This window comes from Kitasatospora sp. NPDC041988 (assembly GCF_055588525.1).
In genome coordinates this window covers 38,602-92,222 of record NZ_JBVJCO010000039.1, presented here as the reverse complement: position 1 = coordinate 92,222, position 53,621 = coordinate 38,602, and the positions used below count along the sequence as shown (strand labels likewise).

55 protein-coding genes (1 of these 55 running past the window's edge) are annotated in these 53,621 nt (G+C 73.8%); 28 read left to right on the top strand and 27 right to left on the bottom strand.

All coding sequences use genetic code 11. The features are described from left to right. On the bottom strand, window positions 1-941 hold the 5' portion of the coding sequence (locus ACZ6NC_RS31325) for a FecCD family ABC transporter permease (RefSeq protein WP_465737220.1). The gene continues 94 nt to the left of window position 1, outside the view; 941 of the gene's 1,035 nt are visible here — the first part of the coding sequence; the start codon lies at window positions 939-941; the stop codon falls past the left edge of the window. 134 nt (window positions 942-1,075) lie between these two features. Between ACZ6NC_RS31325 and ACZ6NC_RS31320 the strand changes: the two genes are divergently transcribed. The 4 genes from ACZ6NC_RS31320 (at window position 1,076) to ACZ6NC_RS31305 (ending at window position 4,200) form a co-directional block, all read left to right on the top strand. Further along, window positions 1,076-1,930: an iron-sulfur protein gene (locus ACZ6NC_RS31320; RefSeq protein WP_465737219.1), complete on the top strand. Its 855-nt coding sequence runs from the start codon at window positions 1,076-1,078 to the stop codon at window positions 1,928-1,930. Between the two features lie 35 nt (window positions 1,931-1,965). Continuing rightward, the gene (locus tag ACZ6NC_RS31315) at window positions 1,966-2,367 is read left to right on the top strand and encodes a VOC family protein (RefSeq protein ID WP_465737218.1); all 402 of its coding nucleotides are present in this window, start codon (window positions 1,966-1,968) and stop codon (window positions 2,365-2,367) included. Between the two features lie 108 nt (window positions 2,368-2,475). Further along, the gene (locus ACZ6NC_RS31310) at window positions 2,476-3,279 is read left to right on the top strand and encodes a dienelactone hydrolase family protein (protein WP_465737217.1); all 804 of its coding nucleotides are present in this window, start codon (window positions 2,476-2,478) and stop codon (window positions 3,277-3,279) included. 120 nt (window positions 3,280-3,399) lie between these two features. Then, window positions 3,400-4,200, top strand: coding sequence for a hypothetical protein (locus ACZ6NC_RS31305; RefSeq protein ID WP_465737216.1), 801 nt, complete (start codon window positions 3,400-3,402; stop codon window positions 4,198-4,200). A 189-nt stretch (window positions 4,201-4,389) separates the two neighbouring features. Here the strand turns inward: ACZ6NC_RS31305 and ACZ6NC_RS31300 are convergent, their stop codons facing one another. Further along, window positions 4,390-4,986 (bottom strand): maleylpyruvate isomerase family mycothiol-dependent enzyme, encoded by a 597-nt coding sequence (locus ACZ6NC_RS31300; protein ID WP_465737215.1) that lies wholly within the window; start codon window positions 4,984-4,986, stop codon window positions 4,390-4,392. A gap of 71 nt (window positions 4,987-5,057) precedes the next feature. On the opposite strand from ACZ6NC_RS31300, the gene ACZ6NC_RS31295 reads away from it, so the two are divergent. Continuing rightward, window positions 5,058-5,966: a LysR family transcriptional regulator gene (locus ACZ6NC_RS31295; protein WP_465737214.1), complete on the top strand. Its 909-nt coding sequence runs from the start codon at window positions 5,058-5,060 to the stop codon at window positions 5,964-5,966. A gap of 63 nt (window positions 5,967-6,029) precedes the next feature. Here ACZ6NC_RS31295 and ACZ6NC_RS31290 read toward each other — a convergent pair whose 3' ends face one another. The 3 genes from ACZ6NC_RS31290 to ACZ6NC_RS31280 form a co-directional block, all read right to left on the bottom strand. After that, window positions 6,030-6,287, bottom strand: coding sequence for a hypothetical protein (locus ACZ6NC_RS31290; protein ID WP_465737213.1), 258 nt, complete (start codon window positions 6,285-6,287; stop codon window positions 6,030-6,032). Between the two features lie 53 nt (window positions 6,288-6,340). Then, complete coding sequence (locus ACZ6NC_RS31285) at window positions 6,341-6,823, bottom strand: GNAT family N-acetyltransferase (RefSeq protein ID WP_465737212.1); 483 nt, start codon at window positions 6,821-6,823, stop codon at window positions 6,341-6,343. 102 nt (window positions 6,824-6,925) lie between these two features. Continuing rightward, window positions 6,926-7,357 carry a GNAT family N-acetyltransferase gene (locus tag ACZ6NC_RS31280; protein WP_465737211.1) on the bottom strand — a complete coding sequence of 144 codons (432 nt, stop codon included), beginning with the start codon at window positions 7,355-7,357 and terminating at the stop codon, window positions 6,926-6,928. 116 nt (window positions 7,358-7,473) lie between these two features. Here ACZ6NC_RS31280 and ACZ6NC_RS31275 point away from each other — a divergent pair, with 116 nt between their 5' ends. After that, entirely contained in the window at window positions 7,474-8,043 is a 570-nt protein-coding gene (locus tag ACZ6NC_RS31275; RefSeq protein ID WP_465737210.1) for a GNAT family N-acetyltransferase, read from the top strand. Between the two features lie 54 nt (window positions 8,044-8,097). Here ACZ6NC_RS31275 and ACZ6NC_RS31270 read toward each other — a convergent pair whose 3' ends face one another. From ACZ6NC_RS31270 to ACZ6NC_RS31260, 3 genes are read right to left on the bottom strand one after another with little or no spacing between them, the layout of a single operon-like run. Continuing rightward, window positions 8,098-8,565, bottom strand: a complete 468-nt coding sequence (locus tag ACZ6NC_RS31270; RefSeq protein WP_465737209.1) for an NUDIX hydrolase — start codon at window positions 8,563-8,565, stop codon at window positions 8,098-8,100. Continuing rightward, a complete protein-coding gene (locus ACZ6NC_RS31265; protein ID WP_465544719.1) occupies window positions 8,552-8,737 on the bottom strand; it encodes a DUF397 domain-containing protein in 186 nt (61 codons plus the stop codon). Before ACZ6NC_RS31265 ends, ACZ6NC_RS31270 begins: the two co-directional genes overlap by 14 nt. A 14-nt stretch (window positions 8,738-8,751) precedes the next feature. After that, complete coding sequence (locus tag ACZ6NC_RS31260) at window positions 8,752-9,591, bottom strand: helix-turn-helix domain-containing protein (protein WP_465737208.1); 840 nt, start codon at window positions 9,589-9,591, stop codon at window positions 8,752-8,754. A 115-nt stretch (window positions 9,592-9,706) separates the two neighbouring features. Between ACZ6NC_RS31260 and ACZ6NC_RS31255 the strand changes: the two genes are divergently transcribed. Genes ACZ6NC_RS31255 through ACZ6NC_RS31240 form a run of 4 tightly spaced genes read left to right on the top strand, consistent with a single transcriptional unit; the run spans window position 9,707 to window position 10,754 of the window. Continuing rightward, the gene (locus ACZ6NC_RS31255; protein ID WP_465543364.1) at window positions 9,707-9,910 is read left to right on the top strand and encodes a hypothetical protein; all 204 of its coding nucleotides are present in this window, start codon (window positions 9,707-9,709) and stop codon (window positions 9,908-9,910) included. Further along, complete coding sequence (locus ACZ6NC_RS31250) at window positions 9,910-10,158, top strand: hypothetical protein (RefSeq protein ID WP_465737207.1); 249 nt, start codon at window positions 9,910-9,912, stop codon at window positions 10,156-10,158. The genes ACZ6NC_RS31255 and ACZ6NC_RS31250 overlap by 1 nt, the downstream gene beginning before the upstream one ends. Next, window positions 10,148-10,282 (top strand): hypothetical protein, encoded by a 135-nt coding sequence (locus ACZ6NC_RS31245; RefSeq protein WP_465543360.1) that lies wholly within the window; start codon window positions 10,148-10,150, stop codon window positions 10,280-10,282. Before ACZ6NC_RS31250 ends, ACZ6NC_RS31245 begins: the two co-directional genes overlap by 11 nt. Continuing rightward, window positions 10,266-10,754: an NUDIX domain-containing protein gene (locus tag ACZ6NC_RS31240; protein WP_465737206.1), complete on the top strand. Its 489-nt coding sequence runs from the start codon at window positions 10,266-10,268 to the stop codon at window positions 10,752-10,754. Before ACZ6NC_RS31245 ends, ACZ6NC_RS31240 begins: the two co-directional genes overlap by 17 nt. Before the next feature lie 258 nt (window positions 10,755-11,012). Here ACZ6NC_RS31240 and ACZ6NC_RS31235 read toward each other — a convergent pair whose 3' ends face one another. From ACZ6NC_RS31235 to ACZ6NC_RS31205, 7 genes are all read right to left on the bottom strand, one after another. Next, window positions 11,013-11,564 (bottom strand): GNAT family N-acetyltransferase, encoded by a 552-nt coding sequence (locus tag ACZ6NC_RS31235; protein WP_465737205.1) that lies wholly within the window; start codon window positions 11,562-11,564, stop codon window positions 11,013-11,015. Window positions 11,565-11,696: 132 nt separating this feature from the next. Then, complete coding sequence (locus tag ACZ6NC_RS31230; RefSeq protein WP_465737204.1) at window positions 11,697-12,098, bottom strand: hypothetical protein; 402 nt, start codon at window positions 12,096-12,098, stop codon at window positions 11,697-11,699. Next, entirely contained in the window at window positions 12,095-13,651 is a 1,557-nt protein-coding gene (locus ACZ6NC_RS31225; protein ID WP_465737203.1) for a hypothetical protein, read from the bottom strand. Before ACZ6NC_RS31225 ends, ACZ6NC_RS31230 begins: the two co-directional genes overlap by 4 nt. Next, window positions 13,648-14,001 (bottom strand): type VII secretion target, encoded by a 354-nt coding sequence (locus ACZ6NC_RS31220; protein ID WP_465737202.1) that lies wholly within the window; start codon window positions 13,999-14,001, stop codon window positions 13,648-13,650. The genes ACZ6NC_RS31225 and ACZ6NC_RS31220 overlap by 4 nt, the downstream gene beginning before the upstream one ends. 177 nt (window positions 14,002-14,178) lie before the next feature. Continuing rightward, complete coding sequence (locus ACZ6NC_RS31215) at window positions 14,179-15,624, bottom strand: MFS transporter (protein WP_465737201.1); 1,446 nt, start codon at window positions 15,622-15,624, stop codon at window positions 14,179-14,181. Window positions 15,625-15,831: 207 nt separating this feature from the next. Continuing rightward, entirely contained in the window at window positions 15,832-16,887 is a 1,056-nt protein-coding gene (locus ACZ6NC_RS31210) for an ABC transporter substrate-binding protein (protein WP_465737200.1), read from the bottom strand. Window positions 16,888-16,955: 68 nt separating this feature from the next. Continuing rightward, the gene (locus tag ACZ6NC_RS31205) at window positions 16,956-17,804 is read right to left on the bottom strand and encodes a MerR family transcriptional regulator (protein ID WP_465737199.1); all 849 of its coding nucleotides are present in this window, start codon (window positions 17,802-17,804) and stop codon (window positions 16,956-16,958) included. Between the two features lie 179 nt (window positions 17,805-17,983). Here ACZ6NC_RS31205 and ACZ6NC_RS31200 point away from each other — a divergent pair, with 179 nt between their 5' ends. The 3 genes from ACZ6NC_RS31200 to ACZ6NC_RS31190 are packed head-to-tail and all read left to right on the top strand — an operon-like array spanning window position 17,984 to window position 21,392. Beyond that, entirely contained in the window at window positions 17,984-19,558 is a 1,575-nt protein-coding gene (locus tag ACZ6NC_RS31200; protein ID WP_465737198.1) for a flavin-containing monooxygenase, read from the top strand. Further along, window positions 19,555-20,502, top strand: coding sequence for an alpha/beta fold hydrolase (locus ACZ6NC_RS31195; RefSeq protein WP_465737197.1), 948 nt, complete (start codon window positions 19,555-19,557; stop codon window positions 20,500-20,502). The genes ACZ6NC_RS31200 and ACZ6NC_RS31195 overlap by 4 nt, the downstream gene beginning before the upstream one ends. Then, window positions 20,499-21,392, top strand: coding sequence for an SDR family oxidoreductase (locus ACZ6NC_RS31190; protein WP_465737196.1), 894 nt, complete (start codon window positions 20,499-20,501; stop codon window positions 21,390-21,392). The genes ACZ6NC_RS31195 and ACZ6NC_RS31190 overlap by 4 nt, the downstream gene beginning before the upstream one ends. 125 nt (window positions 21,393-21,517) lie before the next feature. Here the strand turns inward: ACZ6NC_RS31190 and ACZ6NC_RS31185 are convergent, their stop codons facing one another. The 4 genes from ACZ6NC_RS31185 to ACZ6NC_RS31170 all read right to left on the bottom strand — a co-directional run bounded on the left by ACZ6NC_RS31185 (window position 21,518) and on the right by ACZ6NC_RS31170 (window position 24,579). Further along, window positions 21,518-22,549, bottom strand: a complete 1,032-nt coding sequence (locus tag ACZ6NC_RS31185) for a serine hydrolase domain-containing protein (protein WP_465737195.1) — start codon at window positions 22,547-22,549, stop codon at window positions 21,518-21,520. Beyond that, the gene (locus ACZ6NC_RS31180) at window positions 22,550-23,485 is read right to left on the bottom strand and encodes a DUF6895 family protein (RefSeq protein WP_465737194.1); all 936 of its coding nucleotides are present in this window, start codon (window positions 23,483-23,485) and stop codon (window positions 22,550-22,552) included. Further along, a complete protein-coding gene (locus ACZ6NC_RS31175; RefSeq protein ID WP_465737193.1) occupies window positions 23,482-24,246 on the bottom strand; it encodes a hypothetical protein in 765 nt (254 codons plus the stop codon). The genes ACZ6NC_RS31180 and ACZ6NC_RS31175 overlap by 4 nt, the downstream gene beginning before the upstream one ends. A 132-nt stretch (window positions 24,247-24,378) precedes the next feature. Then, complete coding sequence (locus tag ACZ6NC_RS31170; protein ID WP_465737192.1) at window positions 24,379-24,579, bottom strand: hypothetical protein; 201 nt, start codon at window positions 24,577-24,579, stop codon at window positions 24,379-24,381. A 233-nt stretch (window positions 24,580-24,812) separates the two neighbouring features. Here ACZ6NC_RS31170 and ACZ6NC_RS31165 point away from each other — a divergent pair, with 233 nt between their 5' ends. After that, the gene (locus ACZ6NC_RS31165) at window positions 24,813-25,586 is read left to right on the top strand and encodes an SDR family NAD(P)-dependent oxidoreductase (RefSeq protein WP_465737191.1); all 774 of its coding nucleotides are present in this window, start codon (window positions 24,813-24,815) and stop codon (window positions 25,584-25,586) included. 302 nt (window positions 25,587-25,888) lie between these two features. After that, window positions 25,889-27,709 (top strand): ABC transporter ATP-binding protein, encoded by a 1,821-nt coding sequence (locus ACZ6NC_RS31160; RefSeq protein WP_465737190.1) that lies wholly within the window; start codon window positions 25,889-25,891, stop codon window positions 27,707-27,709. A gap of 90 nt (window positions 27,710-27,799) precedes the next feature. Here ACZ6NC_RS31160 and ACZ6NC_RS31155 read toward each other — a convergent pair whose 3' ends face one another. After that, complete coding sequence (locus ACZ6NC_RS31155; protein ID WP_465737189.1) at window positions 27,800-28,468, bottom strand: lysophospholipid acyltransferase family protein; 669 nt, start codon at window positions 28,466-28,468, stop codon at window positions 27,800-27,802. A 215-nt stretch (window positions 28,469-28,683) separates the two neighbouring features. Between ACZ6NC_RS31155 and ACZ6NC_RS31150 the strand changes: the two genes are divergently transcribed. Then, a complete protein-coding gene (locus ACZ6NC_RS31150) occupies window positions 28,684-28,896 on the top strand; it encodes an EF-hand domain-containing protein (RefSeq protein WP_396319900.1) in 213 nt (70 codons plus the stop codon). Between the two features lie 153 nt (window positions 28,897-29,049). Here the strand turns inward: ACZ6NC_RS31150 and ACZ6NC_RS31145 are convergent, their stop codons facing one another. Then, window positions 29,050-31,260: a bifunctional glycosyltransferase/CDP-glycerol:glycerophosphate glycerophosphotransferase gene (locus ACZ6NC_RS31145; protein ID WP_465737188.1), complete on the bottom strand. Its 2,211-nt coding sequence runs from the start codon at window positions 31,258-31,260 to the stop codon at window positions 29,050-29,052. Window positions 31,261-31,964: 704 nt separating this feature from the next. On the opposite strand from ACZ6NC_RS31145, the gene ACZ6NC_RS31140 reads away from it, so the two are divergent. Together ACZ6NC_RS31140 and ACZ6NC_RS31135 are read left to right on the top strand one after the other, a co-directional pair. Beyond that, window positions 31,965-32,231 carry a hypothetical protein gene (locus ACZ6NC_RS31140; protein WP_465737187.1) on the top strand — a complete coding sequence of 89 codons (267 nt, stop codon included), beginning with the start codon at window positions 31,965-31,967 and terminating at the stop codon, window positions 32,229-32,231. A 248-nt stretch (window positions 32,232-32,479) separates the two neighbouring features. Continuing rightward, on the top strand, window positions 32,480-32,917 hold the full coding sequence (locus tag ACZ6NC_RS31135) for a YjbQ family protein (RefSeq protein ID WP_465737186.1): 438 nt from the start codon (window positions 32,480-32,482) through the stop codon (window positions 32,915-32,917). Between the two features lie 126 nt (window positions 32,918-33,043). On the opposite strand, the gene ACZ6NC_RS31130 is transcribed toward ACZ6NC_RS31135, so the two are convergent. Beyond that, a complete protein-coding gene (locus ACZ6NC_RS31130; RefSeq protein WP_465737185.1) occupies window positions 33,044-33,658 on the bottom strand; it encodes a DUF1990 family protein in 615 nt (204 codons plus the stop codon). 111 nt (window positions 33,659-33,769) lie between these two features. Between ACZ6NC_RS31130 and ACZ6NC_RS31125 the strand changes: the two genes are divergently transcribed. Beyond that, window positions 33,770-34,129 carry a hypothetical protein gene (locus ACZ6NC_RS31125; protein WP_465737226.1) on the top strand — a complete coding sequence of 120 codons (360 nt, stop codon included), beginning with the start codon at window positions 33,770-33,772 and terminating at the stop codon, window positions 34,127-34,129. Between the two features lie 72 nt (window positions 34,130-34,201). Here ACZ6NC_RS31125 and ACZ6NC_RS31120 read toward each other — a convergent pair whose 3' ends face one another. Beyond that, on the bottom strand, window positions 34,202-37,258 hold the full coding sequence (locus ACZ6NC_RS31120; protein WP_465737184.1) for an AAA family ATPase: 3,057 nt from the start codon (window positions 37,256-37,258) through the stop codon (window positions 34,202-34,204). Then, the gene (locus ACZ6NC_RS31115) at window positions 37,255-38,424 is read right to left on the bottom strand and encodes an exonuclease SbcCD subunit D (protein ID WP_465737183.1); all 1,170 of its coding nucleotides are present in this window, start codon (window positions 38,422-38,424) and stop codon (window positions 37,255-37,257) included. The genes ACZ6NC_RS31120 and ACZ6NC_RS31115 overlap by 4 nt, the downstream gene beginning before the upstream one ends. 526 nt (window positions 38,425-38,950) lie before the next feature. Here ACZ6NC_RS31115 and ACZ6NC_RS31110 point away from each other — a divergent pair. The 3 genes from ACZ6NC_RS31110 (at window position 38,951) to ACZ6NC_RS31100 (ending at window position 41,974) form a co-directional block, all read left to right on the top strand. Then, a complete protein-coding gene (locus tag ACZ6NC_RS31110; protein WP_465737182.1) occupies window positions 38,951-39,817 on the top strand; it encodes a hypothetical protein in 867 nt (288 codons plus the stop codon). 207 nt (window positions 39,818-40,024) lie between these two features. Continuing rightward, a complete protein-coding gene (locus tag ACZ6NC_RS31105; RefSeq protein WP_465737181.1) occupies window positions 40,025-40,825 on the top strand; it encodes a hypothetical protein in 801 nt (266 codons plus the stop codon). Between the two features lie 348 nt (window positions 40,826-41,173). After that, the gene (locus ACZ6NC_RS31100) at window positions 41,174-41,974 is read left to right on the top strand and encodes an SGNH/GDSL hydrolase family protein (RefSeq protein ID WP_465737180.1); all 801 of its coding nucleotides are present in this window, start codon (window positions 41,174-41,176) and stop codon (window positions 41,972-41,974) included. A 109-nt stretch (window positions 41,975-42,083) separates the two neighbouring features. Here ACZ6NC_RS31100 and ACZ6NC_RS31095 read toward each other — a convergent pair whose 3' ends face one another. The 3 genes from ACZ6NC_RS31095 to ACZ6NC_RS31085 form a co-directional block, all read right to left on the bottom strand. After that, window positions 42,084-42,962 (bottom strand): nitroreductase/quinone reductase family protein, encoded by an 879-nt coding sequence (locus ACZ6NC_RS31095; RefSeq protein ID WP_465737179.1) that lies wholly within the window; start codon window positions 42,960-42,962, stop codon window positions 42,084-42,086. 466 nt (window positions 42,963-43,428) lie between these two features. Next, on the bottom strand, window positions 43,429-44,568 hold the full coding sequence (locus ACZ6NC_RS31090; protein ID WP_465737178.1) for a polysaccharide deacetylase family protein: 1,140 nt from the start codon (window positions 44,566-44,568) through the stop codon (window positions 43,429-43,431). 248 nt (window positions 44,569-44,816) lie between these two features. Then, window positions 44,817-46,649 (bottom strand): AMP-dependent synthetase/ligase, encoded by a 1,833-nt coding sequence (locus ACZ6NC_RS31085; RefSeq protein ID WP_465737177.1) that lies wholly within the window; start codon window positions 46,647-46,649, stop codon window positions 44,817-44,819. Between the two features lie 543 nt (window positions 46,650-47,192). Here ACZ6NC_RS31085 and ACZ6NC_RS31080 point away from each other — a divergent pair. The 6 genes from ACZ6NC_RS31080 (at window position 47,193) to ACZ6NC_RS31055 (ending at window position 53,476) form a co-directional block, all read left to right on the top strand. Continuing rightward, window positions 47,193-50,066: a sensor histidine kinase gene (locus ACZ6NC_RS31080; RefSeq protein ID WP_465737176.1), complete on the top strand. Its 2,874-nt coding sequence runs from the start codon at window positions 47,193-47,195 to the stop codon at window positions 50,064-50,066. Further along, a complete protein-coding gene (locus tag ACZ6NC_RS31075; protein ID WP_465737175.1) occupies window positions 50,063-50,482 on the top strand; it encodes a roadblock/LC7 domain-containing protein in 420 nt (139 codons plus the stop codon). Before ACZ6NC_RS31080 ends, ACZ6NC_RS31075 begins: the two co-directional genes overlap by 4 nt. A gap of 8 nt (window positions 50,483-50,490) precedes the next feature. After that, a complete protein-coding gene (locus ACZ6NC_RS31070) occupies window positions 50,491-50,958 on the top strand; it encodes a DUF742 domain-containing protein (protein WP_148641785.1) in 468 nt (155 codons plus the stop codon). Window positions 50,959-51,034: 76 nt separating this feature from the next. After that, window positions 51,035-51,628 carry a GTP-binding protein gene (locus tag ACZ6NC_RS31065; RefSeq protein ID WP_465737225.1) on the top strand — a complete coding sequence of 198 codons (594 nt, stop codon included), beginning with the start codon at window positions 51,035-51,037 and terminating at the stop codon, window positions 51,626-51,628. An 830-nt stretch (window positions 51,629-52,458) separates the two neighbouring features. Then, complete coding sequence (locus ACZ6NC_RS31060) at window positions 52,459-52,587, top strand: hypothetical protein (RefSeq protein WP_465737174.1); 129 nt, start codon at window positions 52,459-52,461, stop codon at window positions 52,585-52,587. A gap of 82 nt (window positions 52,588-52,669) precedes the next feature. Further along, window positions 52,670-53,476, top strand: a complete 807-nt coding sequence (locus tag ACZ6NC_RS31055) for a winged helix-turn-helix domain-containing protein (protein ID WP_465737173.1) — start codon at window positions 52,670-52,672, stop codon at window positions 53,474-53,476. The last annotated feature ends 145 nt before the right edge of the window (window positions 53,477-53,621 follow it).

The following is a 53,621-nucleotide window of genomic DNA, read 5'->3' as shown; positions in this document are numbered from 1 at the left end:
ACGCGCCCCAGCACGTCGGCGGCGAGCAGCAGCACCGGACCGGTGATCAGGCAGCCGGGTAGCAGCCAGCGGTGGTCGTTGCCGAGGAGCGGCCGGACGAGGTGGGGCGCGGCCAGCCCGATGAAGGCGACCGGCCCGGCGACGGCGACCGCGCCGCCCGCCAGGAGCACGACGGCCAGCCCGCCGAGCACCCGGATCCGGGCCACCGGCACGCCGAGCGACTGCGCGGCCTCGTCGCCGAGCGCCAGCGCGTTGAGCGCGGGGGCGACGGCGAAGGCGCCGATCAGACCGAGGGCGAGGAACGGCAGGACGGGCGTCAGGGTGTCCAGGTGGCGCCCGGCGATCGAGCCGGCCAGCCAGAACCGGGCCTCGTCCAGGGTGCGGTGACTGGCCAGCATCAGCGCCGACGTCCACGAGGTGAGCACCACGGTGAGCACCGTGCCGCCGAGGGCCAGCCGGACGGGGTCGAGATCCCCGCCGCGCCGGGACATCGCGTACGCGGCCACGGCGGCGACGGCCGCGCCGGTGAGGGCGAACCAGATGTATTCGACCGGCCGGGTGAGCCCGAAGGTGTAGATCGCGGCGACGACGGCGAAGCTCGCGCCGGCGTTGATCCCGAGGGTGATCGGCGAGGCGAGCGGGTTGCGGGTGACGCCCTGGGCGACCGCTCCGGCGACGCCGAGGGCCGCGCCGAGCACCAGGCCGATGATCGTCCGGGGGACCCGAAGGCCCGTCACCACGTCGGCATCGCCGCCGGAGCCGGAGCCGGCGAGGGCGTCGAGAACGGTGGAGAGGGGGATGGCGCGGGAGCCGAGTGCGAGGCTCAGCGCGGCGCACAGCACGAGTGCGGCAACTCCGGCGGCCAGCAGCAGGGGCCGCCGGAACGCCGAGGTCCGGGGCGGGGCCGGGGTTGTGGCGGCCGGCGGGGCGGTGGTGAGCACGAGGAGATATTAGGTTAGGCAAACCTAAGTTCGTCAACTCGGTCTCGGGAACGGCCCGGGTCGGGGTGCTGCGTCCGGAGTGGACTCCGATGCCTATAAGGTGAGCCTCACCTTAATCGATCTCGGGAGTGCCGATGATCTCGGGTACCGCACCCATGCCCGCCACCGACCGGAGTCCCTCTCCCCTCGGTGCCGACTACCGGCGGCTGCTGGACCTCTGCCCCGTCCTGCGGGTCAGACTGCTCGAGGACGGCGAACCGGCCCCGACCCGCGCCCAGGGCTGGTACTCCGCGGCCGAACTGGCCGCCGACCCCACGGCCCTGGAAGCCGCGCTGGCCGGCGAGGCCGCCCGGATCGCCCCGGCCGCCGCCGAGCACGGCACCACCCCGCGCCCGCACGTCGCCGCCTCCCGGCTGCTGCACCACTACCTCTGGTCGGTCTGCGTCCTGATCGCCGGGCCCTGGCACCTCGCCCGCCGCGTCCCCGCGATCGACGGATCGGACCTCTGGCTGCACGCCCCCACCGGCGACCTCGCCCTGCGCCCGCGAGCCCATGTCACGCTCCCGGGCGACGACGAACTCCGCGCCGAACTGCGCGCCGCCGTCGTCACCCACGTCGAACCGCTGCTCACCGCCTTCGCCGCCCCCACCCGGCGCGGCACCCGGGCGCTCTGGGGCATGGTCACGGACGACCTGGCCTCCGCGATCTGGTACCTCGGCCGGATGCTCGACGCGCAGCCCGGCGTCACCTCCCACTCCGCCGGCACCGTTGGAGAAACCGAGGCGGTCGCCGCCGCCGGGGCCGTCCTCCCCGGCGGCACCCAGCCCCTCCTCGGGGCCGCCGCCTTCCGTACCCTCTGCGGGCCGGACGGCCGAAGCCACCCCACCCGGACCCGCCTCGGCTGCTGCCTCTACTACGCGATCCGCCCCGACTCCGCGTGCATCACCTGCCCCAGGACGCCCGACGAGGAGCGCCTGCGGAGGCTCTGACACCTCCTCAGTCTCCGCCCGGTACGCTCGGTCGAATGATCGACTCCACCACCCACGTCCGGGTCGCCCGCCCCTCCCGGGACCTCGCCGCCGCCGAGCGCTTCTACGTCGACGGCCTCGGCCTCTCCGTGCTCTGGCGCACCGCCGAGCACGTCCCCGGCGAGCACGACCTGCTCATGGTCGGCCTCCCCGGCGGCGGTTGGCACTTCGAGCTCACCCATGACCCCGAGCACCCCGTCGAGCCGGCCCCGACCGTCGACGACCTCTTCGTCCTGTACCTGGGCGCACCCGTGGACGAGGCCCAGGTCGCCCGGCTGGAAGCCGCCGGCGGCACCCGCGTCCCCGCCCACAACCCGTACTGGGACGAGTTCGGCGTCACCGTCACCGACCCGGACGGCTACCGCCTGGTGCTCTGCACTCGCACCTGGACCGCCTGAGCGCCCGGCCGGCCGGGCCACCCCAAACGCCTGGACGCCCGGCCGCCGGGCCACTTGGCAGGAATTGCGTGGACGAGCCTGTCCGGGCGTCGATAATCTCCGGGCCGAATGCGCTCAGCCGCCCAGTACCGAGGAGAACCGACCGTGACAACCGCCGTGCGTGGCGCCGCCGTGGACATCCCGACGGCGGACGGCATCGCCGACGCCTACCTGGCCCACCCGGACGACGGCCGCGCCCACCCGGCCGTGCTGCTCTACATGAACGCGTTCGGGCTCCGCCCGTTCCTGGAGTCGATGGCCGACCGCCTCGCGGCCGAGGGCTACACCGTGCTGGTGCCCAACGTGCTCTACCGGCACGGCCGCGCGCCGGTCGTCGCGCTGCCCGAACCGCCGGAGCTGATCAACCCGGCCGCCGACCCGACCCTGTTCGAGCGCCTCGGCCCGATCATGGACTCGCTCACCGCGGAGCTGGCCGTCCGCGACGCCGGCGCGTACCTGGACTGGCTCGCCGAATCGCCGCTGACGACCGACGGGCCGGTCGGCATCACCGGCTACTGCCTCGGCGCCCAGCTCGCGCTGCGCACCGCGGGCGCCTACCCCGACCGGGTCGCGGTGGCGGCAGGCTTCCACGGCGGCATGCTGGCCTCCGACGAGGAGGACAGCCCGCACCTGGTCGCCGGCAAGGTCACGGCGGAGCTGTACTTCGGGCACGCCGACCAGGACCCGTCGCTCCCGGCCGACCAGATCGATCGCCTGGCCAAGGCTCTGACCGAGGCCGGCGTCCGCCACACCTGCGAGGTCTACGAGGGTGCGCCGCACGGCTTCACCCAGGCCGACACCGCCCCCTACCACCCGGAGGCGGCCGCCCGGCACTGGGACGCGCTGCTCGCCCTGCTGAAGCGCACGTTCTGACGCCGGGGGCGGCCGCCGGGGGTGGCCGCCGGGGCGGCCGACAAGCAGGAAGCCGTCCGGTCCGTCGTCCTGCTCTTCGTCGTGGCGGCCGTGTCGGTGGCCCGTGCCAGACTCCTGCCCATGTCTATCGCCGACCTCAGCCTCGACCAGTGGCGTTCCTACGACCTCCCCGCCGCCCGGACCGCCGCCCGGGCGGCGGCGGAGGCCGTGGGCGGCAGGGTGGCCGCCGTGGACACCGTCGACCACCTCGGCGCGCCGCTGCACCGCGTCCGGATCGACCGGGACGGCCGGGAGTTCGCGCTGATACCCGGTGGGCGGCTGGAGCTCGGCTTCGACCTGGACGCCTGGCGGCCCACGCCCGAGCAGGCCGCCGACTACGCACAGAGCCTGTCGGAGGGCTTCGGCTACGGCCCCGACCTGCGCGCCCACCTCGCCCAACTGCTCAGTCCGCGCCGGACGGTGACCCTCGCGACCGTGCTGATGGCGGTGGCGGACGAGGAGCTCACCGAGCCGCCCGCCGGCCTGCCCGCCGCCCTCGCCGCCCGCGGGCTGCGGCTGCCGACCCCCGACGAGTGGGAGCACGCCTGCGGCGCCGGCGCATCCACCCTCTTCCGCTGGGGCAACGACTGCCCGCTCGACCGCATCCCGTACGGGGACGCCGACGGCCCGCACGAGCAGCCGAACGCCTTCGGCCTGCGCATCGCCTACGACACCTACCGCACCGAGCTGAGCAGCGACGTCACGGCCGTCCACGGCGGGGACGGCGGCGAGTCGGTCTGCGGCGGCTATGGGCACCTGCTGGGCTGGCTGCCCCTGGCCACCGCCAACCGCAACCCGTTCGCGGCCGAGTTCGCCCACGGCCCCGACGGCGAGGACCTCTTCGAGAACCTCTCCGTCCGCCCGGTCCTGGCACTGGGCTGAGCTTTCGAAGACCGTCCCGACGGCCTGTCGGCCCCTCGTTCCGGGCCGAGCCGAGACCGCCGACAGCCGGTTCGGCACCGTGCTCCGGTTACGCGCCGCAGCCCGCAGCCCGCAGCCCGCACCGCAGCCTGTGGCCCGTAGCTCCTGTTCCGCCGCTCCGGGTCAGCCGGGCCGGGCCCGTAGCCCCGGTCAGTCGGCCAACTTCCGCCCGTAGGCGAGCAGTAGCAGCTCCCGGGCCGGCCGGGCCACCGTGCGGCCGCCGCTGCCGTAGGACCAGTCGAGGTCGGTGGCGCGCAGCTCCACTCCGTCCAGCTGCGCGCCGAAGAAGCGGAGGCTGCGCGGGGTGACGGCGTCCAGGAGGAGGCGCAGGCGGTCGGCGGGCACCCGGCGGTCGAGGCCGAGCGGGACGGTGATGTCCAGGCCGTGGACGACGTCGTGCCCGAGGGCGGCCGTGAACCCGCCGACCGGCGGCGTCCACGGGTGATCGGCGTTCTCCCGCAGGGCGTCGGCGAGTTCGCGCGGCCCGAGCGCGGCGGCGTCGCGCCGGGCGGTGCGGTCCGTCATCCGGTGCAGGCTGCCGCGCGCCCGGGCGAGTTCGAGCGCGGTGCGGGGGAGTGAGTAGCGGAACCCCAGGCTCATGTGCGCGGCCACCTCGCGCACGCGCCAGCCGGCGCAGAGCGAGGGGGCGTCCCACTGCGCGTCGGTGAGGCTGTCGAGGACGTCGGCGAGTTCGCGGCGCTCGGCGGCGATGGCGGCCCGGACGGTCGATGCGGTGCTGCTTCCCATGATCACCAGCCTGCCCGGGCCCGCGTCATCAGTCCAAGAGCTGGATCTTCTGATCGCTAGAATTCCTGGTTATGGAGCTTCGTCAGTTGCAGTACCTGACGGCCGTGGTCGAGGAGGCCAACTTCACCCGGGCCGCGGCACGTCTGCACCTCGCCCAGCCCGGCGTGAGCGCCCAGATCCGGCAACTGGAACGGGAGTTGGGTCATCAGTTGCTCGACCGTTCGGGCCGGACGGTCACCACGACCGAGGTGGGCGAGGCCGTCCTCCCGTACGTCCGGGCGGCGCTCGCGGCGGTCGAGGGCATCCGGCAGACGGCCGACGAGTACGCGGGTCTGGTGCGCGGGCAGGTCGCGATCGGGCTGGTGTCGGGGGCGGCGACGGAGGAGTTCGCGGTCGCCGAACTCCTCGCCGGCTTCCACCGCGACCACCCCGGCGTCGAGATCTCGCTGAGCGAATCCACCTCCGAGCAGATGCTCGCCGCCCTGCGCCGCGGCGAGTTGGACATCGCGATCGCCGGGGTGGCGGATCGACAGCCGCCAGCGGGAATCGAGTTCCAGGTGGTGGTGGACACCCCGCTGGTCGCCGCCACCGCCGCCGGCGACCCACTCCTCGCCGCCGACCGTGTCTCTGTGGCCGCCCTCGCCGACCGCCCCCTGATCAGCCTCCCGCGCGGCACGGGCCTGCGCGCCACCCTCGAACACGCCTGCGCGCAGGCCGGCATCGAGCCGCGCATCGCCTTCGAGGCCTCGTCGCCGCCCCTGCTCGCCCAACTCGCCGCCCGCGGCCTGGGCGTGGCCGTCCTGCCGGACCTCCCCGCCGAGTACTCCGCCGCCCTGGGCCTCGAAACCCGGCGGCTCACCGACCCGGCGCCCCGCGGCCGCATCGCCCTCGCCTGGCAGGCGGACGGCCCGCCGCGGCCCGCGGCCCGGGAGCTGCTGGCCAGGCTGCGGCGGGCGTTCCCGGCGGTGGGGGCAGGCTGATCGGTTCCTGGCAGGGTGGCACCCGCGTGTTTTCTCGGCGAGAGGGCACGGAGGCGCGGAAGGTCAGCGGTACATCGCGCGGAGCACCGGCGCAGGCCGGCTGGCCGAGATGTAGCAGCGCAGTCCCGAGACGCCGGCGGGGGAGAAGGACTTGCCGCTCGCCCTGGTCACGGTGATGCTCCGGCCGTCGAAGCCGATCCGGTCGCCGGCCGCGAGGAAGAGCGGGGCGTCCGGGACGAAAAAGCCGCCGCTGTCCGTTTCGAGCTCATTGACGATCACCATCCGTGGGACCGGGGTGACGCCATCCGTGACAAGGTCCATGCCGGGATCGTTCCACACCGGCGCGGGCCGGGGCGAGCGGTTTGCGGTGCGCGTCACGGCAATGGCTTGGCCATCACCTGCTCCCTGGTGACCCCGTCGGGCAGCAGCTCCCCGAGGTCGTCCGTGGCGACGAACCCGTGCCGACGATAGAGCGCGACGGCGGCCGCGTTGCCCGGGATCACCGCGAGCTGCAACACGGCGGCACCCGACCGGCGCGCCCACCCCACGACCGCCGCGATCAGCCGGTCCCCGACTCCGCGCCCCCGCACCTCTGGGCCGACCCAGACCGATCGCAGCTCCGCCACGCCGTCCGCCCCGGGCACACCCCCGGCCAGGCCGACCGCCCGGCCGTCCAGCAGGGCGACGACGTGGAACGCCTCCGGCATCGCGAGCCGTGCGCGCCACTGCTGCTCTCCGCCCTTCGCCCAGTCCGCGAGCCGGGCCTTGAAGGCGTGCGGAGCCTCGGTGAGGGCGGCGAGCCGGGCCTCCCGCCACATCGGCCAGTCGTCGGTTGCGAGGACGCGAAGGGTCACCATGTCGACAAGTCTGGCGCAGGGGTGGGGGCGCCGGAGTGGAAAGTCGGCAGGCCCGACTTCCTGTGCTCGGGGAGGCGACAGCGTGTCGGTACTGCTCGCGACTCAGAGTGCGGAGCTCATGATCATCAGCTTCTCGGGGTCGGGGAAGGGGACGAAGCCGACCTTGGCGTAGACCCCGTGGGCGTCGAGGGTGGAGAGCATGAAGCGCTTGAGCTCGTAGGGGGCGAGGTGGTCGCGGACCGCGGCGGCCAGCCAGGTGCCGAGTCCGGTGCCGCGATGGGTGCGGTCGACGTACACGTCGCAGAGCCAGGCGAAGGTCGCCAGGTCGGTGACCACGCGCGCGTAGGCGACCTGTGAGCCGGAGGAGTCGTAGACGCCGAAGTTGACGGACGCGCGGACGGCCTGTTCGACGGTTGCGCGGGTACGGCCGAGGGCCCAGAACGCGTCGGTCGACAACCAGTGGTGCACCCGGTCCACGTCGAGACGGTCGGGATCGGTGTCGACCTCGTAGCCGTCTTCCCTGTAAGTGATCACGGCAGTCGATCGTAGTACGACGGCCCTCCGTGACCAGCGCTGTCCCGTCGCGGACGCTCCGGGGCCGGAGGGAAAATGATGTGGGACCCATCGGGCGCACCGCGAACAATGGCCCCATGGTCCATCAGATCGACGTACCCCAACCTGACGATGCGGCACCCGTGTGCCGGATGCAGTTGAGGGCCTGGCTCCAGACCTACCCCAACGAGGCAGCGGGGATCGATGAGGCGTGGATCCACGAGCACCGCGGATCCACTGTGACCGCGGAGGGCATCGACCAGTGGCGGGAGTTCATCGAGGAGGCCGGGCGGCAGTCGGATCAGATGTTCTGCCGTGTCGTTCGCTCCGAAGGGGAGATCGTCGGGTTCCTCTGCGGCCGCCGGGATGACGTGGTCACGCTCGGACCGATGTACCTGCTCGACGAAGCCCAAAGCCGAGGCACCGGCGGCCGGTTGATGGACGAGTTCCTGGCGTGGGCGCACGGCGCTCCCGTACGTCTGTGGGTGACCGACTACAACGAGAAGGCGATCCGCTTCTACGAGCGGTACGGATTCAGGATCACCGGTGAGCGCGAGCTCTGGCGCGGCAGCCTGCCCAACGTGCGCATGGTTCGCGAGCCCGAGCCGGGAGAAGGCAGGGTCGTGGCCGCCACCGCGCCGGAGGCTCACCACGACCTCGACGAGTAGTGCAGGCAGAGGAGTGGGAAGTCGGACCGGCCGACTTCCCACTCCAAGAACGTCTCAGCGGATGGCGGGACCGGTGTTGGAGCGCCAGTCGGTGATGCGTTTGCGGATGCTGGGAACCATGGGCAGGGCGTCGATCTCTGAGAGCTCGAACCAGGCGACTTCGTGCGACTCGTCGGATGACCGGAGAGAGCCACCGGTGGGGCGGCCGAGGAGACAGATCGAGAACTCCTGGCGGACTTCGCCGTCGTCGTAGGCCATCACGTGGCGCGGGTTGGTGTAGGTCCCGACAATGCCGGCGATCGCGATGTCGATGCCGGTCTCCTCGCGGGTCTCACGGATTCCGCAGTCGGCGATGGATTCGCCGAGTTCCATGGTTCCGCCGGGCAGTGCCCACATTCCGTTGTCCGTACGGCGCTGGAGGAGAAGACGGCCGGAGCCGTCGACGACGATGACGGAGGCGGCGGGGACGAGGCTGTTGGGTTTGGGAGCGGTGGGGTCGTCCTCGTAGTCACGCCTGGCCATGCGGACCGAACTCGCCGGCGCGGACGGCGGTGACGAAGGACTGCCAGGCGCTGGAGGGGAAGACGAGGGCAGGGCCGCTCGGGTCCTTGGAGTCGCGGACGGGAACGACATGCGGGTACCCGGGGGCTACCTCGACGCACGCGCCGCCGCCGCCGCTGTGTGAGCTCTTCATCCAACGGGCTTCATTCAGATCGACGTCCATTCAAAGTCCCTCCGTACTGCACGGATCATCGCCATCGAATCGGCCTGGTTCATGGCCTCGATCTGAAGTCGATCGTAGCTCTTGACCAGCGGGAGGACGGTGTTTGAGTCGCGATCAAGGAACCCACGGTGCTCGTTTTCGGAGTATCCGAGCACCTTCCGGTCCGGCATGGTAAGGAGGAAAACCATGCGCATGAACGGTCGGTCCTCGCCGAGGCTGTATGGCGCTACCTGGATGGCGATGTTCGGCCGCTTGGCCAGTTCTTCAAGGTGCAGGAGCTGGGTGATCATGACATCTCGCCCCCCGACCGGCCGCCGGATGCAGCTTTCGTCAAGAACTGCGTGTACGAGCGGCGGCGGCGTGCGCTCCAGGCACTGCTTCCGCGTTTCCAGGAAGTGCACGCGTTCGTCTGCCTGTTCTTGAGTGGCGCTGCCCTGTCGGACGTGACCCGCTTCCAGAGCGGTTGCGTACTCCATGGTCTGTAGCAGCCCTGGGATGACACTGATCTCAAAGAGCCTGATCTCCTCGGCCCGGGACTCGTAGTTGGCGTACTCCGGGAAGCCCGGCACGAGGGCCGTGTGTCGGTGCTGCCAGTACATCAGCGACAGCGTGCCGCCGGTCTCCAGCGCGGCATCGGCCCTGGCGGCGAATTGCTCACTCGGAGGGCGCTGCGCAAGTTCGACGAAGGAGACGTACGAGGGGTCGTACTTGCACTTGCGGGCCAGCTGGGCTTGCGTGAGCCCCCGCCCCTCGCGTGACCTGCGGAGTTGCACGCCGAAGGGAGCCCAGGGGCTGGACGTCGGGTCAAGGTGCTTCTTGTTCATGGCCGTTCCCCAACATTCCTCGGAATCGAGGTCAAGTCGATTGCCGCTTCCGATGCTAGCCGCGACCGGGCCAGGATGGGCACAGAAAGTGAAACTCCAACTTCGGAGGGTTGTCATGAGAACCGCCCGTACCCACCCGTCCACCAAGCTCCACGGCTACGGCATGCGGTGGGACCCTGCCGCCCGCCTCTACCGGGTGCGCAACGAGATGACCGGCGACTGGCTGCTCGACTCCTCCGGTGAACTCGCCGGGTTCCCCACCATCTCCGCCGCCGAATCGGCCTGGCGCGCCTTCGAGCCCCGCCGGCGGGCTGCCTGATGGGGCCGATCCTCAACCGGGCGACCGCCGAGCAGCGCCGCGAGGCCGCCCTGGCCGTCGAGGAACTCCTCGCGGTCCTCGCCCTCGCCGAAGCCACGCTCCCCTCCGTGGAAGTCGACTGGGACTACGGCCGGTTGACCGGCGCCTACCTGATCAACCTCGGATCCGCCCGCACCGCCCAGATCCTGCGCATCACCGACCTCCTGCGGATGGGCCTGCGCCACGAGCGCCAGGCCGATGCGCACTGAACTCCTCGCCGCCGCCGGCCGGCTCCTCTGGTGGCTGCTCTTCGCCGCCACCCTCATCGCCGGCGTCCACCGCCTCGCATCGCGAACCCCCGAAAGCGAAAACGACCGTGCGCCCCGCCCGTGACCCCCGGCTCCTCGCCAAGCCCCCCGCCTGCCGCCTCGGCGCCCTCGCCCTCCTGCGCAACCCCGCCGGCCACGTCCTCCTCGTCGACCCCGACTACCTGGACGGCCTCATCCTCCCCGGCGGCGCCGCCCTTCCCAACGAATCACCCCACCTCGCCGCCGCCCGCCACCTCCATGCCCAGGCCGGCCTCCACCGCCGCCTCACCCAGCTCCTCGCCGTCGACTTCACCCCCGCCGACCGCTACCTCGAACGCCTCAACCTCGTCTTCGACGGCGGCACCGTCACCGACCACGACGCGAAGCGCCTCACCGTCCCACCCCAACGCCGCTCCAACCTCCACGGCGCCCGCTTCGCCGACCCCGCCCACTTCCCCACCCTCATGAGCCCCGCCCAGAACGCCCGCGTCCAACAGGCCCTCGCCAACCTCGGCCGCGCCCTCCCCCTCCTCCTCCACGGCCAACGTGCGGCCTGAGCCCGAGATGCTCCAACTGGCCCTGAAATCCCGTACGTTGACCAAAAGCGGGAGAGGCCGCGGGCGTGCACGGAATCAAGCGGTGGGCGTTCGGGGTCACCACGCTGGTGGCGGGTCGGCGGTGCTCGCCGGGACACTCTGGCTGGTCTGGGTGCTGATGTGGAGTACGCGTTGACGCGGACGGCGTGGTGGGGCGAGGCCGACGCACACCCGGGGACCGGCAAGGCCTGCAGGGTGACGACGGCCCCCTGGTCCGTCCTACTGGGGCGCCGCGGTCCACTCCTCGCGGAGCAGGCCGAACAGCACCCGGTCGTACCTGGCCCCGCCCACCAGGACGGCCGACCGGCGGCGGCCCTCCTCCCGGAAGCCGAGCCGCTCGAAGGTCCGGACGGCGCGTTCGTTGCCGCTCCAGGTGTCCAGCTCCAGCCGGTGCAGCCCGAACGCGCCGAACAGGTGGTCGACCAGCAGTCGCACCGCCTCCGAGCCGTGGCCCCGGCCCCAGAACTCCCGCTCGCCGATGGTGATTCCGAGCGTGGCGACCCCGATGTACGGGTCGAGGTCGCGGTAGTCGGCCATGCCGATGACGCGGCCGCCGGCCAACTCCTCGACGGTGAGCACGGCCGCCTCCCGGGGGACCAGCCGCAGCATCTTGTCGAACGACAGCCCCACCGCCTCGGCCGTGACCGGCCCGAAGCACGGGTCCCCGGCGCACGCCAAGCGCACCACCTCCGGGTCGTTTCGCCACCGGAGATGGTGCTCCGCGTCCTCGGCGCGCAGCGCGCGCAGCCTTACCTGCGTTCCTTCGATCATGATCAGATCATAGGATTGTGGACCGGCCGGTCGGCAGACATCGCGGTCGGACCCTCGGCCCCGACCGCGATGCCTCGCCGCGCTGACGCCAACTCAGGACTGCCGTGCAGAGCGGCCCCTCAGGACGGCCATTCAGGACGGCCACTCAGAGTCGTCCAGCTCCCGCAGGTCGCGTCGGAGCGCGAGCAGTGCGGAGACCTCGGCCAGCCAGCGCGCGAACAGGTGCTCGCGCGCCACGTCGGCGCCGCTCGCCGCGGCGGCCTGCAGCCAGTCGCGGACCAGCGCGCGGCCGGTGGCGCCGATGACCGGCTCGGGCAGTGCGAGGGCGGCCGCGAAGCCGCCGGCCCGGACGTGCCGGGCGAGGAAGCCCAGCGGGTACGGGCCCACGCCCGCCGCCTCCGCGCGGTGCGTGGCGGCGATGGCGGCCTCGGTGAACAGGGCCTGGCGCGGGCCGCCGGCGAGCAGCAGGCCGCGGGTGATGGCGGCGGGCACGTCGAGGTCCGCCAGTTCGGCATCCGGCCGGACGGTGGTCATTTCGGCAGCTCCAGGGACGTCGGCTTGTTCAGGGGGTGTTCGCCGGGGGTCAGTCCGCCGAGCTGGCTCTTGACGAACTGGTCCTCGGTCACCCAGGAGGTGAAGCCCCAGGGGTTGTAGATCTGGAGCTTGTCGCCGTCCCGGCCGATGATCATCATCTGGTGGCCCTCGTCCTCGTTGCGGACGCTGATCGGGACGGGCAGGCCCTCGTCCACGGACTTCTCGATCCGGGCCAGCGCTGCCCGCCGGTCCTCGTCGCTCTCCAGCTCGACGTGCTCGTAGTCGGCGCCGGTGGCCTTGCCGAGGTCCTTGTCGGCCAGGTAGGTCTGGGCCTTGGGGCCGAGGCCGCTGTCCTCCTTGGGGTAGGTCTTCTGGCCGTCGACCTTCTGGCCGGCTATGTACTCGTCCACGTAGGTCTTCTGCAGCCGCTGCTCGAAGTTCTCGGCGGAGTCCGCGCCGGGGGTGTCGGGCGTGCCGCCGGTGGTGAGCTGGTACATCAGCAGCGGGTCCAGCTTGGCCTGGGCGATCACGGTGGACGCGGCCACGCAGTCGTTGACGTCGCGCTGCGAGTAGACGCCGTACCCGTTGATGTTGACCTGCTTGCCCTGGTAGGTGAGGTCGATGTTGTCCGAGGACTCGCGGTTGATGTCCGTGGTGCTGGTCGCGGGCACCAGGTGCTGGGCGAGCCAGGCCGGGTCGTCGCCGTGCGGGTGGATGCCCTCGTCGAACTTCTGGATGTCGGCCACCGAGTGGCCGGCCGCGAGCGCCTTCCAGAGGTAGGCGGCCTCCTCGGGGGACTTGGCGCCGGAGAGCAGGGCACGGAAGGCGGCCTGCTCGGCGCCGGGCATCACGCCGAGGGTCTGGGTGGCCCGGTCGAGCTGGCCCGGCGTCAGGATGTAGCCGTCGTCCTCGCCCGCGCCCGGGTTCTTCTCGGTGGCCAGCACCACGGCCGCCAGCGGGTCGAGCGAGCCCTGGCCGGCGCGCGAGGCGCGGGCCTTGGAGGTGAGCTGGTTCAGCTTGCTCGCGGTGCTGGTGGCGGAGCTCTCGACTCGCCGGGCGGCCGCCAGCCGGGCGCCGACCCCGGACAACGCGGTGTTCCGCGCGTCCGCGTCGAAGCCGCCCGGGTCCTGCCTGGCCTTCTCCCCGGCCGCCTGCAGCTGGCGGCACCCGTCGGCGTCGGTCCTCTTCGCCCACTCCAGCTCGTTGGCCCAGGCGTCGAGCAGCGTGGCCGCCGCGGCCAGGCTCTCCTTGGAGGTGGTGGTCTCCGCCGACATCGCGTGGATCGCCTGGGTGGCGTGCTCGGCGACCGAACCCGTCCAGACCGCGGGCAGCTGGTTGGTGGCTATGCCCGCGAGGTCCTGCGAGGCCTGGCCGAAGGAGGCGGCGGCCTGCGCGTAGTCCTTCGCGCGCGCCCGCACGGCACCCGGGTCGCCGACCGGCTCGGGGACGGCGAGCGCGTCGTTGATGCCCTCCAGCAGGTGCAGGTTGGCGAGCATGAACTGCACCTGCTCGATGTTGTGCTGGGCGTGCTCCAGATCCTTGACCTTGCTCACCGGCCACCCGCCGGCACGAGCGAGGCGGTGACGGCCTTCTCCGCGTTGCGGTAATTCTGCGTCGTCGTCGACATCTTCTGCGACAGCTCGTCGAGGGCGCGCTGGGTGACGTCGATCTCCTTCGACCACGCGGTGTCGAAGGCGGCCCACGCCTGGTCCATGCCGAACTCGCCGAAGGCCGTGGACGCGTAGCAGACCGAGCCCGCGTAGGCGGTCTTGGCCGTCGCGATGTCGGTCGCCGTCTTGCCCAGCTGGTCGCTGACGCCGCTGAGGCCGGCCACGCTGACGCCGTATCCGCCCGCCGAGCCCGCTCCTGGTCCTGCTGCTCCTGCGCCTGTCCCGCCGCTCATGGTTCCCCGATCCCCCGTCTCCGGTACGTCTTCACGTCGTCCGGTACGTCCGCCGCTACGTTCCTCGGAACGCCCGCCGGTGCGTCCGCCGGTGTGTCCGAATGGCTCGATGCCCGGGCCGTGTGGTGCGGCGCGGACATCGGTGGCTGAGCCTAACGTGTGTCGGAGGCCGGGGTGTTACGCCCGCGATGGCTGCACGGGCTCCTCGTCTTCTTCACGCGGACGGTGCGTCGGCTCCATTTCCTTCAGGGAACCTTTGCCTGTGCTTGGGAGGTTCTTGGGTATCGGGCCGTCTCCCGTCGCGGCGCCCCCGCCACCGCCCGCCGGGATGCCCGCCGGAACGTCCGCCGGAACGTCCGAGGGGATGTCCGGCAGGATGCCTGACGGGACGCCCGACGGAGTGTCCGACGGAACGTCCGACGCCAGGTCGTCCCGGCGGCGGTAGCGGCGGTCGGTGGCGGTGAACGCGGCGAGCAGCAGGGCGGCCGCCGCGGCGGCGACCGTGATCCGGAACGGCGCGGTGGGCCCGATGTGGTCGGCCGCCCAGCCGCCGAGGAACGTCCCCGCCGACTGGGCCAGGATGATCGCGCTGACCAGCGCCGCCATCGCCTCGCCCAGCCGGGCGGTCGGCACCGTCCGCTCCACCAGCCCGAACATGGTGATCATCTGCGGCGCGACCGCCACACCCAGGCACCCGATCGCGGCGGCCAGGGCGGCCACGCTGCCGCCGGAGAACAGGAGCAGGACGGAGGCGGAGCAGAGCAGGACGGTCCCCACCCGCAGGCGCAGCGGCAGCTCCCAGCGGGTGGGCAGGGCGGCGGTGGCGATGCCCGCGAAGGCGCTGGTGAAGCCCATGAAGCCGTAGAGCAGTCCGGCCGCGCCCGGCTGCCCGAGGGCGTCGGTGGTGGCCGTCACCCCGACCTGCACCGAGCCGAAGCAGGCACCCAGCAACGCCATCCCGGCCAGCAGCAGGACGTAGGGCGCGCTCATCAGCCGCTCGGAGGAACGGACGTGGGCGCCGGTGCCGACGGCCCCCTGGGTCGCGGTCGGGTGCAGCGCGAAGAGGGTCGCGCAGACGCCGACCAGCGCGGCCGCCGTCAGCAGGCCGGCGGCGGGGGAGACCAGCGTGGCGAGCAGGCCGACCAGGGCGGGGCCGGTGGTGAAGCTGACCTCGTCCACGATGCCGTCCAGCGACAGCATCGAGGACGTCAACTCGGTGTCCCCGTCGGCCAGTCGGACCCAGCGGCTGCGTGACAGCGGGCCCACCAGCGGGACAGACAGGCCGATCAGCGCGGCCGATGCGATCTGCCAGGCAAGGGGGAGCCCGGCCTCGGAGGCCGCGACCAGGGCGACGATCGCCACCGCGTTGACGGCCGCCGCGACCAGCCCGACCGTACGCTGGCCGCGCCGGTCCGCGAGCCGGCCGACCAGCGGACCGCCGACCGCCTGCCCGACGGCCAGCGCCCCGGCGACCACCGAACCGCGCCAGACGCTGTCGGTGTTCCGGGTGACCAGCAGCAGCGTGCCGATCGGGCACATCGCGTTCGGCAGCCGGCCCAGCAGCGACCAGACCAGCACCCCACCACCCGTCAGCTGCGCCGCTGAACGGAACCTCGTGACCACGGACATTCTTCTGAGCCCCCACACGGAGCCGGGGTGGGCGCCCGCCTCCCACCACCGGCCCGGCCTGGTGAGTGTGCGAGCCGCGGGTGAGCTCCGACCGTACGGCTCGGACGATCCTCCAGGTAACCGTGCGATCACCCAGCGCAGTCGGCGCCGGGTCCTCGATCATGTTGGAGGACCGGCCAACGGAGCCGCCGCGGGGCCGTTTCAGCCGGTGAGGTTCTTCCGGATCTGGTCCAGGATCAGGCCAGCGCCGGTGTATCCGATGCCCAGCATCCAGAGGCCGTCGTCCACCGGGAAGACCCGGCCGCCGCGCACCGCGTCCAGGTTCTTCCAGAGCGAGCCCTCCATGATCTTCGCCCGGTCGGACTTGGCCGCGTCGCCGTAGACCGAGTAGAAGATGACGTCCGCGGCCGCCTGGTCGACCTGCTCGGGGCTGATCTCCATCGAGAAGCCGGGCTTGTCCTGGTTGGCGGGCCGGCCGAGGCCGAGGTCCTTGAAGACCGAGCCGACGAAGGTGTCGTTCAGGTAGAGCCGGGTGGGCGCGCCCGCCAGGAAGCGGGCCATCTCCACCTTGGTGGCCGCCGCCTTCTCCGGCCCGCCGAGCGCGGCGACCAGCTCCGCCGCCTTGGCCCGGTACGCCGCCTCGGCCGCCGCGGCCTCGCTCTGGCGGCCGAGCGCCTCGGCGTGCAGCCGGGCGTTCTCCTTCCAGGCGGGCCCGGTGGTCTTGGTCAGCACGGTCGGCGCGATCTTGGAGAGTTCGTCGTACCGCTTGTCGTCGCGCACCTGGTTGCTCAGGATGAGGTCCGGCTTCAGCGCGGCGACGGCCTCCAGGCTGGGCTGGCCGATCGTGCCGACCCTCTTGATCCCGGCGAGCTGTGCGGCCGGCAGGTACCCGGAGAGCGGCGCGCCCTCGGCGACGGCGGTGGCGCCGACCGGGGTGAGGCCGAGGGTGACGGCGGAGTCCAGCGCGTCGGTGTCGAGTACGACGACGCGGGTGGCGCGCGCGGGCACGGTGCTCTCGCCGCGCGCGTGCCGGACGGTGCGGGTGCCGGTGGCGACCGGTGCGGCGGTGGGGCCGCTGGTCGCGTTACCGGAGCCGTTCGAGCCGCCGGAGCCGCCGGAGCCGCTGGAGCTGCCGGAGCCGCCGGAGCCGCTGGAGCCGTTCGACCCGCAGGCGGCGAGTGCGAGGGCGGAGGCAACGGCGAGCAGGCTGCGGCGGGTGAGGGCGGGAGGGAGATCGGCGGGCGGGGCAGGGGACATCGGGCGACTCCGTTCCGGGGCGGCGAGGCGCTCCGATCCCTGCCCGGCGGCGGGCGCTGCCACGCCTGTCAGTCGCCCGCCGTCTCGCCGTCCACTCCGTCCGCCCCGTCTGACTCACCCGACCCGTCCACCCCGTCCTCCCGGCACTCCAGCCGCTGCCGCCGCAGCTCGTCGTACTCGGCCTGCACCCGCCGGTCCATCGCCAGGGCGAACTGGGCGTCGGTGACCGTCCGGGCGAGCGGGCGCACCCGCAGGATCTGCTCCGTCAGGCGGGCGGCCTCGCCGGGCGGCAGCGGGGCGTCGGCGGCGAGCGCGCCGAGGATCTGGTCGCGGACCAGCGCGGTGAAGATCTCCGCGATCGCGTCCACGTGCTCCTGGGTGCGACGGCTGGCCTCCAGGACGACCGAGAGCGGCACGCCCTCGGCGACCAGTGCCGTGGTCGCGTCCATCAGCCGGCGGCTGACGTGGGTGATCCCGTCCTCCTCCACCGTGATGTAGCCCTGGGCGATTGCCTCGGCGGTGGTCTCCTCGGTGAGCTGGCCGCCGAAGGTGGCCGTCAGCTCGGCCCAGTCGAGGTGGGCGGGGGTCTCGTCGGACCAGGGTGCGACGATCGCGGCCTCCAGCCCGATCAGCTCGGCGACGTCCCGGCCGCTCTCGCCGGCGCCGATCAGCTCGGCGATCCCGCCCAGGGTGTGGCCGCGTTCCAGCAGTTCGGCGATCACCCGCAGGCGGGCGAGATGGGCTTCGCCGTACCAGGCGATCCGGCCCTCCCGGCGCGGCGGCTGGAGCAGCTTGCGCTCACGGTAGAAGCGCAGGGTGCGGGTGGTGATGCCGGCCGCTTCGGCCAGTTCCTCCACCCGGTACTCGCGTTTTCTGTCGTCCGCAGCTGCTCTGGGCTTGTCCACGGCGCTCAGCATAGGACGGGTGATTGTCGAAGCGAGGCGGTCGGACTCCTTCCCTCCGCCGGCGCCACGAGCTAATCTGCCAATCATGCCAGTGATTGCTGGCATGGTTATCGCGACGGCACCACGGCACCATGAAGGCGGCGCGTCGCGGCAGTGCGCACCTCAGGCCCCCACCCCCAGGAGGACGCCGCATGGCATCCACGACCAAGCGCCCCCGCCCCGGCACGTCCGGCCAGGAAGCCCGGGCCGAGGCCGCCCGGCCCGTCCCCCACGTCCGGGTGGCGGTCATCGGCTCCGGCTTCGGCGGCCTCGGCGCCGGTGTCCGGCTGCGCCGCGCCGGCATCACCGACTTCGTGATCCTGGAGCGGGCCGACTCGGTCGGTGGCACCTGGCGGGACAACAGCTACCCCGGCTGCGCCTGCGACGTCCCCTCCCACCTCTACTCCTTCTCCTTCGCGCCCAACCCCGACTGGCCGCGCAGCTTCTCCGGCCAGCCCGACATCCGCGCCTACCTGGAGAAGGTCGCCGAGGTCTTCGGCCTCCACCCCCACCTGCGCTTCGGCACCGAGGTCACCGAGGCCCGCTGGGAGGCGGAGCACACCCGCTGGCGGATCACCACCACGGCCGGCGAGTGGACCGCCGACGCCGTCGTCTCCGCCGCCGGGCCCCTCGCCGACCCGCAGATCCCCGACCTGCCGGGCCTCGACGCCTTCCCCGGCAAGGTGTTCCACTCCTCCCGCTGGGACCACGACTACCAACTCGCCGGCAAGCGGGTCGCGATGGTCGGCACCGGTGCCTCCGCCGCCCAGATCATCCCCTCGATCCAGCCGCAGGTCGGCAGGCTGACGGTCTTCCAGCGCACGCCCGCCTGGGTGCTGCCGCGCCGCGACCGCGAGATCACCGAGATCGAGAAGTGGCTGCACGGCCGGCTGCCCGTCACCGCCAAGCTCCGCCGCGGCGCCCTGTTCGCTCTCCGCGAGCTCCAGGTGGATGCCTTCGTCCGCCGCCCCGGCCTGCTGAAGGTGGTCCAGCAGCTCGCCGAACGGCACATCGCCCAGGGCGTCGCCGACCCGGCGCTGCGCGCCAAGCTCACCCCGGACTACCGGATCGGGTGCAAGCGCATCCTGCTCAGCAACACCTACTACCCGGCGCTCGCCGCCGCCAACACCGAGGTGGTCGCCTCCGGCCTGCGCGAGGTGCGCGGCTCGACCCTGGTCGCGGCCGACGGCAGCGAGCACGAGGTGGACGCGATCGTCTTCGGCACCGGCTTCCACGTCACCGACATGCCCATCGGCGCCCGGGTGTTCGGGGTCGACGGCACCAGCCTGGCGGAGCACTGGAAGGACGGCATGGAGGCGCTGCGCGGCTCCACCGTCCGAGGGTTCCCCAACCTCTTCTTCGTCATCGGCCCCAACACCGGTCTCGGCAACAGCTCGATGATCCTGATGATCGAGTCCCAGCTGAACTACCTGATCGACGCGCTCACCACGCTCGGCTCGATCGGCGCCACCGCGATGCAGCCCACCGAACGCGCCCAGCGGCACTGGAACCTCGAACTCCAGCACCGGATGGACCGCACCGTCTGGACCACCGGCGGCTGCCGCAGCTGGTACCTCGACCCGAGCGGCAGGAACACCGTGCTCTGGCCCGGCTCGACCACCTCGTTCCGCCGCGCCACCCGCAAGGTCGACCTCGGCGAGTACGAGCTGATCATGCGCACCGTGCCGGCGGCCCGGGCGGCCGCGGTCGAGGAGGTCGTGGCATGAGCCGCGCGATCCCCGCCGACTGCGTTCCGCCCACCCCCGTCGAGGAGTTGGACGTCCGATCCGTCGACGGCATCCGGCTGCACGTCGAGGTCCACGGGCAGCCGGCCGCCCCGACCGTCGTGCTCGCCCACGGCTGGACCTGCTCGACGGCCTTCTGGGCGCCGGTGATCCGCCAACTCGCCGACCGTTACCGGGTAGTGGCGTACGACCAGCGCGGCCACGGTCGCAGCGAGGTCCCGCCCAGTCGGCTCCGCTACTCCACCCGCGCGCTCGCCGAGGACCTCTCCGCGGTGCTCACCCGGACCGTCCCGGCAGGAGAACGCGCCGTCCTCGTCGGCCACAGCATGGGCGGCATGACCATCATGGCCGCCGGCGGGCGGCCCGAGGTCGCCGAGCGGACGGCCGCCGCAGTGCTGGTCTCCACCGGCCCGTCCGACCTCGTCGCCGAACTGCGGGTGCTGCCCGACGCGGTGCGCGCCCCGCGGCTGCGGCGCCTCCTGCACCGCCAGGTGCTGCGCTCCCGGCTTCCGCTCGGACCGGTCGGCCCGGTGAGCCGCGCCGCCCTCAAGTACGGCACGATGGCGCCGGGTTCGCCGGCCGACCGGGTCGAGGCGACGGCCCGGATCGTGCACGCCTGCCCGACCGCCGTCCGGGCCGCGTGGGCCGGAGTGCTGGACGCCCTCGACGTCCGGGCCGGGCTGGTGAGGCTCGCCTCGCCGACCGCCGTGGTGGTCGGCACCGACGACCGCCTGACCCCGCCGGTGCACGCCCACCGGATGGTCGCCGCACTGCCCGACCCGCAGGGCCTGCTCCTGCTGCCCGGCGTCGGCCACATGGCGCCGCTGGAGCGGCCCGCCGAGGTCGCCGCCGAGATCGACCGCATGGCCGCCGCCCACCTGGCGGCGACCCGACTCCCCAGCCCGCAGAGGAGCCTGACCGCATGAGCGTCGTCCCGCCACTGTCCGCACAGGTTGTCGTCGTCACGGGTGCCGCGCGCGGCGTGGGCGCCGCCCTCGCCCGCAAGCTCACCGCGCAGGGCGCCAAGGTCGCGCTGCTCGGCCTGGAGCCGGCCGAGCTCAAGGCCGTCGCCGCGCTCTGCGGCCCCTCCGCCACCGCCTGGGAGGCCGACGTCACCGACGTCGAGGCGCTCACCGAGACCGCCCGGCTGATCAAGGAGCACTACGGCCGGATCGACGCCGTCGTCGCCAACGCGGGCATCGCCATCGGCGGTCCGCTGCTGGACAGCGACCACAAGGCGTTCAGCCGGGTGATCGAGGTCAACCTGCTCGGCAGTGTCGCCACGGCCCGCGCCTTCCTGCCGGCCCTCGCCGAGAGCCGCGGCTACCTGCTCCAGATCGCCTCGCTCGCCGCGCTCACCCCCGCCCCGCTGATGAGCGCGTACTGCGCGAGTAAGTCCGGTGTCGAGGCCTTCGCCCACTCGATCCGCGCCGAGGTCGCGCACCAGGGCGTCAAGGTCGGCGTCGGCTACCTGAGCTGGACCGACACCGACATGGTGCGCGGCGCGGACCAGGACGCCGTCCTCAAGCAGATGCGCTCCCGCCTGCCCTGGCCCGCCAACAAGACCTACCCGCTCGGCCCGGCCGTGGACCGCCTGGTCGCCGGCATCGCCCGCCGCTCCGCCCACGTCTACGCCCAGGCCTGGCTGCGCGGCATGCAGCCGGTCCGTGCGATCCTGCCGCTGGTGATCGCCGCCGTCGGCTCCCGCGACATCGCCAGGCTCGCCCCTCAGCTGGCCGCCACCGCCGCCACCCGCCTGCGCCCGGTCGGCGCCGGCGGAGCGGCCGACAGCGCCGCCCGCCCCGGGAAGCACTGAACCACGCAGCGCTGAACGACGAAGCACTGAACGACGAAAGCGCTGAACGACGAAGCGCTGAACGACCGGCGGCACGGGTGGGCCAGGGCCCGCCGCCCTGCGCCCCCGCGCGCGGCGAACGGCTCTCAGCCCTGCCCGCGCGACAACTCCTTCAGCACCTCGTACCCGCCCTGGACGAAGCGACCGTCCAGGGCGGGGCCGCAGTTGGCGAGGGCGGCGACCGCGGTGGCGGACTGCGGGCAGAAGCCGGCGAAGGCGGTGAAGCCGCGGGTGGCGCCGGAGTGGAAGAGGAGGTCGCGGCCGGCGATCCGGCGGTGGTTCCAGGCCAGGGCGAGCTGGTCCGCCGAGCGCGGCAGGCGCAGCCGGGGCCGTTGGACGTCGCGCAGGGCGGCGTCCAGCTCTCCCGCCGGCGCGAGATGGGCCCGGAGGTAGCGCAGCAGATCTGTGCCGCTCGCGCGGACGGCGCCGGCGCCCGGCAGGCCGGGGATGTGCCAGGGCGGCAGTGGACGGCCACGGCGGTGGCCGACGGCGCGGCCGGGGGTGTCGGGGCCGGTGGTGGCGGAGCGCAGGCCGAGCGGGCGGCAGACGCGGTCTGCCAGCAGCTCGGCGTACGTGGTGGAGCCGGCTTCGGCGAGCAGTCGGCCGAGCAGCCCGACGCCGTAGTTGGAGTAGGCGAAGTGCGCACCGGGACGGTGGTGCACGGTGGTTCGCGTCAGCCCCACCCTCAACTGCTCGTCGCCGAAGGAGGCGTACGGGTTACTGAAGTAGGTGGGGAGGGCGCCGGCCAGCAGCCCGGGCGGCAGGTGGGGGAGCCCGGAGGTGTGGGTGGCAAGGTGCAGCAGCCGGATCGGTGCGCCGGAGCGGACGGAGGCAGGCCGCCAGCGGCTGGGGAGGTGGCGCTCCACCGGGTCGTCCAGGGCGAGTTCGCCGCGCGCGGCCATGGCGGCGAGCAGCAGAGCGGTGAACGTCTTGGTGACGGAGCCCAGTTCGAAGACGGTGTCCGGAGTGCAGGGCGCGGTACTGTCCCGGCCGAGCCGTCCGTGGCAGCGGACGGCCTGGCGGTCACCGGCCGCGACCGCCAGGGTGACGGCGGTGGCGTGCGGCGCGGCGGCCCGGACGAGCCGGGCCGACTCGGCTTCTCCGAAGGGTCGTTCCACCTAGGCCGCCACGATCGCGCCGCCGAGGGCGCGGGAGAGGGTGACGGTGCCGGCCACCACCGCGACTACGGCGGTGTGTTCGTTGTCCTGGAAGGCCTGGGCCGGATCCTCGGCCACCGGTTCGGAGTTGTCGCGCGGGATGAGACCGTCCTCGCGTTGGACGGCGGCCAGTGCCTCCCAGCCCTGGGTGCCGGTGACCGGCTCGCCGATGCAGGAGTCCACTGCCACCAGTTCGCCGACGAGGTCCCACTGGCCGACTTCCAGCCAGATGTCCACCCAGGCGGGCAGCCAGTTGTGTACGTAGTCGCGCAGCGGTTCGGGCAGGCCTTCGGGGCGGGCGCCCCAGTCGGTGAGGTGGAAGACGGTGTGGGTGATGTCGTAGCCGGTCATCCAGTCCAGCGCCCACGGTTCGGGGGTGGCGCCGAGCCAGGTGCCGGCCGTGAGGGCGCTCCAGTCGGGCTGGTGCTTGAGGCCCACCACCCGGCGGGCGTTGGCGAGGGCGAGTCGGCGGTTGGGCAGGAGTTCGGCGGCGTGCACGGCGCGCAGCCGGGTCAGCGATTCGAGGAGCTCGTCCATGGCGGGGTGCCGGAACCCGGCCCGCGCGAAGTGGGAGTACGTCTCCAGCGGGTCGCTCAGCAGGGGATAGCGCAGTTGCCGCTCGTACAGCAGATTTCCGTCCCGGAACTGGGACCAGGCGAATTCCAGCAGCTCGCGGGCGATCTGGGCGTCGGCCGGCCCGGTGACGCCGTCGCGCAGGACCACCGAGGCGGCCAACGCGCATTCGCCGAGCGGCTTGTAGGAGCTGTTGGGGTCGGCGAGGTCGATGGTGATGTCGTCGGGGAGCCGGCCGAAGCCGCGTTCGTGGCAGGTGTGCAGCCAGGCCATGGCACGTGAGCCGACGTGTTGGGCGGTGGTCAGCAGCCGGGTGTTCGTCATGCCGTCTCTCCGCTCAACAGATGTTCCGCCACCGCGAGTTCGAGGCCGGTTCGAGCGCTGCCGTCGCCGACGGCCCGGATCCGTTCCAGTACCGGCTCGATCTCCAGCGGCAGCGCCGTTCCTCCGGCCTGTGACCAGGCGAGCCAGCGGGCGAGCCGGGCGGCCACCCGATGGTCGCGCCGCAGCATCGAGCGGACGGTGCCACGGGCGAGCGCCAGGGTGTGCTCTCGGGCGAGCTGGTGCACCGGCCCGTCCAGGCCGGGCAGGGCGAGCGCGGAGAGCTGGGCCATGCGGACCGACCAGGCCTGCCAGGCGTACGGCTCTGGTTGTGGGGCGTGATCGGGCTGCGGGGCGGCCAGGGCGGCCCCGGCGAGTTCACTCAGGCCGGGTGCGGTGACGGCGCGCAGGGTCCGGGTCAGCAGTGTCGCGGTGGCCCAGTCCCGCCAGGCGGCGACCAGCGCGGGCCCGTCCGGGTCGCCTTCGCCCCCGGGTGCGTAGGGTCGCGGAAAGGTGTCGTGGGCCTGCGCCAGGAGCAGGGCGTTCTGTTCGTCGGGTGCCCCGCGGCCGAGCAGCTGCGGGGCGAACAGGTCCGGCCCGAGTACGCGGACGGCGGCGAGGAGCGGCCGGGGTGCGACGGCGGTGCCGGGGTCGGCGAGCGCGACCGCACCCCCGGCGCCCCGGAGGGCGTCGAGGGTCCGGCCCGCCACCCGCTCGACCGCTGCGGCGTACTCGTCGCGGAGCGAGGCATCGGCGGTTGGCATGATTGCGTGGTTCTCCTTGGCGGGGGGTTCACGAAGGCTCACGGGAGGGGCCACGAGGGAGGCCCCTTGATCCGGGGCTTCTCGACGGTGGTCCGTTGCGAGACTCCGCGAGGGGCCCGGTGCCGTCACCGGCTACCGGGTCTTCTCCTTGGGGAGCTTCGGGGACAGTGCCAGGAGGAGTCCCAGCAGCAGCACGCCGGCGGCTTCGGGGCGGTACGTGGGCGCGTCGCTCACGACGGCCTCGTCCTCCACCATCAGCGCGCCGAGCGCGTCGAGTTCGGCCCGGGTCGCGAGCGGCGCCGGAGCCCTTCCGGTCGTGAACTGAGTAAGCATCAGATGTGCCTCCTCGACAGGATCTTCATCGCCTGGTCCGGCGATGCCCCTCTATCGACGATACGAGTACGAACCGTCCGGTGCCACCGGAGTACGCTGCGTGACCGGCGGCGAAGCCCGCTGCCGGGCACGGCGGGCGGCATCGGCGGCGGAGTGCGGTGCCCGGCGGCCGGGTCGGCGCGCGTTGCCGATTGCGGTACCCGTCACCGGGCGCAGTCGGTACGGTCAGGGGCATGACCACTGCCTTGATCACCGGCGCGACCGCCGGCATCGGAGCCGCGTTCGCCCGCCGGCTCGCCCGGAGCGGCTACCAGCTCGTCCTGGTGGCCCGGGACAGCGAGCGGCTGGAGCGTTCCGCCGCCGACCTGCAAGCGAAGTACGGCATCGACGCCGAGGTGCTGACCGCCGACCTGGCCACCGATGACGGCATCGCCGCCGTGGAGGCGCGGCTGGCCGACGCCGGCCGTCCGGTGGACCTCCTGGTGAACAATGCCGGCTTCGGCAACAAGGGCGCGTTCCTGACCGTCCCGCTCCAGGACGAGCTGGACATGCTGAAGGTGCACGTGGAGGCGATCCTCCGGCTGACCACCGCCGCCCTGCCGGGCATGCGCGAGCGGGGGCGTGGCGCGATCGTCAACGTCGCCTCGGTGGCGGCCTTCCTGCCGCGCGGCACGTACGGCGCCAGCAAGTCGTGGGTGGTGAGCTTCACCCAGGGCGTGCAGCGCGACCTCGGCGGCTCCGGGGTGCGGTTGATGGCGCTCTGCCCGGGCTTCACCCGGACCGAGTTCCACCAGCGGGCCGGCATGGGGACGGGCAACATCCCGTCGTGGGGCTGGCTGTCCGCCGAGCGGGTGGTCGACGAGGCGATGCGTGACCTGGCCCGCGGCCGCTCGGTGTCCGTCCCGGGCAAGCGCTACAAGATCGCGGTCGCGATCGCCCGCCTGCTGCCGTCCGGCAAGCTCGGCGGGGTCTCCTCGAAGGCGGCGCGGACCTACCGGACGAACTAGCCGTCGGAGGGGCCTCGCAGCGGGCGGGCGGCCCGCTGTGACGGGCCCCGCGAAGGCGGCACGGGCTCCGCGCAGGCGCCTCGGGCGGTCGCACGGCATCCACGGGAATCGGGAATAGGGCGAGCCTCACTATTAGCTTCGCTAACTATGAGCTATTCTCGCTATGCTGGCGGCCGCCCGACCGCCATGCCCGCGAAGCCCGCGGCGAGCGCCGTGCCCGTGACACCCGCGGCACCGGCGAACCCCGCGACACCCGCCAAGCCCGCCGCGCGCCCGCGCGTCCGACCCAGGGAGGCCCGCCCTTGAGGCCCGACGGCATCCGATGGACCCCGCCCGCCCGCGCCGAGGACGAACCCCGCCCGCCGACCCAGTGGCGCCGAATCCTTGCGCTGTTCCGCCCGTACTCGGGCCGGCTCACCGTGGTCGGCCTGCTGGTGGCGGCCTCCGCGGTGGTCTCGGTGATATCGCCGTTCCTGCTGAGGGCCGTGCTGGACACCGCCATCCCGCAGGGCCGCACCGGCCTGCTGAGCCTGCTCGCGCTCGGCATGATCGCCGCCGCCGTGGTCAACAGCATCTTCAACGTGCTGCAGACGCTGATCTCCACCACCGTCGGCCAGCGCGTCATGCACGATCTGCGCACCGCCGTCTACAGCCACCTCCAGCGGATGTCGCTGGCGTTCTTCACCCGGACCCGCACCGGCGAGGTGCAGTCCCGGATCGCCAACGACATCGGCGGCATGCAGTCCACGGTGACCTCCACCGCCACCTCGCTGGTCTCCAACTTCACCAGCGTGATCGCCTCCGTGGTCGCCATGGTCGCGCTGGACTGGCGGCTCACCGTCGTCTCGCTGCTGCTCCTGCCGCTCTTCGTCTGGATCAGCCGACGGGTCGGCAACGAGCGCAAGAAGATCACCACCGAGCGGCAGAAGCAGCTCGCCGCGATGAGTTCGGCGGTGCAGGAGTCGCTCTCGGTCAGCGGCATCCTGCTGGGCCGCACGATGGGCCGCTCCGGTTCGCTGTCCAGGGAGTTCACCGAGCAGTCCGACGAGCTGGCCGACCTGGAGGTGCGCGCCAGCATGGCGGGGCGCTGGCGGATGAACACCATCCAGATCGTGATGGCCGCGATGCCCGCGGTGATCTACTGGGCGGCCGGGCTGGCCGCGGCCGGCGGCTCGCCGATCGTCTCGGTCGGCACCCTGGTCGCCTTCGTCTCGCTCCAGCAGGGGCTCTTCCGCCCGACCGTCGGCCTGCTCTCCACCGGCGTACAGGTGCAGACCTCGCTGGCGCTGTTCCACCGCATCTTCGAGTACCTCGACCTCCCGGTGGAGATCGCCGACCCCGAGCGCCCCGTGGCGCTGGAGAAGCTCCGCGGCGAGGTGCGCTTCGAGGGCGTCGACTTCCACTACGACCCGGAGCAGGAGCGGCCGACGCTCTCCGGCGTCGAGCTCAAGGTGCCGGCCGGCAGCTCACTCGCCGTGGTCGGCGAGACCGGCTCCGGCAAGACCACGCTCAGCTACCTCGTCCCCCGCCTCTACGACGTGACCGGCGGCCGGGTCACCATCGACGGCGTCGACGTCCGCGACCTCTCCTTCGACACGCTCTCCCGGGCGGTCGGCGTGGTCTCCCAGGAGACGTACCTCTTCCACGCCTCGGTCGCCGACAACCTGCGCTTCGCCAAGCCGGACGCCACCGACGCCGAACTGGTCGCCGCCGCCGGGGCCGCGCAGATCCACGACACCATCGCCGGGCTGCCGGACGGCTACGACACCCTGGTCGGCGAGCGCGGCTACCGCTTCTCGGGAGGGGAGAAGCAGCGCCTCGCGCTCGCCCGGACCATCCTGCGCAACCCGCCGGTGCTGATCCTGGACGAGGCCACCAGCGCGCTGGACAACCGCACCGAGCACGCCGTCCAGCAGGCCATCGACACCCTGGCGGCCGGCCGGACCACCATCACCATCGCCCACCGGCTGTCCACCGTCCGGGCCGCCGACCAGATCGTCGTCCTGGACCGCGGCGAGGTGGCCGAGCTGGGCACCCACGACGAACTGGTCGAGGCGGACGGCCGGTACGCGGCGCTGCTGCGCCGCGAGGCACCGGTGGCCGCAGCGATGGGGCACGTGTAGCAGGATCCGGGGAAACCGGTCAGGAGCCCCTGAGGCCCCCTGAGGCCCCCTGAGACCTCCCGAGGCCGCCTCGGGTGCCCCACAGCCGCCTCAGGCGGCCTTGGGGATCTCGTTGTAGGTCTCCGCGACCTCCTGGCCGGAGAGCTCCTGGATCGCCCGCATCACCTCGTCGGTGACCTGCCGGCGGGCCTTGAGCGAGCGGGCCTGACCGTGCAGCTCGTCGAAGTGCAGCGGCTCGCCGAACCGGACCGTCACCTTGCGGACGCGGGGCACGCGCTTGCCGACCGGCAGGATCTGCTCCGGCCCCTCCAGCGCCACCGGGACCACGGGGACGCCCGCGGTGAGGGCCAGCCAGGCCACGCCGGTCTTGCCGCGGTAGAGGCGGCCGTCGAGGGAGCGGGTGCCCTCCGGGTAGATGCCGAAGGCCTTGCCGTCCTCCAGGATCTCCAGCGCCGACTCCAGCGAGGCCTGCGCCGAGCGGTAGGTGCCACGCTCGACCGGTACCGCGCCGATCGCCTCGAAGAAGCCCTTGGACAGCGCGCCCTTCAGCCCGGTGCCGGTGAAGTACTCGGCCTTGGCCAGGAAGTGCACCCGGCGCGGGGCGGTCATCGGGATCACGACGCTGTCGATGAAGGAGAGGTGATTGCTGGCCAGGATCACGCCGCCCTTGCGCGGCACGTTCTCCAAGCCCTCGATGGTGGGCCGCCAGATCCCCCGCGCGAGCGGTTTCAGCACCAGCTTGGTGACGAGATCGAGCATGGTCCCTCCCAGGACGTGCACGCCCGAGAGGTGCCCGGGCCCGAACAGACGACAATCAGTGGTCGATCAATCCCCGGCCGGGCCGGGAACAGACCCGCAGACTACGACACCCACCCCCGAGCCCGTCCACTCCCGGAAGCCGTGGCGCTCACCACGGCGGGTAGGGTACGGCCGTCGGAAACGCACATCAGCAGTTCATCAGGAAGGGCCCACCCATGGCAGACGTCGACACCATCCGCGCGGCGTTCGACAAGTACGACGTGGACGGCAACGGCCGGATCACCGCCGTTGAGTACGCCAAGGTCGCGCGCGAGCTCGGCGACCTCACCACGTCGATCTCGGTGGCCGAGGCCATCATCAAGCAGATGGACACCAACCACGACGGCGAGCTGACCTTCGAGGAGTTCCTGGCCGCGCGTCAGGGCTGAGCCGGGTCGGGCCGGCCGAGCCGGCCGAGTCCGCTCGGGCGGGGCTCCGGGACTCCCCGGGGCCCCGCCCTTCGCCTTTCCGGGCCCGCTCAGGGCCGGCCCTTCGTCTTTCGGGGCCCGCTCGGCCCCGCCCGGGCTCAGGGCCGCAGCGGCTCAGCCCCGGGTCGGGAACACCCGGCGGACCACCCGCTCCGCCGCCCCGCCGTCGTCCCACGGGCAGAACCGCTCGCGGAACCGAGCCCGCGCCGCCGGCTCCGGATCGCCCGCCAGCAGAGCCTTCGCCAGCCCGTCGGCGTCCACCGTCACCGCGCCCGGCGGCTGCTCGAACAGGTCGAAGTAGACGCCGCGGTTCTGCCGGTACTCGTCCCAGTCCGGCGCGAAGATCACCACCGGCCGGTCCAGCACCGCGTAGTCGAACATCATCGACGAGTAGTCCGTGACCAGCACGTCCGCCGCCAGGTAGAGGTCCTCCACGGTCGGGTGCGCAGAGACGTCCACGATCTCCGCCGCGTCCGCGCCCGCCGCCAGGTCGCCCGGGCCGCCGGTGTGGAAGTAGTGCGTACGGACCAGCAGGGTGAAGCCGGGCCCGAGCCGCCGGGCCAGCTCGCGCACGTCCACCAGCGGTACGTAGCCGCCCTTGCCCTCGCGGTGCGTCGGCGCGTACAGCACCGCCGTGCGGCCCGGCGTCAGGCCGAACCGCTCGCGCATCGCGGCCACTTCGGCCCGCGTGGCGTCGGCCAGCCGGTCGTTGCGCGGGTAGCCGGTGTCCAGCATCTCGTACCGGCCGGGGAAGGCCCGGGCGAAGTGCTCGCTGGTGTGCGGGTTGGAGGAGACCAGGAAGTCCCAGCGGTCGACGGCCTCCTGCAGCCGGTCGAAGTCCATCCCGTCGGCCGCCACCGGGTGGTCCTTCAGGTCCATCCCCATCGCCTTCAGCGGCGTGCCGTGCTGCGTCTGGACGTGCACCGTGCCCGGCCGCTTCGCCATGGTCCGCGGGAAGTTGACGTTGTTGACGAAGTACTTGGCGGTCGCCATCGCCTTCAGGTACGCGGGCGTGTTGACGATCACGTACGGCACCCCGGCCGGCAGTGTGGCCGCCTGGGTGCGGTTCTCCACCACCCAGACACCCCGGACGTCCGGCGCCAGCTCCTTCGCCTTCTCGTAGATCGCCGCCGGGCTGCACGCGTAACCCCGGTGCCAGTACGCCGCGTAGACCGCCAGGTGCTCGTCCAGCGGCAGCCGGCGGAACGCGTTGTACGCGGTGAACCGGGCGCTGCTGCGCACGCCCTTCTTGACCCCCTTCTTCACCGCGGGCGCCACGGCGCGCGCCCCGCGCTTGAGTTCGCGCGGCAGCCGCGCGGTGCCGCGCAGCTCCGCGTACGCGACCCGCGCGCCGCGCGCCGCCAGCCGGTACTGCACGCCGCGCAGGCCGGCGGGGAACCGGTAGCCGGCCGGGCGGTGGCGGGCGAAGTGCTCGGCGATCCGGCGGAAGAAGTCCTTGCGCCGCTCCACCGGGACGAGCCCGGGGGTGTCATAGACGGTGAGCGCCTGCTTGACGGTCCGGTCGAAGACGAGGGTGCGCAGTGAGTCCGGTACCGGGCGGCCGGGCCGGTCCGGGCGGTCCAGGAAGGCGAAGATCGCGTCGTACTGGGCGAAGGCGTCGGCGTGTTTGGGGGAGGCGGTGGAGGTGATCGCGCCGGCCCGGCCGCGCCGGTAGAAGTAGCAGGGGCGGTCGACGTAGCGCAGTCGCTCGGCGGCGAGCAGTGCGGGGTAGGTGACCGAGATGTCCTCGTAGAAGCCGCGCCCGAAGGAGACGCCGAGGCCGAGCAGGAACTCGCGGCGGAACACCTTGTTCCAGACCGACATCACGGTCTGGAACAGGGCCGGGTGCTCGGCGAGGGTGGCGCCGTCGGTCAGCGGGGAGCCGACCAGCACGTGGCGCCAGGGGTTGGGCTCCGTCCCGCCGTCCAGGTAGACGTGGGTGAAGTCGGTGAGCAGCACATCGGCCGGGGTCTCGCGCCGGTGCTCCTGGTCGAGCTCGTCGATGAGGGCGGAGACGGTGCCCTCGGGCAGCCAGTCGTCGCTGTCGACGAACCAGACGTACTCGCCGCGCACCTCGGGGAGGGCGGCCGTGCGGGCACCGCCGAGGCCCTGGTTCTCGGTGAGATGCACCACACGCAGCCGGCGGTCGCGGGCCGCGTACTCGTCCAGGATCGCGCCGCAGCGGTCGGGGGAGAGGTCGTCGACCGCGATCACCTCGAAGCGGGACTCCCCGGCGGGAGTGGCTTCCAGGATCGAGTCGAGGCAGCGGGGCAGGTAGCGCTCCACTCCGTGGACCGGGAGCACGATGCTGAGGAGGACTGGCACGCTGGCCGAGTCTACCGAGCGGGGCGGCGTCCGGGGCCGCTCGGGGCTTGCTCGGGGTCGGGGCCGGTGCTGGGGGCCGGAACCGCCGGTGCCGGGCCCCGTACGGGGCGGCACCGGCAGCCTGGTGGCGGCCCGGCCGACCCTCTACGGCCGGCCGCCGGTCCGGGCAACCTCCCGAGCCTGGCCACCGCAGCGTCGAGGCGGCCAGGCAGTGGCTCGGGGGAGCCGGAGATCATCATCGACCCTCATCGATGTTCATCAGTCGAACGCGCAGGTGAGCGGGAAGCGACCCTGTGCGGTCGATGAAGATATTGCTTGGAGGTTTCGCCCTAGTCAATCCCTCGATTGTGTTCACTTCCTGAAGTGATTGTCATAGGGATTTGTCGAGATAACGCCGCAGGGTGATGTGCGACCGCCAAGGGGCGGGCGCGGTGTGCGGACCGTGACCGGCGGTGACCCTGTGCGCCCGGCGCGTGCCTCCCGGGCAGGCGCCGGGTCCGTGACCCCGTGGCCCCGGTGACGTCCTGCCGGTCGTGCACCATCATTGATGCCTAGTCGTGACCGGGACGGGTGGCCCCTGGTGCGCCGTCAGTTGACGCCGCGCGATACGGTGGCGGGACACCAGGACGGTTGCGCGAAGGCCGTCTGTCACGGATAGTCTTCGCCTCACGGCCCTGGCGCCTCGTAGGGGTGGGAAAAAACTGATGGAACACATGCAAGTGCGGACTCGGCCCCGCGTGCCGGCGATCCAATGCGGTGTCGGCGCGACCGGCCGTCGGATCGACCGTCACCTGGCTGTGCTCGGCGCGCCCGCACTCCCGGTGGTGGACACCGCCGAGGCACTCGGGTTGATAAGGGAGCTGACGCCGCGCGGCGCCGGCGCCCCGACCGCGCCGCGCCGCCACGTGCGGGTGTCGCTGCTGGCGCCGTTGCGCCGGCTGCGGCGAAGCCTGTTCGGGAGTCGCGGCTAGGGCAGAACGCCCCCCGCGCCGACCGGCATCCGGCCCGACGGACCTCAGGGACCGTCGGGTCTTTGGTGTGTCCGCAGGCGATCGGTGGGCCCGGGCTCGGACCGGCCCGCGAGGCTCGGGTCGGCCGCGAGGCTCGGGTCGGCCCGCCGGCTGCCCCGAACCCGTCAGCCTACGACAGCTTGCCTCCCTGGCAAGGAGAGTCGGCGAGGCGGGCCGGCGCACCCCCGGGCGTGGGTGAGGATGACGTCATGGCGGACAACACCCACTCCAGCCCCTTCCACACCACCACCCTTGAGATCACCACGGGCAACCGTGAGGTCGCACTCGACATCACCGACCGCTGCGCCGCGTTCCTCAACGACCGGGCCGCCGGGCGTGACGGCCTGCTCAACGTCTTCGTGCCGCACGCCACGGCCGGCATCGCCGTTCTGGAGACCGGTTCGGGCAGCGACGACGACTTCCTCGCGATCCTGCGCGACCTGCTCCCTGCCGACGACCGCTGGCGCCACCGGCACGGCAGCCCCGGCCACGGGCGCGACCACGTCGTCCCCGGCCTGGTCGCCCCGCACGCCACCCTGCCGGTGATCGGCGGCCAACTCGCGCTGGGCGTCTGGCAGTCGGTCGTCCTGATCGACACCAACGGCGACAACCCGCACCGGACGGTCCGGCTGTCCTTCCTCGGCTGACGAGCGTGACGAGCGTGACGGACGTGACGAGCGCGCGGGCATGACGGGTGCGCGGGCGGGACGCGCTGAGGGGCTTCCTCGGCGGCCTGGCGGACCCCCGGCGGGCCGGCGGGCCTGCGGGCCCCGCTACCCGGCTTCTGCGGCCTCGCCCGGGGCGGCGGAGAGGTCGGTGGGCTCGGTGAGGGCGGAGAGGTCGGCGACGACGGCGGCCACCGCGGCGAGGTAGCGCTCGATCGCCAGGTACTGGCAGAGCACCGCCACCGGGCGGCCGAGCCGCGCGTACCAGGCGGCGAGCCGGGCGAACGCCGTCACCTCGAACCAGACCTCGCCCGCCGCGTCCATGCTCACCAGGAACGCCTCCTCGCCGCACTCCGGGTGCCCGGGCAGCGTCCCGTAGGCGAAGCCGATCCGGTCCGGTTCGTCCACCGTCCAGATCACCCGGCAGGGGATCACCACGCGGGGCCACCGCAGCCGGGGCGGGCTCAGCCGCAGCAGGACGGTCGCGCCCTCCTCGGCCGGGGCGTACGGGTGGACGGCGAAGCCGGTGCCGAGCTGGCAGCCCCAGCCGAGCACGTACCGCCCGGCCCGCTCCAGTACGGCGGGCCCGTGACCGAGGTGGATGCGCCGCCGCAGCTGTGCGTACCCGGCCGGCAGCCGGGGGCCCCGGGTGGCGCCCACCTCGGGGTAGCTGGGTGAGGCGGCGCGGGCGGAGGCCAGGATCTGGGCGAGGTCGGTGGGCACGGGGCCACCGTACGGGAGGCAGGAGAGCGGGAACGCCGCGGGTCCGGGTCCGTGGCCGCGGCCCCACGGGTGGCCTTGCGACCGGGTGGGGCAGCGGAGTAGGAAGGCGGCATGAGCAGCGAAGCAGCGGTGGCGGGCGGCCAGGTGGCGGACGACGCGGCGACGGTGGACGCGGCGGCAGGCGTGACGGCAGGTGTGACGGCCGGCGGTGTGACGGCGGACGACTCGCTGGTGGACGACCCGGTGGTGGACGCCTCGGTGGCGGACGGCGACAGCCTGGTGTGCGCCCTGGCGCCGGCCGGGGCCGAGACGGCGGAGGCCGCGCTGGCGCACGACCCCGGGCTGACCGGTCCGCGCGCCGACTGCGTGCTCTGCGGCGAGCCGACCGAGCTGCCCGCCGACCACCCGGGCACCACGCTCTGCCCGGTCTGCGCCTGGCAGCAGGCACAGCGGATCGCCTGCTCCGGCTGAGCTGTCGGCAGCTGTCGGTACCTGGCGCTACCTGTCCGTCGTTCCTGGGCTCCTGGTCTCCTCGGCTCCTCGTCAGACGTCCTCCCGGCCGGCCAGGGCGAGGGTGGAGCCGTGCCGGCCCTTGCGGACGAGCAGCTGCGCCGGGATTCGGGACTTCAGGTCGGCGACGTGGCTGACGATGCCGACCGCGCGGTCCCGCTCCCGGAGGCCGTCGAGGACGTCCATCACCTCCTCCAGGGTGTGTTCGTCCAGCGTGCCGAAGCCCTCGTCGATGAAGAGCGTGTCCAGCGGCATGCCGCCCGCCTCGTCCGTGACCACGTCGGCCAGGCCGAGGGCGAGGGCCAGCGAGGCGAAGAAGCTCTCGCCGCCGGAGAGCGTCGCGGTGTCCCGCTCGGTGCCGGTCCAGGCGTCCACCACGCGCAGTGCCAGGCCCGAGCGCTTGGTGCCGGTACCCCGGTCGTCGCTGTGGACGAGGGTGTACCGGCCGCCCGACATCCGCACCAGCCGGTCGCTGGCCGCCGCCGCCACCTGCTCCAGCCGTGCCGCCAGCACGTACGACTCCAGGCGCATCCGCAGCCGGTTCTCCGCCGAGGTGCCGGCCGCGAGGGCGGCGAGCCGGTTGATCCGGCCGAACCGGTCCAGCGCCGGGGCCAGCGAGGCGGCCAGCCCCGACAGCTCCCGGCCGATCGCCGCGAGCGCCTCGCCGCGCTCGCGGGCCGCCTCCTGCGCCGCGTGCGCCCGGCGCAGCCGGTCGACGGCGGCCTTGAGCCGGGACTGCGCGCCCGGAACGTCCGCCGGGGGGTGGGCCGCCGCCGCGGCCAGCTCCGGCTCGGTGAGCTGCTGCTGCGCCGCGGCCAGCTCCGCGTGGTAGCGCTTCAGCCGGCCGTCGAGCTGCTCGCGCTGCTCCCGCGGCAGCAGGACGGCCGCGGCCTCCTCCGCGCCCGGGAACCCGGCCGCCTCGGCGGCGCGGGCCAGCTCCCCGGAGGCCTCCTCCAGCCGCCCGGCCGCCACCCGCGCGGCCCGCGCCGCCTCGGCGAGCGCCGCCACGGCCCCGGCGAGGCGGGCCAGCGCCGCGGCCCGGTCGGCCACCGAGGGCGCGTCGCCCCGGGCGGCCGCGACCCGGCGGTCCAGCTCCTCCTGCTCGGTGCCGAGCGCCTCGATCCGGGCGGTGAGCGCGGCCGTGCGCTCACCGGCGTCGCGCAGCTCGGCGAGCCGGCGGCTCCGGTCGTCCGTCAGCCGCTCGATCTGGCGGGTGACCGGGCCCAGCCCCTCCGCCGACCGCAGCGCCTCCCGGCGCTCCTGCTCCAGCGCGGTGAGCGCCTCGGCGAGGGCCCCGGCGCTCTCGGGCCCGGCCGCGCCGGCGGCGGCCGCCTCGCGTACCTGGAGGCCCGCCAGCTCGCGTTCGGCGGCGTCGGCCGCCTGCTCGGCCGCCGTCTGGGCGGCCCGGGCACGCTCCTCGTCCGCCGCGCCGACCTGCCCGCCGGCCGGCCGGGCCGGCTCCGGGTGCTCCGGCGAACCGCAGACCCGGCAGGCCTCGCCGGACCGGAGCTGCGAGGCCAGCTCGGCGGCCATGCCGGTGAGCCGGCGCTCCCGGATGTCCTGGCTGTGCTCGCGGGCGTCCAGCGCCTCGGTGCGACGGGCGAGCGCGCGCGGCTCGGCCGCCCCGATCTCCGCCCGGAGGCCGTCCCGGCGCCGGGCGGCGGCCAGGCGCTCCGTCATCTCGCCGTGCCGGGCGTCCAGTTGCTCGACGCGGGTGCCGGCCGCCCGGGCGGCACTCTGCTCCTCCTGCAGCGCGGCGAGCCGGCCGTCGAACTCGGCCAGCCAGTCGGCCGCCTCCTCGGCGAGCTCCTCGGCCCGGCGCCGGTCCGCGTCCAGCGATGCCTGCTCACGGCCGAGAGCCGCGCACCGCCGCTCGTCGGCCTGGGCCGCCTCCAGCCGGACGACCTCGGCCCGCAGCCGGTGTTCGGCCGCGGCGAGCTCCTCGGCCCCGGCCCGGGCCAGCTCGGCGCCCCCGCCGCCGGGTGCGACGGCCAGCGCCGCCCGGCGGCGGTGCTCCTCCTGGACGGCCGCCCGGTGGGCCTCGGCGGCGGCTCGGCGCAGGTGCAGCACCGACTCCACCCCGACGGCCGCCTGGGCGTCGGCCAGCCGGCGGCGGTCGCGCTCGACCGCCGGACCGCCCTCGGTGAGGCGGGCCGCCTCCTGCGCCGCCGCCTGGTGGCGCCGCTGCCGGCCGGCCAGCTCTTCGGCCGCGGCCCGGGCGAGCTGGGCCGCGCGGTGGCCGGCCTCGGCACCGCCCAGCGCGGCGTCCGCGACGGCCAGCTGCTCGGCGGCGCCGCTGCGCAGGAGCGCGGCCCAGCCGAGCACGCCCGCGGTGAGGTCGGCGGCGTGGGCCGGACCGTCCTCGGCGGGCACCCAGCCGGCGGCCGGCTCGGCCTGCGGGCCGGCCGCCTGCTCGGCCTTGCTGGCCAAGTCCCGCAGGCGGCGGCGCCCGGCCTGGACGGCGGCCTCCTGGGCCCGCCGCTGCTCGGCCAGCCAGGACTCGACGTGCTGGAACCGCTCGGTGTCGAACAGCCGCCGCAGCAGCTTGCTGCGCTCCTCCGAGTCGGCCTTGAGGAAGCGCGCGAAGTCGCCCTGCGGCAGCAGCACCACCTGGCAGAACTGGTCCCGGCTCATCCCGACCAGGCGGTGGATCTCCTCTCCGGCCTCCTGGTGCGACTTGCTGACGGCCCGCCAGCCGGGCGTGGCGTCGCCGCCGCCGGAGGCGTCCGCGGACCACTCGCGCAGCAGCGTCTGGGCCCGCTCGACGGTCGTCCCCGTGCCGACCTTCTTCGGCCGCAGCTGCTCCGGGAGGCGGGTGATCTGGAGCCGCCGCCCGCCGAGCGTCAGCTCCAGCCGGACCTCGGTCAGCCGCCGGGGGTCGGCGTGGTCGCTGCGCAGCCGGTTGGCCCGGCGGGTGCCGGGCACCTCGCCGTAGAGGGCGTAGCAGACGGCGTCCAGCACGCTGCTCTTGCCCGCGCCCGTCGCCCCGCGCAGCAGGAAGAGGCCGCCGGCGGCGAGCGCGTCGAAGTCCACCGTCTCGGTGTCGGCGAACGGGCCGAAGGCGGTGACGGCGAGCTTGTGCAGCCTCATCGGGGCAGCTCCGCCTTCCGGTCGCCGGTCTCCCGGACGGTCTCGAAGCCCTCGCGCAGCCAGCCCAGCTCGTCCGGGTCCGGCTCGGCGCCGGGGCGGACGTGCCGCAGGAAGCCCTCGGCGATCTCCAGGTCGGCCCGCCCGCTCACCCGCGCCGCGTACGACCGGGAGGGGATGGTCTCGCTCTCCTCGGGGTCGAAGAGCAGCTGGAGGGTGTACGGGAAGCGCCGGCGCAGTTGCTCCATCGGCTCGCCGGGGCGGCCCGGGTCGGTCAGCGTCGCCTGCACCCAGGACTGCTCGTACTCGGCGTACCTCTCGTCGGTGAGCAGCTCGTCGAGCCGGCCGCGCAGGCAGGCCAGCGGGCGCGGCTGCGGGCAGTCGACCCGCTCGGCGGTGACCGAGCCGTCCGCTGCCAGGTCGACCAGCCACATCGTCTTGCGCTGCCCGGCCTCGGAGAAGGAGTAGGCGAGCGGGGAGCCGCTGTAGCGCAGGTGGGGGGCGAGCGTCTGGCAGCCGTGCAGGTGGCCGAGCGCGGCGTAGTGCACGCCGTCGAAGACGGACGCGGGCACGGAGGCGACGCCGCCGACCGCGATGTCCCGCTCGCTGTCGCTGGGTGCGCCGCCGGTGACGAAGGCGTGCGCCAGCACCACCGCGCGGGTGCCCTCCGGGCGGGCCGCGACATCGGCCCGGACGGCGTCCATCGCCGCGCCGAGCACCGCCGCGTGGCCGCCGCGCTCCAGACCGAACTGCTCGCGGACCAGCGTCGGCTCCAGGTAGGGCAGCCCGTAGACGGCGACCGGCCCGTGCTCGTCGGACAGCAGGACGGGCACCGCGCACTCGCCCGGGTCGGTCCGCAGGTGGATGCCCGCCCGGCCGATCAGGCCGGCGCCCACGCCCAGCCGGCGGGCCGAGTCGTGGTTGCCGCTGATGAACACCGTGGGCACGCCCAGCCCGGCCAGCCGGTGCAGCACGTCGTCGAACAGGGCGACCGCCTCCAGGCCCGGCAGTGCCCGGTCGTACACGTCGCCGGCGACCAGCACGGCGTCGACGTGCTCGGCCCGGACCACCGCCACGAGGTGGTCCAGGAAGGCGCGCTGGGCGTCGTGCAGGCTCTCCCGGTGGAAGGAGCGCCCGAGATGCCAGTCGGAGGTATGCAGCAGTCGCATGGTCCCCGACCCTAACGTCCTTCACTGACAACGCGGCTTGAACAGGGGGCTCGGAGGTCCCGCGCAGGCCGACCTCCGGTCGCTCTCGGTGGATTGTCGGTGACGGTGGGTATGGTCGCGATCGCCGGAGTCGCTCGGGAGTGACCGGCACGACCTCGTGGGAGGAACCATGTCCGTGCAGTCCCAGTTCTTCGACCTTGCCGAGCCCCTGGTGCGGCGGGTGCGCGCCCGTGCGGGGGCGGCTGCCGGTGGCCGGCCGGTGTCGTCCGGGAGGGTCGCCGGGAGGCTGCCCGGGGGAGTGTCCGCGCGGCGGCCGGGCCCGGGCGGGCCAGCCGGCGGTGGCCCCTCGGGCGGCCTCCCGGGCGGTCCGCCGGGTGGTCCGCCCTCCGACGGGAGGGGTGGCGCCCGGCCGCCGCGTGGCGGTGCGGGCGGCGGGGGCCGGGGCGGTCCCGTCGGGGGCCCGGGCGGGCCCGACGGCAGGGCGCGGCGCCGGGGCCGTGCGCGCGGCGCGCCGCCGCCGTTGCCGGTGGCGTTCGCGCTGGCCGTCCGCCAGGCCGACTTCGCCGGCCTGGCCCGCCACGGCCTGTTCGGCGGCCTCGCCTTCCGCGAGTACCTGCGCCGGACGGAGTCCCAGCTCAGGGCCCTGCGCGGACAGGGTGTCGAGGTGCACCTGCGGGTGCTCGACCCGGCCGACTACGAGGACTACTGCGAGGCCCTCGGCTTCGACCCCGCGGGCGCGGCCGCGCGCGTCGCCTACGCCGCCGACCCGGAGCTGGCCGGCGAGCCCTTCGTCTACGCGGGGGAGCGGCTGACCGAGCTGCTCCCGGCACTGGCCGACGACCACCGGGCCAGGGTGCGGATCACCATCGGCTGCACCGCGCTGCTGGACGCGCTCGGCGAGGGCCCGGCCGGGCGGCCCCGGCTGGTGGCGGTGATGACGTACGTCACCTCCGTCTACCTGGCGCTGGCCGAGGGCGCCGGCGAGGGGTGCCACCTGCTGACCCTGCGCTGCCACGGCCCGGAGGACGGCGAGCAGCTCACCACCGCCGCGGACGTCCGGGTCCGGGGCGGCTGCCTGCTCGACGCCGGCCGGGACACCGAGGCGTTCTGCGTCACGCTGGCGGCGGGCGTGGCCGCCGGTGGCGCGGGTGTGCTGCTGCTGCACGGCGATCCCGCCGCGCCCGGTGGGCAGGCTGTGCGCGGGTGGGCCCTGGAGGGCGGCCGGCTGGTGCCGATGACCGCCCAGGAGGTGTTCGACTCGCTCGCCGACGACGTCGGCCGGGGCCTGCCCTTCCCGCCGGGCGCAGTCCCGCTGCCGGGCTTCGCGCTGCCGGGCGCGGTACCGCCGGGCGGCGGCGGGGTTCCTGAGGAGGACGGTGGGGCCGTGGGCTGACCAGGTACTTCAGACCTCCGTGTCCACCAAGCGGCGCTGGGGACTGTTCATCGACCGCCTGTTCGGGGAAGATTTCGGGGAAGATCAACAGCAGGAGCCGGCGGTACCCCACGCCGCCGCTCCGGCCGCTCCGCCTCGAACCGCGCACCGCAGGTCCTCCCCGCGCACCGCCGGTCCGGCGAGCCCGATACCGAAAGGGGGGGACGCATGAGCCGGATCGAGTACAGCGCGGAGATCGCCGAGCTGCTCGGCAAGGTGCGACGGCGTCCCACCGCAGGCTGGCCCTGGCGGCCCGGCGAGCGGGTGCCCGACGGGCTGCCGGTCAAGCAGTCGTGGGGCTGGCTGTTCGCGCCGGACGGCCGGGTGCTGACCCTGGTCAACCCCAGGGACGGCATCGTCTCGCTCCCCGGCGGCTCGCTGGAGCCCGAGGACGCCGGCGATCCGGGCTCCGCCCTGGCCCGTGAAGCGGCCGAGGAGGCCCAGGCGTTGATCGGCACGCCGCACTACCTCGGCTACCTCTACGACCGGGTGGGCTCGGCTAACGGCGGGCACGAGTGCGCACGGGTGCGGATGGCCGCGGCGCTGCGGGCCGTCGGCCCCAGCGCGCCGGACCCGGCCTCGGGGCGGCACTACCGGCGGCTGCTGGTCGCGCCCGGCCTCGCGGTCGAGCTGCTCGGCTGGGGTGCGCCCGGCCTGCGGCAGGCCCGGGCGGCGGTGTCGGCCGGCGTCCGGTGGCTCGGCGTGCCCGCTGCCGCCAACGAGACGATCGAGGAGCTCCCGGCCGAGGGCTGCGAGGTCTTCCCGGGCGCGGTGTTCCCGGGCGCGGTCCACCCGGGTGGGGCCGGCTCCCACCCCGGCGCCGGGCCCACCGGTGCCGCCCATCCCGGTGCCGCCCATCCCGGAGCGGTTCACCCCGGTGCCGTTCAGCCCGGTTCAGTACACCCCGGCGCCGTTCACCCCGGTGCGGCCCAGCGGGGCGCCGGTGCGACCCACCCCGGCGGGGAGTGAACCGCCGGCTGAGCGCCGCGCGTCGAATCCGGCGAGGCAGCACCCCTGACTGACGGTCAGGGAATCGAGCCGGAGGCCGGAGGGTGCTCCACGGTGGCATGCCCGTGGACCCCGCCGCCGGACAGCCGGACGGCCCCCCGAACGAGTCCGGTCCTCCGAAAGAGTGACTTGCGGTGAGGCGCCCCAGGGGCCTCCGCGGGCGCGTGACCAGCGCACTTCCCCCTGCTCGCAGAGCAGTTCACCTCGCGGTCGTCGGACTGACCGTCAATTGCCTTGGCATGACCACTTCCCGGGATACCTACTGCCTGGTATCAAATTCTGTGACTCACGTCACTCCCTGGAGGTGTCATGCTGCGCCCCACCCGCTCCATGTCCGTCGCCGCCTTCGCGGCGCTCCTCACCCTGTCCACCCTCTTCACTGCCTCGTCCGCCCACGCGGCCGGCGTCAACTACGCCGCCCTGGGTGACTCCTACGCTTCCGGTGTCGGCGCCGGCAGCTACACGGGCGAGAGCGGAAGCTGCAAGCGGAGCACCAACGCCTACCCCTACCTCTGGAAGAACGCACACGCGCCGTCGTCCTTCTCCTTCGTCGCCTGTTCCGGAGCCAGAACCGGCGACGTACTCAACAACCAGCTCTCGGTGCTGAACTCCGGCACCACGCTGGTCAGCATCAGCATCGGCGGCAACGACGCGGGCTTCGCCAGCACCATGCAGACCTGCGTGCTGGACTCCGACAGCGCCTGCCTCAACGCCGTCGCCACCGCGAAGAACTACGCCACCAACACCCTGCCCGGCCAGCTCGACCAGGTCTACGCGGCCATCCACGCCAAGGCCCCCAACGCCCACGTGGTCGTGCTGGGCTACCCCCACCTCTATAAGATCGGCGGCAGCTGCATCTTCGGCATCGGCGACACCAAGCGCTCCGCCATCAACAGTGCGGCGGACGTCCTGGACGGCGTCATCGCCAAGCGTGCCGCCAACGCGGGCTTCGCCTTCGGTGACGTCCGGAGCATCTTCACCGAGCACGAGATCTGCGGTTCCAGCACCACCTGGCTGAACAGCACCACCCTGCCCATCGACGAGAGCTACCACCCGAAGGCCTCCGGTCACTCGGGCGGCTACCTGCCGGTGTTCTCCGCGCAGGTGTAGCCGGACCGGAGCCGGGCGCCCGCCGGCTCCGGCTCCACCTGCCGGTTCCGGCCGCGTCCCGCCGGTCCCTTGCCCCGTTGTCGGGGCGGGGGCCGGCGGGTGCGGCGCCTCAGCGGCTCGGCGGGAACGGGATGCCGGCGAGCACCGGCAGTAGCTCCTGCTCCTCGTAGTCCAGATGCGCCTCCAGCTCGGCCGACATCCGCGCCAGCTCCGCCCGGAACCGCTCCGGTTCGGCCACCCCGATCCCGGCGAGCAGCCCCACCAGCTCGTCCTTGATCCGGCCGACCGAGCGGTGCTCCTCGCCCAGCCGCGCGAGCGTCTCCCGCAACTGTGGGTGGCTCCGCGCCAGCGCGGGGAAGATCGCGGCGTCCTCGCCGGTGTGATGGTAGGTCAACCCCTCGCAGAGCGCGAGGCAGTGCTGCCGGATCTGCAGCCCGAGGCCCGGCGGCCGGCCGTCGCCCGCGGGCCCGGCCGCGAAGTGGGCCTCGGTCTCCGCCCGGACGTGCCGCAGTTGGGCGCGCAGCCAGGTGTGCACCTCCAGCAGCTTGTCCGCGAGGTTGGCCACCTCACGCGGCTCGGCCGCGGACTGCTCCAGCACCACCACCGGCAGCACCCGCGCGGTGTGCGCCTGGTAATCGCCGTAGCCCGGCGCCACCCGCACCACCGCTTCGAACAGCCGGTCCCGCCGGGCGCCCTCGGACGGCACCGCGACCGCCTCGAACACCTCCGTCCCGAGCTCCACCCGCACCACCGGCCGGGCGAGCAGGTTGCGGTACCACTGCGGGTGCACCGTCGCCCCGGCCGCCGAGGCGACGACCAGCAGCAGCCCGTCCGCCCGTACGTACCCGAGCGGCACGGTGTGCTCCTGCCCGGACCGGGCGCCGACGGTGGTCAGCAGGAGCAGGTCCCCGCCCTCGAACGGGCCGCCGACCTTGCCGGCGTTGGCGCGGAATTCCTCGATGATCGCTTGATTGAAAGACATGGGCATACGCCTGTGGATTCTCCGAACGTGAACATGGGGAGCGAAAGGCCACAGGCGGCGCTGTACAGAGCCGTACAGAGCTGTACAGGGCTGCACGGATCAGCACAGAAGTGCAGAGCAGTGCAGCAACGCGTGAGCAGGCGGGAAGGCCGGAGCCGGATGGCTCAGCAGCCGAGGACGAAAGCCGGCACGCGAACGCCGCCGCAGCCGCTGACGTCAGACAAGGGGAGCGGAGTAGGTACTCATCGCGCATCGTCCCTCTGTGAAAGGTGCCCGCTCGGCTGTCGGCCGGCCCAGTTCTCTTTGGCCGACGCCGCGCTGCACGCCTCACATTAGAGCCACCCGCGCCGCCGCCTGTCAACGAGCAAGATCGCCGAGCGCGCCGGCCGGCGTCGGCCCGGTGCTCCGGGTGGAGGTTCCAAGGGGCCGCTCTGCCGGTCCCCCCGGGAGCGGCGGGGCGGCCCCACGGCGGTCAGTGCAGGTAGGACGTCAGTCCGGCGGGCTTGAGGCCGGCGGCGTCGGCGGCGGCGAGGGCGCGCTGGAGGTCGGTGGCGAGGGTGTCGGTCCAGTGCATCAGGACGACGTCGCCGGGCGACAGGGGGCCCTCGTGCCAGATGTTGGAGGCGCCCCAGCTGAAGTCGGCGTCGGCCGTCAGGACGGTGCGGATGCCGCAGTTGGCGGCGGCCTGCAGGGTGTCGGAGTTCCACGTGAAGTACGGCGGGCGGAAGACGGTCGGGGCGGTGCCGAAGATGCGGGTCAGGGAGTCCCGGGCGTCGCAGATCTCGACCTGCTGCTCGGCGGGCGAGAGCGTGGTCAGGTCGGTGTGGGAGACGCTGTGGTCCTGGATGGACGAACCGGGGACGGCGGTGACGCGCCGGAAGAAGTCGGGGTCGGTGGCGGCCGGCATCGGCAGCGGGAAGGCGGTGATCGGCAACTTGTGGTCGGCGATGAACCTCTCCGCCCCGGGGGTACGCTGCCAGCCGTCGTCCACGGTGAAGAAGACCACCTTGTCGCTGGTCGGCACCGAGCCCGAGCCGGTCGCGGGGGCGGGGGCCGGGCCGTCCACCCGGACGTCGTCGACGGCGAACGGGCCCTGCTGGTACCAGCCGTGGACGTAGAGCCGGACGGTGCGCGCGTCGGGCCCGGTGGTGAACCGGGTGGTCAGCCGCTGCCAGCCGCCGTCGGTGGTCTCGGTCCAGGCGGGGGCGACGTCGCGGCCGGTGCCGGTGGCGCCCAGGTGGACGAAGTTGCCGCGGACCCAGGCCGAGGCGGTGTAGGCGGTGCCGGGCTGGACGGAGACGGTCTGGGCGCACTCGCCGTTGGAGTCGGCGCCCGCCGGGGTGACGGCGAGGGCGGAGCCCCCGGAGTGCGGGGCGGTGGTCGTGACGGCCGCCTCGGCGGGGCCGCCGGTGCAGCGCCAGCCGGGGACGCTGCCCCAGTCGGCCAGCGAGGAGGCGGGGATCTCGAACCCGGGGTTGGTCGCCAGGTTGACCGTGGGGGCGGCGGGGGCGACAGGGGCGACGGGAGCTGCGGGCTCGGCGGACGCCGGGGCGGCGAGGCCGCAGACGGCGAGCGACGCGCAGGCGGCCAGCGCGGACAGGCGTGAGGACATGGACACGTGAGGACTCCTGCGTGGGGGCCGTGGGGGCCGTGGGGGACCGCGCCCGTGGGGAGGGCGGATGGAACGGGGTGGAGCGCTCCCCGAGGGATGGGAGCCAACGGCGTGCCGCACTCGGACCGTGGCAGAACAATGGACTGGACCACTCGGATCGTCAAGGGAACGGCGGGTGAACCGCGCGTCCCCGCGCGCCAAAGCCGAAGAAGCCATCCACCGTGCCGCAAAAGGGACAAGACGCACCGTCAGGGTGCGTACAGCTCCTCGATGTCCTGCCCGTAGTACTCCGTGATCGCCGAGCGCCGCAGCTTCAGCGACGGCGTCAGCAACCCCTGCTCCAGGCCGAACTCCCGTGGCAGCAGCCGGAACGCGCGGATCGACTCGGCGCGCGAGACGGCGGTGTTGGCGGCGCCCACCGCCCGCTGGATCTCGGCGTGCAGCTCCTCGTCGGTGAGCACCGCCCACTGGTCCAGCTGCTCGCGGCCGTGCGACTTCAGCCAGTGCGCCAGCGCCGCCGGGTCCAGCGTGATCAGCGCCGCCACGTAGGGGCGGTCGTCGCCGACCACCAGGCACTGGGAGACCAGCGGATGCGCCTGGACCCGCTCCTCCAGGGCGCCCGGGGCGAGGTTCTTGCCGCTGCTGGTGACGATCAGGTCCTTCTTGCGGCCGGTGATGGTGAGGTAGCCGTCGTCGTCCAGGCTGCCCAGGTCCCCGGTGCCGAGCCAGCCGTCGTACAGCGCCTCGGCCGTGCACTGCGGGTGGTTGAGGTAACCGTCGAAGACGCCGGAGCCGCGGACCCAGACCTCGCCGTCGTCGGCGATCGCCACGGTGGCGCCAGGCACCGGCCGGCCGACCGTGCCGACCTTCTGCCGCCCGGCCGGGTTGGCGGTGATCGCGGCGGAGGTCTCGGTGAGGCCGTACCCCTCGTACAGGTCGAGGCCGATGCCGGTGAAGAAGAGGCCGAGCTCCCGGCTGAGCGAGGAGCCGCCGCACATCACGCCGCGCACCCGGCCGCCGAGTACCGCCCGCAGCCGCTGGTAGACGGTCCGCTCGTACGCCAGGTGGCGCAGCCGCAGCTTGGGCCCGGGCCCGGGGCCGTGGCCGAGCGCCCGCTGCTCGCGGGCTGCGGCCCACTCGACGGCCACCTGCCGGGCCTGCTCGAAGAGTTCGCCGCGTCCGGACTCCTCGGCCGACCGCCGGGCCCGCTGGAAGATCTTCTCGAAGATGTACGGGACGACGTGCAGGAAGGTCGGCCGGTAGGAGGCCATCGCGGGCAGCAGGGCCTCGGTGGTGACCTCGGGGACGTGCCCGATCCGGAAGCCGCCGCGGACCGCCGCGACCTGCACCATCCGGCCGTAGACGTGCGCCAGCGGGAGGAAGAGCAGGGTGGACGGCTGGCTGCCGCAGCCGGTGGCCCGGAGGACGTCGCCCCAGCCGTCGAGCAGGGCGTCGGCCGCGGCGGCCAGGTTGGCGTGGGTGAGCAGGCAGCCCTTGGGCCGGCCGGTGGTGCCCGAGGTGTAGACGACGGTGGCGATGTTCTCCGCCGCGACGCCGAGCCGCTGGCGGTGGACGAGCGAGTCCGGCACCCCGCGACCGTCCTCGGTGATCGCGGCGACGCAGCCGCGGTCCAGCTGCCAGATCCCGGTGAGGTCCGGCAGCGCGTCGCAGACCGCGCCGACCGTCATGGCGTCGTCCTCGTCCTCGACCAGGCAGGCCACCGCCTGGGTCTCGGCCAGGATCCAGCGCACCTGCTCGGGCGCCGCCGTCGGGTAGACCGGGACGGGGATCGCGCCGATCGACCAGAGTGCGTAGTCGAACAGTGTCCACTCGTAGCGGGTGCGGGACATCAGGGCGACCCGGTCGCCGTAGCGGACGCCGCGGGTGAGCAGGCCCTTGGCGAGCGCCAGCACCTCGTCCCGGAAGGCCGTCGCGGTGACGTCGCGCCACTCCTGGCCGGCTTCGTCCAGGCGGGCCAGCTGGACCAGTCCGGGCGTGCGGTCGGCGGTGTCGTAGAGCGAGTCGGCCAGTCCGCCGCTGGCCGGGGGCCCGGCCGGTGCGGGGGTGGTGAACTCGCGCACATTGCCCCCGATCCCGTTGCGGCCCCTGCCTGCCGGGCCCGTTCGGGCGTCCGGATCGGCGGTGCGCTGACCGGTCGGGCAGGTGGGAGCGAAACTATCGGATTGCTCTGTCACTGCCCAGGGTTGTGACCGTGACGCGACGAGATCGGCACCGGCCCGTAGGCAAAGTGCCGCAGGGGGTCGCGGCCGGAGCGGCGTGGGACGGGCGGGGGAGGGGTGAATCCGGGACGTCCGGGATGATCCGGACGGGATCGGGGCGAGGGGGAGGGGAGGACGGGTTCGACCCTCGAACGAGTGGTCAGGGCGTAGTAGGCTCTCGCAGACCTGCGGCCGGGAGCTCCCGGCCAGGCCTGATGTGCCCGTCGCCCGCCCGCCGGATCCGCCTGCCCGATCCGCCTGCTCTGTCCGCCCGCCCTGTTCGCCCGATCGACCCACCCGGTCGATCCGCCCGTCGCCTCCCCGACCCGCCCTGCCGACCCGCCGCCCCGACCGTCCCTCGAACCGCTCCCCGTCCGCGCCTGGCACTTCCCGACCGAGGACTCCATGCGTCTGCGCAGCAGCTCGATCCGCGCGAAGATCATCGCGCTGCTCCTGGTGCCCATCGTCGCTCTCACCGCCCTGTGGGCCTACGCGACGCTCGCCACCACCGGAGACGTCTGGAGCCGACTGGAGGTCAGCAGTACGTACAAGGAGTTCGGGACGCCGGTCGACCAGTACGCCGCCGACCTGCAGAACGAGCGCCGCGCCGCCGTCCAGCGGCTGGCCGACCCAGGCTCGCGGGCCGCCCGGGACGCCTTCGAGCACGCCCAGGCCGTGACCGACCAGGGCCTCGCCGTGCTGCGGCAGAAGAAGGACAGCGGCGGCAGCCGGCTCGACACCGCGCAGCGCGGCCGCTACGTGCAGATCCTCGCCGCCGCCGACCAGCTCGCCCCGCTGCGTGGCCAGGTCAACCGCGCGGCACTCAACTGGGAGTTCGCGCTCGGCCAGTACAGCGACCTGATCAAGCCCACCTTCAGCTTCCGGTCCGCCTTCGTCGCCCGGCAGAGCGGCCAACTTCCGCGCCAGGGCACGATCCTGATCGAGTTGGCGCGCGCCCGCGAGTACCTCGCGCAGGAGGACGCGGCGATGGAGGGGCTGCGTACCGCCATCGGGCGGCCCACGGCCGAGCAGTACCAGGTCGCGCTGGACGCCCTGCACAACCAGCAGGCGCTGTTCACCGTCTACATCGCCGAGCTCGAACCGGCCGACCAGACCGACTACATCGCCCTGCGCGGCGGCGAGGCCTGGGCGGCGCTGGCCCGTGCCGAGGCGGACTTCGTCGGCGCGGGCGGGCCGGACCGGGTGGTCCAGGCGATCAACGGCGACTCCTGGCGGGAGACCGCCGATCGGGCCCTGGGTGACCTCGCCGCGATCAACACCCGCCTCTCCGTGGCGATCGGCGACCGCGAACGCTCCTACGCCATCGGCATGCTCTGGCGCGGCGGCATCGCCGGTGCGATCGGCCTGATCGCCGTGGTGCTGTCCGTGATGATCTCCTACCGCATCGGCCGCGGCATGGCCCGCGAGCTGATCGGCCTGCGCAACGCGGCCAACGAGCTGGCCGGCACCCGCCTGCCCTCGGTGATGCTGCGGCTGCGCAGGGGCGAGGCGGTGGACGTCGCGGCAGAGGCGCCGGAGCTGGAGTTCGGCCCGGCCGAGGTCGGCCAGGTCGGGCGGGCGATCAACGCCGTGCAGCGGGCCGCCGTCGAGGCCGCCGTGGAACAGGCCGACCTGCGGCGCGGTGTCTCCGCGGTCTTCGTCAACCTGGCCCGGCGCAGCCAGGTGCTGCTGCACCGCCAGCTGACCCTGCTCGACACCATGGAGCGCCGTACCGAGGACCCGGCCGAGCTGGAGGACCTCTTCAAGGTCGACCACCTCACCACGCGCATGCGCCGCCACGCCGAGGGCCTGATCATCCTGGCCGGCGGCTCGCCCGGCCGGGCCTGGCGCAAGCCGGTGCGGATGGTGGACGTGGTCCGCGCCGCCGTCGGCGAGGTGGAGGACTACGCCCGGGTGACCGTCCGGCCGTTCCCCGGCACCGGCCTGCTCGGCAGCGCGGTCGCCGACGTCACCCACCTGGTGGCCGAACTGGTCGAGAACGCCGCCGTGTTCTCCCCGCCCAACACCCAGGTGACCGTCCAGGGCGAGGTGGTGGCGCACGGCTTCGCGCTGGAGATCGACGACCGTGGCCTCGGGCTGAGCGAGCAGGCGCTCGCCGAGATCAACGAACGCCTCGCCGTGGAGCAGGAGTTCGACCTCGCCGACACCGACCGGCTGGGCCTCTTCGTGGTCAGCAGGCTGGCCCGCCGGCACGGCATCCGGGTCCACCTGCGGCCCTCGCCGTACGGGGGGACGACGGCGGTGGTGCTGATCCCGCGCGAGCTGCTGGCGGAAGCGCCGGACGGACTGCCGGAGCCGCCCTCGGCGGGGAGCGTCGGTGCTTCGGGCGCCGCCGGGGCTTCCGGTACGGCCCAGCGTCCGGTGCCCGCCCGGCGGGGCCAGCGCGACCTGGTCGCGGTGCCGGCGCTGAGCGGCGAGGGCGACGACGACCGTGACGGCGGCGAGGCGGGTGGCGGCCCGGGTGCCGCGGCCGGCCAGGGCGGCCGACACCGGGTGAGCGGTGGGCCGCGCCCGTCGGCGGCCGAACCGGCCCGTACCCCGGGCGGCCTGCCTCGGCGCTCCCGGACCAAGGGCGGTCCGGTGCTGGTGCCGACGCCCGCCGACGAGGACTCTCCGGGCACCGGCCGCCACCGCCGCGAGGACATGGCCGCGCCCGCCCCGGCCGCGGTACCCGTTTCCGCGCCGGCCGCGGTACCAGCGCCTGCCCCGGCCGTGGTACCTGCGCCCGTGCCGGTGACCTCCGGCACCCCCGGCACTGCCGGCGCCGCTCCGGCGGGCCGCGCTCCGGCGGGCCCCGGTCCGCTGCCGCGCCGGGTGCGCCAGGCGAGCCTCGCGCCACAGCTGCGCGAGCGCGCCGCCCAGGACACCGGGCAGGGCGCCGGTGGTGGCGAGACCGCCCGGGAGCGCTCGCCCGAGGAGGCGCGGGCGACCTTCGCCTCGTTCCAGCGCGGCTTCACCCGGGGTCGCGGCGCCGGGGTCACCGCCGGCACCGGCACCCCGCCGGCGAGCCCGCCCGCCCGGCCCGTCGCCGTACCCGCCTGGCTGCCTCCGGACCCGGCCCGCCGGGCGATCAGCCCGGCGCCCGCCCCGGCTGCGCTGCCCGCTCCGCCCGCCACCGGCTCGGCGCCGCTCGCCCGCCGCGTGCCACCCGCACACCCGGCGCCGCGCGCGGCCCGGACACCGTCGTCAACACCCTCACCATCCGCAGTACCCGCAGTACCCGCACCACCCGCTCCAGCGGAAGGAACAGATTCATGACCACTTCGACGCAGTCATCCGGGGACCTCAACTGGCTCCTGGACGACCTGGTGGGGCGCGTCGCGGCCCTGCGGCACGCGGTGATCCTGTCCAGCGACGGGCTGGCCACCGGCGCCTCCCGCGACCTCGACCGAGAGGACGCCGAGCACCTCGCCGCCGTGGCGGCCGGCTTCCACAGCCTGGCCAAGGGCGCCGGCGGCCACTTCAAGGTCGGCGGTGTCCGCCAGACCATGGTGGAGCTCGACGAGGCGTTTCTCTTCATCACCGCGGCCGGCGACGGCAGCTGCCTGGCGGTGCTGAGCGAGGCCGAGGCCGACATCGGCCAGATCGCCTACGAGATGGCCCTGCTGGTCAAGCGGGTCGGCGAGCACCTGGCCGCCGAGCCGCGCACCGAAGCCGCCCCGCCGGGGAGATGAGCGGCCCGATGGCGGAGGAGGAGCCGACGCGCGAACAGGACGACCCGGGCGGGGACGAGCCCGACGTCGACCTGTTCCAGCCGCGCACCCCGGTCGACGACCGCTGGTTCGACGACGACGCCGGGCCGGTGGTGCGGCTCTACTCGATGACCCGGGGCCGCACCCGGCCGGTCGAGGACGGCCTGTTCGACCTGATCTCGCTGGTCACCGCCGCCGAGCCCGGGCCGGACGCGGGCGCCGTGCCCGCGCACGTGCTCGACCCGGAGCACCAGACCATCCTGGCCTGGTGCCGCCGGGAGCCGCTGTCCGTCGCCGAACTCGGCTCCTACACCGACCTCCCGGTCAGCGTGGTCCGTGTCCTGCTCGGCGACCTCTACGACGCCGAGCTGATCAGCGTCACCCGACCCGTTCCGCTCGCCGAGCTGCCGGACGAGCGCCTGCTGCGAGACGTGATCAATGGACTCCGTGCGCTCTGACCACCAGCCCCGCGAGGAACACGAGGAACACGAGGACCAGGAGGGACGCCAGGGAGACGAGCAGGCCGAGGGGCGGGTGAACGCCGGCGACCCGCAGTGGCGGGGCGGTCCGGGCGTCGCCGTGAAGATCCTGGTCGCCGGCGGCTTCGGCGCGGGCAAGACCACCCTGGTCGGCTCGGTGAGCGAGATCCGTCCGCTGCGCACCGAGGAGGAGCTGAGCGAACTCGGCCGCCCGGTGGACGACACCTCGGGTGTGGAGGCCAAGCGCACCACCACGGTGGCCATGGACTTCGGCCGGATCGACCTGCGGCCCGGGCTCGCGCTCTACCTGTTCGGCACGCCGGGCCAGGACCGGTTCTGGTTCGTCTGGGACGAGCTGGCGCGCGGTTCGCTCGGCGCCGTGGTGCTCGCGGACACCCGCCGGCTGGCGGACTGCTTCCCGTCGGTGGACTTCTTCGAGCAGCGCGGCATCCCCTTCGTGGTGGCGGTGAACTGCTTCGACGGCACCGAGGCGTTCGCGACCGAGGAGGTCCGGGACGCGCTCGACCTGGACCCGGGCATCCCGGTGGTGCTCTGTGACGCGCGCCGGCGCGAGGACGGGAAGGAACTGCTGGTCACGCTGGTCGAGCACGCCGCCGAACGACGCCGGCGCGCCCCCGCGCGGGTCTGACGAGCGTCCAGGTCCGACGGAGGGGCGGCCGACGGTTCGACAGGCGGTCGGACCGACGGTCCGGCCGGCGCCCGGGTGGCCACCGTCTCATCCGGGCGTCCGCATCCCGGACGTTCGGCGGCCAGGAGGTTGCCTTGACCGGCGCGGCGTGGAAGGCTCTGTCCTCGAAGGCCGCCCGGACCTGCTGTCGGGATGTCTCAGGACGCCCGCAGGGGTGCCGCGCAGACGCCGCGGTTGCACCGCGGCGCACCGCGACGATGTACCGCGTACCGCAAGGGGCGTCCGGCCAAGGGCGTCCGACAAGGGATGTCCGATAAGGGATGTCAGGCCAGGACATCCGGCCAGGACGTCCCGCCCGGGCGTTCGGCAACCAGGGGGAAGGGGCAGTACCGTGATCGTCGACCAGCGACGCACAGCCGCCGTACCCGTCCCCGCCCCGGTCACTCCGGCGCTGACGATCCGCCGGTACATCGACCATGCGCTGATCTGCAGCGCCTGTTGTCGGTGACGGACCAGCCCGTCCCCGCTGTTCCGACGGATCTCCCGGCCGGCCCCGCGCGCCTCGCTCCCTCCGGTTGCCAAGCCATCGCCACCCCGTCCAGTTCCTGACGATCCGTCAACTCGTCGTCCCGGCCGCATCGGACGTCTCCCCGTCCGACGTGTCACCGTGGCCCAGGCCCGCTTCGCGGAGAGCACCAGTGAACCTCGTCTTCCCCACGTCCACCCCCGCCGCCGTCGCCGGCAGCAGAGCCGTCGCCGGTCCTGTTCGCGCGGCGGGGGCGATGCACCGAGTGCGGAGCAACGGTCCGTTCACATGGTTGAATGGGCGCATGAACAACGTCGTGGACAGCAGCCGAGGTCACCTTGACCTCGAGCCGTTCTGGCCGTCCCGGCAGCCGCACCTGTTCGACCAGACGTGTCCGGGCTCGCCCAGCGCGTCCCGGCACTCCGCCCGCTGACCTCGGATCAGCCCCCGGCAGTACGCCCGGTCGACGCGCAGACGACTCCACCCCGTCCGTCACGCGCGAAATGAGCGGCACCATGTCTTCTTCCTCCACGGCCACCCTTCCCCTGCCCGCCGCGACCCCGCACCTGCGCGCGGTCCGCTCCGTCCCCTCGACCGCCGACCGATGGCACGGCCAGCACCAGTCCGGTCCGCAGCTCCCTGCCGGTCCGCAGCACCCGTCCGTCCAGCAGCACCCGGCAGCCGCCCAGCCGCACACCGCGGCGGCGGCGGGTGTCCCGGCCCCGCAGGCGCCGCCGGCCCTGCTCGCCGCACTGCCGGAGGGGGCCACCGTGGTCGCCGCCCTCCCGCAGGGCGCGCTGCCGCAGGCCCTGCTCGCCCAGTACGGCGCCCAGTTCGGTGCGCAGTTCGGCGGTGCGAACGGTCACCCGATGGTCGGGTACCTGGTGCTGGTGCCCGCCGAGAGCGGGGCGGCTCCGGCCAACTCGTCTTCTTCCGCCGTGACTTCGGCGGTCTCCGCCGCTGCCGGTGCCGCCCGGGTGCCGTCGGCGGTCCCGTCCGCCGGGCCCGCCGCCGTCCGCCCGGTCCGGCCCGCCGGCCGTGGCATCACCGTCGACGTGGAGCGCCGTAACGCCTACGTCGACGGGCGGTTGCTCGACCTCACCTACCTGGAGTTCGAGCTGCTGGCGCACCTGACGGAGCACCCGCAGCGGGTCCACACCCGCGACCACCTGGTCTCCGCCGTCTGGGGCTACGGCCACGTCGGCGACGGCCGCACGGTGGACGTGCACGTGGCGCGCCTGCGTCGCAAGCTCGGATCGGCCTACCGGGAGAGCATCGTGACGGTCCGTCGGGTGGGCTACAAGTACACCCCGGTGGCGTGAACCCGGGCGCGGCCACGCGCGCGAGCCGCTGCTGAACCCTGCCGGGGGGGGGGGGGGGGGGGGGGGGGGGGGGGGGGGGGGGGGGGGAGAGGAGGGGGGGGGGGGGGGGGGGGGGGGGGGGGGGGGGGGGGGGGGGGGGGGGGCG

What these genes read in the sequence shown, in the direction of transcription:
- ACZ6NC_RS31230 (WP_465737204.1), bottom strand. Translation starts at nt 12,098, where the DNA reads ATGACCACCGTCCGGCCGGATGCCGAACTGGCGGACCTCGACGTGCCC.
- ACZ6NC_RS31170 (WP_465737192.1), bottom strand. Translation starts at nt 24,579, where the DNA reads ATGCTTACTCAGTTCACGACCGGAAGGGCTCCGGCGCCGCTCGCGACC.
- ACZ6NC_RS31195 (WP_465737197.1), top strand. Translation starts at nt 19,555, where the DNA reads ATGAGCCGCGCGATCCCCGCCGACTGCGTTCCGCCCACCCCCGTCGAG.
- ACZ6NC_RS31060 (WP_465737174.1), top strand. Translation starts at nt 52,459, where the DNA reads ATGAACAACGTCGTGGACAGCAGCCGAGGTCACCTTGACCTCGAGCCG.
- ACZ6NC_RS31290 (WP_465737213.1), bottom strand. Translation starts at nt 6,287, where the DNA reads ATGGACCTTGTCACGGATGGCGTCACCCCGGTCCCACGGATGGTGATC.
- ACZ6NC_RS31120 (WP_465737184.1), bottom strand. Translation starts at nt 37,258, where the DNA reads ATGAGGCTGCACAAGCTCGCCGTCACCGCCTTCGGCCCGTTCGCCGAC.
- ACZ6NC_RS31100 (WP_465737180.1), top strand. Translation starts at nt 41,174, where the DNA reads ATGCTGCGCCCCACCCGCTCCATGTCCGTCGCCGCCTTCGCGGCGCTC.
- ACZ6NC_RS31125 (WP_465737226.1), top strand. Translation starts at nt 33,770, where the DNA reads ATGAGCAGCGAAGCAGCGGTGGCGGGCGGCCAGGTGGCGGACGACGCG.
- ACZ6NC_RS31070 (WP_148641785.1), top strand. Translation starts at nt 50,491, where the DNA reads ATGGCGGAGGAGGAGCCGACGCGCGAACAGGACGACCCGGGCGGGGAC.
- ACZ6NC_RS31300 (WP_465737215.1), bottom strand. Translation starts at nt 4,986, where the DNA reads ATGGGAAGCAGCACCGCATCGACCGTCCGGGCCGCCATCGCCGCCGAG.
- ACZ6NC_RS31310 (WP_465737217.1), top strand. Translation starts at nt 2,476, where the DNA reads ATGCGCTCAGCCGCCCAGTACCGAGGAGAACCGACCGTGACAACCGCC.
- ACZ6NC_RS31075 (WP_465737175.1), top strand. Translation starts at nt 50,063, where the DNA reads ATGACCACTTCGACGCAGTCATCCGGGGACCTCAACTGGCTCCTGGAC.
- ACZ6NC_RS31190 (WP_465737196.1), top strand. Translation starts at nt 20,499, where the DNA reads ATGAGCGTCGTCCCGCCACTGTCCGCACAGGTTGTCGTCGTCACGGGT.
- ACZ6NC_RS31250 (WP_465737207.1), top strand. Translation starts at nt 9,910, where the DNA reads ATGGGGCCGATCCTCAACCGGGCGACCGCCGAGCAGCGCCGCGAGGCC.
- ACZ6NC_RS31155 (WP_465737189.1), bottom strand. Translation starts at nt 28,468, where the DNA reads ATGCTCGATCTCGTCACCAAGCTGGTGCTGAAACCGCTCGCGCGGGGG.
- ACZ6NC_RS31245 (WP_465543360.1), top strand. Translation starts at nt 10,148, where the DNA reads ATGCGCACTGAACTCCTCGCCGCCGCCGGCCGGCTCCTCTGGTGGCTG.
- ACZ6NC_RS31220 (WP_465737202.1), bottom strand. Translation starts at nt 14,001, where the DNA reads ATGAGCGGCGGGACAGGCGCAGGAGCAGCAGGACCAGGAGCGGGCTCG.
- ACZ6NC_RS31320 (WP_465737219.1), top strand. Translation starts at nt 1,076, where the DNA reads ATGATCTCGGGTACCGCACCCATGCCCGCCACCGACCGGAGTCCCTCT.
- ACZ6NC_RS31115 (WP_465737183.1), bottom strand. Translation starts at nt 38,424, where the DNA reads ATGCGACTGCTGCATACCTCCGACTGGCATCTCGGGCGCTCCTTCCAC.
- ACZ6NC_RS31260 (WP_465737208.1), bottom strand. Translation starts at nt 9,591, where the DNA reads ATGAACAAGAAGCACCTTGACCCGACGTCCAGCCCCTGGGCTCCCTTC.
- ACZ6NC_RS31165 (WP_465737191.1), top strand. Translation starts at nt 24,813, where the DNA reads ATGACCACTGCCTTGATCACCGGCGCGACCGCCGGCATCGGAGCCGCG.
- ACZ6NC_RS31235 (WP_465737205.1), bottom strand. Translation starts at nt 11,564, where the DNA reads ATGATCGAAGGAACGCAGGTAAGGCTGCGCGCGCTGCGCGCCGAGGAC.
- ACZ6NC_RS31210 (WP_465737200.1), bottom strand. Translation starts at nt 16,887, where the DNA reads ATGTCCCCTGCCCCGCCCGCCGATCTCCCTCCCGCCCTCACCCGCCGC.
- ACZ6NC_RS31255 (WP_465543364.1), top strand. Translation starts at nt 9,707, where the DNA reads ATGAGAACCGCCCGTACCCACCCGTCCACCAAGCTCCACGGCTACGGC.
- ACZ6NC_RS31270 (WP_465737209.1), bottom strand. Translation starts at nt 8,565, where the DNA reads ATGGCCAGGCGTGACTACGAGGACGACCCCACCGCTCCCAAACCCAAC.
- ACZ6NC_RS31285 (WP_465737212.1), bottom strand. Translation starts at nt 6,823, where the DNA reads ATGGTGACCCTTCGCGTCCTCGCAACCGACGACTGGCCGATGTGGCGG.
- ACZ6NC_RS31180 (WP_465737194.1), bottom strand. Translation starts at nt 23,485, where the DNA reads ATGACGAACACCCGGCTGCTGACCACCGCCCAACACGTCGGCTCACGT.
- ACZ6NC_RS31295 (WP_465737214.1), top strand. Translation starts at nt 5,058, where the DNA reads ATGGAGCTTCGTCAGTTGCAGTACCTGACGGCCGTGGTCGAGGAGGCC.
- ACZ6NC_RS31205 (WP_465737199.1), bottom strand. Translation starts at nt 17,804, where the DNA reads ATGCTGAGCGCCGTGGACAAGCCCAGAGCAGCTGCGGACGACAGAAAA.
- ACZ6NC_RS31135 (WP_465737186.1), top strand. Translation starts at nt 32,480, where the DNA reads ATGGCGGACAACACCCACTCCAGCCCCTTCCACACCACCACCCTTGAG.
- ACZ6NC_RS31265 (WP_465544719.1), bottom strand. Translation starts at nt 8,737, where the DNA reads ATGAAGAGCTCACACAGCGGCGGCGGCGGCGCGTGCGTCGAGGTAGCC.
- ACZ6NC_RS31275 (WP_465737210.1), top strand. Translation starts at nt 7,474, where the DNA reads ATGGTCCATCAGATCGACGTACCCCAACCTGACGATGCGGCACCCGTG.
- ACZ6NC_RS31315 (WP_465737218.1), top strand. Translation starts at nt 1,966, where the DNA reads ATGATCGACTCCACCACCCACGTCCGGGTCGCCCGCCCCTCCCGGGAC.
- ACZ6NC_RS31305 (WP_465737216.1), top strand. Translation starts at nt 3,400, where the DNA reads ATGTCTATCGCCGACCTCAGCCTCGACCAGTGGCGTTCCTACGACCTC.
- ACZ6NC_RS31090 (WP_465737178.1), bottom strand. Translation starts at nt 44,568, where the DNA reads ATGTCCTCACGCCTGTCCGCGCTGGCCGCCTGCGCGTCGCTCGCCGTC.
- ACZ6NC_RS31105 (WP_465737181.1), top strand. Translation starts at nt 40,025, where the DNA reads ATGAGCCGGATCGAGTACAGCGCGGAGATCGCCGAGCTGCTCGGCAAG.
- ACZ6NC_RS31150 (WP_396319900.1), top strand. Translation starts at nt 28,684, where the DNA reads ATGGCAGACGTCGACACCATCCGCGCGGCGTTCGACAAGTACGACGTG.
- ACZ6NC_RS31175 (WP_465737193.1), bottom strand. Translation starts at nt 24,246, where the DNA reads ATGCCAACCGCCGATGCCTCGCTCCGCGACGAGTACGCCGCAGCGGTC.
- ACZ6NC_RS31200 (WP_465737198.1), top strand. Translation starts at nt 17,984, where the DNA reads ATGGCATCCACGACCAAGCGCCCCCGCCCCGGCACGTCCGGCCAGGAA.
- ACZ6NC_RS31140 (WP_465737187.1), top strand. Translation starts at nt 31,965, where the DNA reads ATGGAACACATGCAAGTGCGGACTCGGCCCCGCGTGCCGGCGATCCAA.
- ACZ6NC_RS31080 (WP_465737176.1), top strand. Translation starts at nt 47,193, where the DNA reads ATGCGTCTGCGCAGCAGCTCGATCCGCGCGAAGATCATCGCGCTGCTC.
- ACZ6NC_RS31055 (WP_465737173.1), top strand. Translation starts at nt 52,670, where the DNA reads ATGTCTTCTTCCTCCACGGCCACCCTTCCCCTGCCCGCCGCGACCCCG.
- ACZ6NC_RS31095 (WP_465737179.1), bottom strand. Translation starts at nt 42,962, where the DNA reads ATGCCCATGTCTTTCAATCAAGCGATCATCGAGGAATTCCGCGCCAAC.